Annotated in this window: 45 protein-coding genes (2 of these 45 cut by a window edge); 29 read left to right on the top strand and 16 right to left on the bottom strand. The window is 37.3% G+C overall.

Annotated elements, in window-relative coordinates; translation table 11 throughout:
* A protein-coding gene (locus ACFINC_RS03350; RefSeq protein ID WP_375616099.1) for a phage tail protein crosses the window boundary here: on the bottom strand, window positions 1-377 show its beginning. It extends 598 nt beyond the left edge of the window; 377 of the gene's 975 nt are visible here — the first part of the coding sequence; its start codon is at window positions 375-377; its stop codon lies beyond the left edge, outside the window.
* Window positions 378-2,723: 2,346 nt separating this feature from the next.
* On the opposite strand from ACFINC_RS03350, the gene thiC reads away from it, so the two are divergent.
* From thiC to ACFINC_RS03305, 9 genes are all read left to right on the top strand, one after another.
* Window positions 2,724-4,550 carry a phosphomethylpyrimidine synthase ThiC gene (thiC, locus tag ACFINC_RS03345; protein WP_375616098.1) on the top strand — a complete coding sequence of 609 codons (1,827 nt, stop codon included), beginning with the start codon at window positions 2,724-2,726 and terminating at the stop codon, window positions 4,548-4,550.
* Entirely contained in the window at window positions 4,547-5,497 is a 951-nt protein-coding gene (locus ACFINC_RS03340; RefSeq protein WP_375616097.1) for an FAD-dependent oxidoreductase, read from the top strand. The genes thiC and ACFINC_RS03340 overlap by 4 nt, the downstream gene beginning before the upstream one ends.
* 3 nt (window positions 5,498-5,500) lie before the next feature.
* Window positions 5,501-5,698, top strand: coding sequence for a sulfur carrier protein ThiS (gene thiS, locus ACFINC_RS03335; RefSeq protein WP_375616096.1), 198 nt, complete (start codon window positions 5,501-5,503; stop codon window positions 5,696-5,698).
* A 2-nt stretch (window positions 5,699-5,700) separates the two neighbouring features.
* Window positions 5,701-6,471, top strand: a complete 771-nt coding sequence (locus tag ACFINC_RS03330; RefSeq protein WP_375616095.1) for a thiazole synthase — start codon at window positions 5,701-5,703, stop codon at window positions 6,469-6,471.
* A complete protein-coding gene (locus ACFINC_RS03325; protein ID WP_375616094.1) occupies window positions 6,471-7,076 on the top strand; it encodes a thiamine phosphate synthase in 606 nt (201 codons plus the stop codon). The genes ACFINC_RS03330 and ACFINC_RS03325 overlap by 1 nt, the downstream gene beginning before the upstream one ends.
* A complete protein-coding gene (locus tag ACFINC_RS03320) occupies window positions 7,067-7,825 on the top strand; it encodes a hydroxymethylpyrimidine/phosphomethylpyrimidine kinase (RefSeq protein WP_375616093.1) in 759 nt (252 codons plus the stop codon). Before ACFINC_RS03325 ends, ACFINC_RS03320 begins: the two co-directional genes overlap by 10 nt.
* Window positions 7,826-8,267: 442 nt before the next feature.
* Window positions 8,268-9,095 carry a uracil-DNA glycosylase family protein gene (locus tag ACFINC_RS03315; protein WP_375616092.1) on the top strand — a complete coding sequence of 276 codons (828 nt, stop codon included), beginning with the start codon at window positions 8,268-8,270 and terminating at the stop codon, window positions 9,093-9,095.
* Between the two features lie 73 nt (window positions 9,096-9,168).
* Window positions 9,169-11,796: an aminopeptidase N gene (pepN, locus tag ACFINC_RS03310; RefSeq protein WP_375616091.1), complete on the top strand. Its 2,628-nt coding sequence runs from the start codon at window positions 9,169-9,171 to the stop codon at window positions 11,794-11,796.
* Between the two features lie 288 nt (window positions 11,797-12,084).
* On the top strand, window positions 12,085-14,406 hold the full coding sequence (locus tag ACFINC_RS03305) for an ATP-binding protein (protein ID WP_375616090.1): 2,322 nt from the start codon (window positions 12,085-12,087) through the stop codon (window positions 14,404-14,406).
* On the opposite strand, the gene ACFINC_RS03300 is transcribed toward ACFINC_RS03305, so the two are convergent.
* Window positions 14,393-14,938, bottom strand: a complete 546-nt coding sequence (locus ACFINC_RS03300) for a methylated-DNA--[protein]-cysteine S-methyltransferase (RefSeq protein ID WP_375616089.1) — start codon at window positions 14,936-14,938, stop codon at window positions 14,393-14,395. The two genes, ACFINC_RS03305 and ACFINC_RS03300, sit on opposite strands and share 14 nt — an antisense overlap.
* Window positions 14,939-15,645: 707 nt before the next feature.
* Between ACFINC_RS03300 and carB the strand changes: the two genes are divergently transcribed.
* The 3 genes from carB (at window position 15,646) to ACFINC_RS03285 (ending at window position 21,120) form a co-directional block, all read left to right on the top strand.
* Window positions 15,646-19,131 carry a carbamoyl-phosphate synthase large subunit gene (carB, locus tag ACFINC_RS03295; RefSeq protein WP_375616088.1) on the top strand — a complete coding sequence of 1,162 codons (3,486 nt, stop codon included), beginning with the start codon at window positions 15,646-15,648 and terminating at the stop codon, window positions 19,129-19,131.
* A 258-nt stretch (window positions 19,132-19,389) separates the two neighbouring features.
* Window positions 19,390-19,599, top strand: a complete 210-nt coding sequence (locus ACFINC_RS03290) for a cold-shock protein (RefSeq protein ID WP_100128310.1) — start codon at window positions 19,390-19,392, stop codon at window positions 19,597-19,599.
* Between the two features lie 318 nt (window positions 19,600-19,917).
* The gene (locus ACFINC_RS03285; protein ID WP_375616087.1) at window positions 19,918-21,120 is read left to right on the top strand and encodes a pyridoxal phosphate-dependent aminotransferase; all 1,203 of its coding nucleotides are present in this window, start codon (window positions 19,918-19,920) and stop codon (window positions 21,118-21,120) included.
* A 2,033-nt stretch (window positions 21,121-23,153) separates the two neighbouring features.
* Here the strand turns inward: ACFINC_RS03285 and ACFINC_RS03280 are convergent.
* Both ACFINC_RS03280 and trxB read right to left on the bottom strand, forming a co-directional pair.
* Entirely contained in the window at window positions 23,154-24,059 is a 906-nt protein-coding gene (locus ACFINC_RS03280) for a LysR family transcriptional regulator (protein ID WP_375616086.1), read from the bottom strand.
* 41 nt (window positions 24,060-24,100) lie between these two features.
* Complete coding sequence (gene trxB, locus ACFINC_RS03275) at window positions 24,101-25,057, bottom strand: thioredoxin-disulfide reductase (RefSeq protein ID WP_375616085.1); 957 nt, start codon at window positions 25,055-25,057, stop codon at window positions 24,101-24,103.
* A 311-nt stretch (window positions 25,058-25,368) separates the two neighbouring features.
* Between trxB and ACFINC_RS03270 the strand changes: the two genes are divergently transcribed.
* Complete coding sequence (locus ACFINC_RS03270; protein ID WP_375616084.1) at window positions 25,369-26,763, top strand: TrkH family potassium uptake protein; 1,395 nt, start codon at window positions 25,369-25,371, stop codon at window positions 26,761-26,763.
* Between the two features lie 1,255 nt (window positions 26,764-28,018).
* Here the strand turns inward: ACFINC_RS03270 and ACFINC_RS03265 are convergent.
* Both ACFINC_RS03265 and greA read right to left on the bottom strand, forming a co-directional pair.
* Window positions 28,019-29,077, bottom strand: coding sequence for a glycosyltransferase family 4 protein (locus tag ACFINC_RS03265; RefSeq protein ID WP_375616083.1), 1,059 nt, complete (start codon window positions 29,075-29,077; stop codon window positions 28,019-28,021).
* Between the two features lie 16 nt (window positions 29,078-29,093).
* A complete protein-coding gene (gene greA, locus ACFINC_RS03260) occupies window positions 29,094-29,567 on the bottom strand; it encodes a transcription elongation factor GreA (RefSeq protein WP_375616082.1) in 474 nt (157 codons plus the stop codon).
* A gap of 338 nt (window positions 29,568-29,905) precedes the next feature.
* Between greA and ACFINC_RS03255 the strand changes: the two genes are divergently transcribed.
* From ACFINC_RS03255 to ACFINC_RS03245, 3 genes are all read left to right on the top strand, one after another.
* The gene (locus ACFINC_RS03255; protein WP_375616081.1) at window positions 29,906-30,220 is read left to right on the top strand and encodes an SH3 domain-containing protein; all 315 of its coding nucleotides are present in this window, start codon (window positions 29,906-29,908) and stop codon (window positions 30,218-30,220) included.
* A 260-nt stretch (window positions 30,221-30,480) separates the two neighbouring features.
* Complete coding sequence (gene uvrB / locus ACFINC_RS03250) at window positions 30,481-32,790, top strand: excinuclease ABC subunit UvrB (protein WP_375616080.1); 2,310 nt, start codon at window positions 30,481-30,483, stop codon at window positions 32,788-32,790.
* A 699-nt stretch (window positions 32,791-33,489) separates the two neighbouring features.
* Window positions 33,490-34,296, top strand: a complete 807-nt coding sequence (locus tag ACFINC_RS03245; RefSeq protein ID WP_375616079.1) for a BA14K family protein — start codon at window positions 33,490-33,492, stop codon at window positions 34,294-34,296.
* 71 nt (window positions 34,297-34,367) lie between these two features.
* On the opposite strand, the gene ACFINC_RS03240 is transcribed toward ACFINC_RS03245, so the two are convergent.
* Entirely contained in the window at window positions 34,368-35,018 is a 651-nt protein-coding gene (locus ACFINC_RS03240; RefSeq protein ID WP_375616078.1) for an MBL fold metallo-hydrolase, read from the bottom strand.
* A gap of 142 nt (window positions 35,019-35,160) precedes the next feature.
* On the opposite strand from ACFINC_RS03240, the gene ACFINC_RS03235 reads away from it, so the two are divergent.
* On the top strand, window positions 35,161-35,865 hold the full coding sequence (locus ACFINC_RS03235) for a response regulator (protein WP_375616077.1): 705 nt from the start codon (window positions 35,161-35,163) through the stop codon (window positions 35,863-35,865).
* Between the two features lie 8 nt (window positions 35,866-35,873).
* On the top strand, window positions 35,874-37,214 hold the full coding sequence (locus tag ACFINC_RS03230; protein ID WP_375616076.1) for an ATP-binding protein: 1,341 nt from the start codon (window positions 35,874-35,876) through the stop codon (window positions 37,212-37,214).
* A gap of 46 nt (window positions 37,215-37,260) precedes the next feature.
* On the opposite strand, the gene ACFINC_RS03225 is transcribed toward ACFINC_RS03230, so the two are convergent.
* The gene (locus ACFINC_RS03225) at window positions 37,261-37,761 is read right to left on the bottom strand and encodes a YbjN domain-containing protein (RefSeq protein ID WP_375607755.1); all 501 of its coding nucleotides are present in this window, start codon (window positions 37,759-37,761) and stop codon (window positions 37,261-37,263) included.
* Window positions 37,762-38,137: 376 nt separating this feature from the next.
* Window positions 38,138-38,401 (bottom strand): accessory factor UbiK family protein, encoded by a 264-nt coding sequence (locus tag ACFINC_RS03220; protein ID WP_375616075.1) that lies wholly within the window; start codon window positions 38,399-38,401, stop codon window positions 38,138-38,140.
* 304 nt (window positions 38,402-38,705) lie between these two features.
* On the opposite strand from ACFINC_RS03220, the gene lgt reads away from it, so the two are divergent.
* The 4 genes from lgt (at window position 38,706) to ACFINC_RS03200 (ending at window position 42,939) form a co-directional block, all read left to right on the top strand.
* A complete protein-coding gene (lgt, locus tag ACFINC_RS03215; RefSeq protein ID WP_375616074.1) occupies window positions 38,706-39,584 on the top strand; it encodes a prolipoprotein diacylglyceryl transferase in 879 nt (292 codons plus the stop codon).
* Window positions 39,559-40,638, top strand: a complete 1,080-nt coding sequence (locus ACFINC_RS03210) for a class I SAM-dependent methyltransferase (RefSeq protein WP_375616073.1) — start codon at window positions 39,559-39,561, stop codon at window positions 40,636-40,638. Before lgt ends, ACFINC_RS03210 begins: the two co-directional genes overlap by 26 nt.
* A gap of 102 nt (window positions 40,639-40,740) precedes the next feature.
* Window positions 40,741-41,532: a peptidoglycan editing factor PgeF gene (gene pgeF, locus ACFINC_RS03205; protein WP_375616072.1), complete on the top strand. Its 792-nt coding sequence runs from the start codon at window positions 40,741-40,743 to the stop codon at window positions 41,530-41,532.
* Window positions 41,533-42,006: 474 nt separating this feature from the next.
* Window positions 42,007-42,939, top strand: coding sequence for a ribose-phosphate pyrophosphokinase (locus ACFINC_RS03200; protein WP_375606345.1), 933 nt, complete (start codon window positions 42,007-42,009; stop codon window positions 42,937-42,939).
* Here the strand turns inward: ACFINC_RS03200 and ACFINC_RS03195 are convergent.
* The gene (locus tag ACFINC_RS03195; RefSeq protein WP_375616071.1) at window positions 42,936-44,435 is read right to left on the bottom strand and encodes a helicase HerA domain-containing protein; all 1,500 of its coding nucleotides are present in this window, start codon (window positions 44,433-44,435) and stop codon (window positions 42,936-42,938) included. The two genes, ACFINC_RS03200 and ACFINC_RS03195, sit on opposite strands and share 4 nt — an antisense overlap.
* 287 nt (window positions 44,436-44,722) lie before the next feature.
* On the opposite strand from ACFINC_RS03195, the gene ACFINC_RS03190 reads away from it, so the two are divergent.
* Together ACFINC_RS03190 and pth are read left to right on the top strand one after the other, a co-directional pair.
* Window positions 44,723-45,352 carry a 50S ribosomal protein L25/general stress protein Ctc gene (locus ACFINC_RS03190; protein WP_375616070.1) on the top strand — a complete coding sequence of 210 codons (630 nt, stop codon included), beginning with the start codon at window positions 44,723-44,725 and terminating at the stop codon, window positions 45,350-45,352.
* A 76-nt stretch (window positions 45,353-45,428) separates the two neighbouring features.
* On the top strand, window positions 45,429-46,004 hold the full coding sequence (gene pth, locus ACFINC_RS03185) for an aminoacyl-tRNA hydrolase (RefSeq protein WP_375616069.1): 576 nt from the start codon (window positions 45,429-45,431) through the stop codon (window positions 46,002-46,004).
* 415 nt (window positions 46,005-46,419) lie between these two features.
* Here pth and ACFINC_RS03180 read toward each other — a convergent pair whose 3' ends face one another.
* Window positions 46,420-47,160 carry a L,D-transpeptidase gene (locus ACFINC_RS03180; RefSeq protein WP_375616068.1) on the bottom strand — a complete coding sequence of 247 codons (741 nt, stop codon included), beginning with the start codon at window positions 47,158-47,160 and terminating at the stop codon, window positions 46,420-46,422.
* A 270-nt stretch (window positions 47,161-47,430) separates the two neighbouring features.
* On the opposite strand from ACFINC_RS03180, the gene ychF reads away from it, so the two are divergent.
* A complete protein-coding gene (ychF, locus tag ACFINC_RS03175; RefSeq protein WP_375616067.1) occupies window positions 47,431-48,534 on the top strand; it encodes a redox-regulated ATPase YchF in 1,104 nt (367 codons plus the stop codon).
* A 155-nt stretch (window positions 48,535-48,689) separates the two neighbouring features.
* On the opposite strand, the gene ACFINC_RS03170 is transcribed toward ychF, so the two are convergent.
* The 4 genes from ACFINC_RS03170 to petA form a co-directional block, all read right to left on the bottom strand.
* Entirely contained in the window at window positions 48,690-49,130 is a 441-nt protein-coding gene (locus tag ACFINC_RS03170) for a PRC-barrel domain-containing protein (RefSeq protein WP_375616066.1), read from the bottom strand.
* Window positions 49,131-49,242: 112 nt separating this feature from the next.
* Window positions 49,243-50,139: a cytochrome c1 gene (locus ACFINC_RS03165; RefSeq protein WP_375616065.1), complete on the bottom strand. Its 897-nt coding sequence runs from the start codon at window positions 50,137-50,139 to the stop codon at window positions 49,243-49,245.
* Window positions 50,133-51,389, bottom strand: a complete 1,257-nt coding sequence (locus tag ACFINC_RS03160) for a cytochrome bc complex cytochrome b subunit (protein WP_375616064.1) — start codon at window positions 51,387-51,389, stop codon at window positions 50,133-50,135. Before ACFINC_RS03160 ends, ACFINC_RS03165 begins: the two co-directional genes overlap by 7 nt.
* A gap of 4 nt (window positions 51,390-51,393) precedes the next feature.
* Window positions 51,394-51,942, bottom strand: a complete 549-nt coding sequence (petA, locus tag ACFINC_RS03155; protein ID WP_375616063.1) for a ubiquinol-cytochrome c reductase iron-sulfur subunit — start codon at window positions 51,940-51,942, stop codon at window positions 51,394-51,396.
* A 722-nt stretch (window positions 51,943-52,664) separates the two neighbouring features.
* On the opposite strand from petA, the gene ACFINC_RS03150 reads away from it, so the two are divergent.
* On the top strand, window positions 52,665-53,141 hold the full coding sequence (locus ACFINC_RS03150; RefSeq protein WP_375616062.1) for a tRNA (cytidine(34)-2'-O)-methyltransferase: 477 nt from the start codon (window positions 52,665-52,667) through the stop codon (window positions 53,139-53,141).
* A gap of 778 nt (window positions 53,142-53,919) precedes the next feature.
* Here the strand turns inward: ACFINC_RS03150 and ACFINC_RS03145 are convergent.
* The gene (locus ACFINC_RS03145; protein WP_375616061.1) at window positions 53,920-55,170 is read right to left on the bottom strand and encodes a CCA tRNA nucleotidyltransferase; all 1,251 of its coding nucleotides are present in this window, start codon (window positions 55,168-55,170) and stop codon (window positions 53,920-53,922) included.
* Between the two features lie 245 nt (window positions 55,171-55,415).
* On the opposite strand from ACFINC_RS03145, the gene ACFINC_RS03140 reads away from it, so the two are divergent.
* The 3 genes in view from ACFINC_RS03140 to ACFINC_RS03130 are tightly spaced (each overlapping or abutting the next) and all read left to right on the top strand, a layout consistent with a single transcriptional unit that may run on beyond the window.
* Entirely contained in the window at window positions 55,416-56,447 is a 1,032-nt protein-coding gene (locus ACFINC_RS03140; RefSeq protein ID WP_375616060.1) for an AAA family ATPase, read from the top strand.
* Window positions 56,448-57,359 carry a DUF58 domain-containing protein gene (locus ACFINC_RS03135; RefSeq protein ID WP_375616059.1) on the top strand — a complete coding sequence of 304 codons (912 nt, stop codon included), beginning with the start codon at window positions 56,448-56,450 and terminating at the stop codon, window positions 57,357-57,359.
* Window positions 57,356-57,671 carry the start of a DUF4159 domain-containing protein gene (locus ACFINC_RS03130; protein ID WP_375616058.1) on the top strand. Its footprint extends 2,483 nt past the window's final position, so only the first 316 of its 2,799 coding nucleotides appear in the window; the start codon lies at window positions 57,356-57,358; its stop codon lies off the right edge, out of view. The genes ACFINC_RS03135 and ACFINC_RS03130 overlap by 4 nt, the downstream gene beginning before the upstream one ends.

The raw sequence follows: 57,671 nt of genomic DNA, 5'->3' as shown, positions 1-57,671 counted from the left end.
AGTTCTCCCCCTTCTAAGGGGATAACCCCCACATCAGTGGCTTTATAGATAAGCTTTTCTCCTATATTATTAACAGTTATTGTCGTCGTGCCAATATTCGTGCCACGAGCTTTAAAACGTATGATGATATCATTGTTGTATTTCTTTATCGGTGAAACTGTCTTTAAGGTAATTAATGTTGTTTTATCTTCCGCATTTACCATAAAGCTTGAGTCAATAGATCCACCATTATCTGCAAGATATTCTCGTACGCGCTGCATCATCGCCCGCGCACTATCATTAACAGAACTAGGCGGCTGACCTTCTGCCCAATTAATGATACTATCTGAATAAGCATTTTCATCGGCCTTTAGCGACCAATCGTAAATATTAGACATTTTAAATCCCCCATTATTTTCATAATTTTTCTAACAACTTCTCGTTCTGTGCACTAGAATGCGCTGCCACTTTTTATTGCTACATCATAACCACTGCACCATCCGTATTTACACATTTTATCTCTCTTTCCTCCTTCCAATTTAATAACCTAAATTCATCAGACCTTCTTCATAACATCAGCATTAATGCAACCAATTCTAATGTGTAATATAGCCACCTCATCTGAGGTTACTTAATATCTTGTTTTGTTGTTGTGCTGTTGTTATACAGTTATATTTTCAATATCTTGCATCTCATTGCAAAATTTATAAATACTGTTCAAAATTCCCCCTACTATGGATTTCATAGAACTGTTATTGAATGTAATAACTTATCATCCGCATAGAAAGTTTTTGATTTAAACATTCTCTTTTTTATTTTTTTCAATAGCTTAAATCTATTTCGTCGATATTTTATACTCTATATTTTAAACGAAGAATCTCTCTCTTTTGACTTCCATTTATCTTAAAATTCTAAAAGTTAACTTCAAATTCTTTGTATGCATCATTATATTTTTATTCATATGCAAATACCTTGAAAGGCTCTATTTTATTCAATTTATTTCTGAAATTGTTTTACTCGATCAATACCAACATTTTTTAAACAAGCTTCTGTTCAATCTTAATGCACCATAGGAAATATATTCACTATGACCATTTTTTTCACACCTTAATTGAACTAGAAATGAAATACTTTAAATATTAAAGAAATATCACAAACCCTCATCAGATCTGATGAATATAAATTTCTTTTACTTGAATTAAAAAAACAGCCTTTGCCCCCTATAAAATGCGCGCCACTCACCTTTAAAGAGCTGTAAGCGCCCATTCTCCTCCCCCACCTAGTGTGATTACCCGCGTGTAATATTTTATTATATATGGATTCTTTTTGCAAGAACAATAAATCCTTCTGAACATGCCCTCGCAATTATTAGCTTTTTCTCTCCTTGTGGAAAGATAAGAGGAAAAATTTACTGTTTTGATAACAAATTCTGTACTGGCTAAACCAACAGAGCAAAATACATCATATCATCGAACTTCATTGTAATCATGATTTAAAAATTTAAGTAGGCTTTCTTAATATTTTACTTTGTTACATCATCAGCTTTTATAGAAAAAATCTCAACCGTGCTTACAATATCTATACCATCATTATTTCCTCTTAGAAGAAGAATAACAAGATCTCTCAATAATAATAAATAAAACTCTGAAAATTGAAGATCTTACTGTTTTATATAAGAGACTAAGCCATCATTCCCATACTTCTTACCTTCTTTCTCAGAAACTTTCAACATTGTGTTTTTTTAAGAGGTATAGTTTTATTTGAAGCGCCTTCACTCCATTTTATACCAACAATTTGTGAGGTCATTTTTACATCGTCTGCTATATTTGATATATTTTATTCCTTATATAAAAAAACCATACTCACACTGCCTTTGCGAATAAAAAACTTTTCTGTAATTTCATATATATATATTTAAACTATAAGAATTTATAAAATACGATTTGTTTTATTATCAATAAAATAAGCTATATGTCGTGATTTTTTATATAAAAATACCTTATATTTTATTCATAAAAAATAAAACTCATCTTTATTAAATATAGACGTTATTAAACTTTTTATTATTGATCATGTAAAATCGTAAATAGAATATATTCATCATTTTCTTATTTGTAATGATATCTTAATTGAACACAGCTATGAAAAAATAAGAAAGTTTTATTTTATATTCTAAATACGTAGAATAAACATAAATTTAAAGGATATGTAATAATCTGTCATGATTTCAGAAACAAAAGCATCACGACATGACACTTTATAAAAAGGGTGCTATTGTCTGAAACTGAGTAACTAGCTTAGCAAAAAAGCTACATAAAAGTAAAAGAATAAAAATTAATGGAATTGCGCAGCATATACCCTCTGGCTTTAGCTATAAATTTTATCCTCACCATTTCTTTATAAAAGACTTTAATATTATCACTGGTTATTTCATAGTATCTGCTTTTATTTCTAACGCATGTAGAAAAATCGTTAAAAATATATCTTTGTGATTGACAATGTCAGTATTTAAGCCAATCATGTGTATTCTGGCAAAAGTGTTTACGTGGGGGGAGTGCAGGTATTATTTCAAAGATATTGCGTTGATCTTTTCAAAGTAAATCTTCTTAAGCTTTATTGAAGATGACTTACTATAAAATATTATAAGCATCTCTTCATTCAAGATACATTATTGATCATTTAAATATATCTCCATTAACATCACGCCTTAGTTTTTAAACTATGTGTTTAGAAGGAAAAAGTTTGTGCCGAAAAATATTCCATCAATCAGTTGTAGTCCCTTTCCTGCCTCACGCAAAATTTATCAACAGAGTCCTCTTTTTTCTGATGTGCGTGTTCCATTGCGTGAAATTTCATTGACCGATGGGAGTGGTGAAAAACCTTTAAATGTTTACGATACTTCTGGTCCCTATACCGACAAAGATGCAGTCATTGATCTTACAAAAGGTTTACCTGCAATTGGCTCATCTTGGCTCTTTCAGCGTGCTGATACTGAACCTTATCCTGCACGCTTAGTTAAACCTGAAGATAATGGATTAACCTATAATAGCTCTGCTATTCCAACATTTGAACAAAAACGACCTATTTTACGAGCTAAAAGTGGCAAAGCAATTACACAAATGGCGTATGCACGCGCAGGTATTATTACTGCCGAAATGGAATATGTTGCTATACGAGAAAATGAAGGACTGGCAATAAAAGATCAACAAAAAGTGCACTCAGATATATTAGATGGAGAAATACCAGAAATTTATACTGCGGAATTCGTTCGTAATGAAATTGCAAATGGACGAGCCATTATTCCACAAAATATCAATCATCCAGAATGCGAACCAATGATTATTGGACGTAATTTTCGTGTTAAAATTAATGCCAATATTGGCAATTCAGCAGTGACTTCATCAATGGCAGAAGAAGTTGATAAAATGGTTTGGGCTATTCGTTGGGGGGCAGATACAGTTATGGATCTCTCAACAGGGAGAAATATTCACAATATTCGTGAGTGGATTATTCGAAATTCTCCTGTGCCTATCGGGACTGTTCCTCTTTATCAAGCACTCGAAAAAGTACAAGGTATTGCTGAAAATCTAACATGGGATATTTTTCGCGATACTCTCATAGAACAAGCAGAACAAGGGGTTGATTATTTTACCATTCATGCAGGCTTAAGATTACCATTTATTCCTATGACTGTTGATCGTGTAACAGGTATTGTTTCACGAGGCGGTTCTATTATGGCAAAATGGTGTCTCCATCATCACAAAGAAAGCTTTCTCTACGAACATTTTGATGAAATTTGTGATATTGCAAGAACATATGATATCTCTCTTTCGTTAGGAGATGGATTACGCCCTGGCTCTATTGCCGATGCCAATGATGAAGCACAATTTGCCGAACTTAAAACTTTAGGAGAATTGACAAAAATTGCTTGGGAAAAAAATGTACAGGTTATGATTGAAGGACCAGGACATGTCCCAATGCACAAAATTAAAGAAAATATGGAGCAACAACTCAATCTCTGTCATGAAGCACCTTTTTATACTTTGGGACCTCTTACAACTGATATTGCTCCTGGTTATGACCATATTACATCAGCAATTGGTGCTGCTATGATTGGATGGTTTGGAACTGCCATGTTATGTTATGTAACACCTAAAGAACATTTAGGACTTCCCGATAAAAATGATGTCAAAACGGGGGTCATCACTTATAAAATCGCCGCTCATGCTGCTGATCTTGCAAAAGGTTTGCCCAGAGCACAGTTGCGCGATAATGCTCTTTCACGTGCACGATTCGACTTTAGATGGCATGATCAATTCAATCTGTCTCTTGATCCAGAAACAGCTTGTACCTTTCATGATGAAACAATGCCGAAAGATGCCCATAAATTGGTGCATTTTTGTTCCATGTGTGGACCAAAATTCTGTTCTATGCGTATTTCCCATGATATTCGTGATGCTGCAGCACTCAAAAAAACAAAAGGGGAAGGTATGATTGCTATGGCTGAAAAATATCAAGAAAGTGGTGATCTTTATGTCGATGCATCTCAAAAAAAGAGAGTAAATAGTTGAAGAATATTCTTATTAAAGGTGCGGGTGTTGCTGGTTTAACCGTTGCTTTTATATTACAACAAAAAGGCGCTCGTGTTACTATATCGGCTCCACTAAACTCTCCTATAGGTTCATCCAGTTGGTATGCTGGAGGAATGCTTGCTCCTTATTGTGAAAAAGAAAATACTGAACAGATTGTTGAAGACCTTGGTGTACAAGCTATACACTGGTGGCGAAAAATATTTCCAGATCTTGTTACACAAAAAGGTACTTTAGTGGTTGCTCCTACGCGTGATAGAGGAGAACTTGAACGATTCTCACTTCGCACACATCATCATAGAACCATAAACCGTGCAGAAATAGCCCATCTTGAACCAGATCTTGCAGAACATTTTGACTGTGGGCTTTTTTATGAAAGTGAAGCCCACCTTGATCCTCGTAAAGCACTTATCGCTTTAAAAGAAAAACTGATAACAAATGGCGCATGTTTTGTTGATGTTAAAACATCTGAAACAAATTTTGATATGGTCATTGATGCAACAGGAATAGCACGTTTAGGAAAAGATAAAAATATACGGGGCGTGCGTGGTGAAATGCTACTCTTGCGGAGTACAGAAATTAAAATTTCCCGCCCAATTCGTCTTCTTCATCCACGATTTCCACTTTATGTTGTTCCACGACAGGATGATCTTTTCATGATTGGCGCAACGATGATTGAAAGTGACTTTGATGGTCCAATATCGGTGAGATCAATGATGGAATTGCTCAACGCGGCCTATACATTGCACCCTGCTTTTGCCGAAGCAGAAATTGTTGAATCCGGCGTTGGTATTCGTCCAGCTTATCCTGATAACTTCCCTTCTGTATGCAAATATGGTAACCATATCTCTATTAATGGATTTTATAGACATGGTTTTCTTTTGTCTCCAGAAATGGCAAAACGAGCGGTGAAATTGGCATTGGAATAAAACATGCAAATATTTGTTAATGGTGAAACACTTCAAACAGAAGCCTCTTTTCTTAGTCTCTTGCTTGTGGAATTGGGGTATGAAGGAAATTGGCTAGCAACTGCTGTTAATGCTGAAGTTGTTCCTGTAGATGCGCGTGACCAATTTATTTTGCATGAAGGAGATAAAGTGGAAATTTTAAGCCCAATGCAAGGTGGTTAATTATGTTGAATCTTTATGGACGACAATTCTCCTCTCGTCTTATGTTAGGTACAGCGCAATATCCTTCTCCTGCCATCCTTCGTGATGCTATTCATAAATCCAATACAGAAATTGTAACCGTTTCATTACGTCGAGAAAGCGCAGGTGGAAAACAAGGAGGGCAGTTTTGGCAATTCCTTCAAGAGCTCGATATAACGATACTTCCCAATACCGCTGGTTGTTATACTGTTAAAGAAGCGGTAACAACAGCCCATTTAGCTCGTGATCTCTTTAAAACCTCTTGGATTAAACTCGAAATTATCGGTAATTCAGATACCTTACAGCCAAACGTCTTTTCTTTAATTGAAGCAGCAAAAATTTTAAACAATGAAGATTTCAAAATTTTTGCCTATACAACCGATGATCTCATTGTTGCTGAAAAACTCTTAGATGTTGGCTGCCGTGTCATTATGCCTTGGTGTGCCCCTATTGGATCAGCCAAAGGCCCTCATCATACCGATGGACTGCGTTCTATCCGTGCTTATCTTCCAGATGTTACTCTCGTTATTGATGCCGGCATCGGGCGCCCATCCCATGCCGCTGTTGCTATGGAACTGGGTTATGATGCGGTCCTTCTTAATACCGCAGTTGCTAAAGCAGGTGATCCTGTTTTGATGGCTGAGGCCTTTTCCAAAGCTATTCAGGCAGGGCGTATGGGGTATAAAGCAGGTATTCTCGAAGCACGCAATGTCGCGGTCCCTTCAACCCCCGTCATTGGTAAAGCGGTATTTTGATGAAATTGGATCCTTTTTACCTCATTGTTGATACTGCTGAGTGGGTTGAACGTTTGATTCCTCTTGGTGTCAAACTCATACAATTGCGTATGAAAAATGAAGATCTTAAAACGATCCGTCAACATATCAAGCGTGCAAAAAACATATGTGATAAATGGGGGGCACAATTAATTATTAATGATCATTGGATCATAGCCATTGATGAAAAATGCAATTTTATTCATCTTGGGCAAGAAGATCTATGCAATGCTGATCTCCTTGCAATTCGTAAAAATGGTATAAGATTTGGTCTTAGCACCCATGATGAACATGAATTGGATATCGCGCTCTCTGTTAATCCTGACTATATTGCTCTTGGTCCTATTTATCCGACAATCTTAAAAAAAATGAAATGGAAACCACAAGGATTAGAAAAAATTAAACAATGGAGAAAGCGAATTGGTGCTTTACCTCTCGTTGGCATTGGTGGTTTAACACCAGAACGTGCAGTTTGTGTTTTAAAAGCAGGAGCCAATAGCGCTGCTGTTGTGACTGACATTATCCTCCATAAAAAACCTGAAGAGCGGGTACAACAATGGATCAAGGGGACCCAACCATGGCGTTAACGCCTTCTATTCTCATTGTTGCGGGTACTGATCCAACAGGAGGTGCTGGCATTGTTCGTGATATAGAAACCTCTACGCATTTTCAAATAAAAGCAAATTTAGCAATTACTTGTGTTAACGTACAAAATGATCATCACGTTGCTGAAATTGTTCCCATGAATGAAAAACTTATCGCTGCGCAAATGCGCATAGCCTTAGAAGCTAATCCTATCAGCGCAATAAAAATTGGTATGACAGGAAATCAAGCAATTATAGCAGCAATTTGTCATGTCCTCGAAGATTACCCCCATATTCCGGTTATTCTTGATCCTGTGCTGGTTGCCTCATCAGGAGGAAAACTGACAACAGAAAAAATCATAGAAATTATGATCAATCAGCTTCTCCCACATGTTACTCTTTTAACACCAAATAGAGATGAACTTGCTCTTCTTAGCCAAACCCCATTGGCATCTCATCATAAGCAAGCAATACAACAAGCAAAAAAACTTTTGTCATTGGGAGCTCGCTCTATTTTAGTAAAAGGGGGACATGCAGATGGTCCTCTTGCAATTGATAGATTCATTGACAAAACTGAAATCATCAATATTTCTGCTCCACGTTTAAAAGGAACAATGCGTGGAACAGGTTGCATTCTCTCAAGTGCTATTGCAGCCCATTTGGCACTCAATGAACCTCTTATTTCAGCTGTAAAAAAAGCAAAAATATATACCCACACATTGCTTTTAAACCATTGTAAAAACAGTTTTTAAAAGTCTTAGTATTTCTCATAAAAGTAATATTATTCTTTTATTTATAGAGTTAATATTTTTAATAAAAATTATTAACAAAGCTAAAAATATAATAATAAAAAATTTATAGTTAAATTTACAAATAAAATACTATAAAAGTTACTTTCATTAATGATTAAATAGAGCATATAATGGTCATAAATGTTATCATTTATGCCACTTGTGTTCAGTAGAAAATTCTTTTACCATAAAGAGATTAATCTGTTTAAAAAACTAAAATGGTGCATTTGAACAAATTGTACATTTTAAAATGTATATAGTCTCAAGCACCTGTATTTAAGATCTGCCTTTTTTGTGAAAAGAGAAAATGTCGTTCTTATACACTAACGCTAATGAACATATTTATAAAACTTGAAAATAATTTTATTTGATCTATAATCACTAGATCATTAGAAAAAGTAAAATGTTAAATCAAACGCCCTGCTCAATTTCCTATGAAGAACTCTTAAATTTTTATAAAGAAAGTGGTGCGGATGCCGTCCTGACAGATTTCCCTATTGATCGTTTTAAGCAGTCTGCTTCTTCAGAGAAAAAATCAACGCCTGTTGTTAACATTTCTGATAATCAACGTCCCTCCCCAAGCGTAAAATTAGATAATCACTCACTACATAACTCTAGAGCTATACAAAACGAACCCGCAGCTATTGAAAGTGCAAAAAGTGCAAAGACACTTGAAGAATTAAAGTCTGCTCTCCTTGCATTTAATGGCTGTTCATTAAAATTGACAGCAAAAAATACCTGTTTTTCAGATGGAACAGCAGGAAGCCCCCTGATGCTTATAGGCGAAGCTCCAGGACGAGAAGAGGATATACAAGGAATTCCTTTTGTGGGAAAAGCGGGGATGTTGCTTAATAAAATCCTCGCATCAATTGGCTTAACAAGAAATAATGTTTACATCGCCAACACTATTCCTTGGCGTCCACCAGGAAATCGTACACCAACACCAAGAGAAGTTGCCTTGTGCCGCCCTTTTATTGAACGGCACATTTATTTAGCACGTCCTCGTGTTCTTATAGCACTGGGAGGCGTTGCTGCACAGTTTCTTACCGGATCTCAAAATGGGATTATCCGAACAAGAGGTAAATGGCATATTTATGAAAGCGAGGATAATATAAAAATACCTGTTATGCCAACTTTCCACCCTGCTTACCTTCTTAGAACCCCTAGTCAAAAGAAGCTTACATGGATAGACTTCTTAGAAGTAAAAAATCGTCTCGATAGCCTTTTGTAATTCTTTAATCCTATCTTTCTTCTAAAATTAACACACCCTTCTTTAACTCTTAAAATGCGAATGGGAAAAAACTATGAAACAGCCAACAACATCTATTTATCGTTTGGAAGATTACCAACCAACCCCTTACGTTATCCCTAAAACACACCTTTCTTTCCAATTGGCACCAACAAAAACCTATGTTACAGCCATATTGTTTATTGAGCCCCGTCACGATACAAAAGAATTAACACCTCTTGTTCTTTCTGGTGATGATCTTACTTTAATTTCCGTTTCTATTAATGATGAGATATTAGCCCAAAACACTTATAAAGTGACGCCTTCACGTTTAGAAATTACAACGCTACCAACGGCTCCTTTTACATTGAAATTGGTTACGGAACTGAATCCTGAAAGCAACCGCCAACTTATGGGGCTTTATCTTTCAAATGGTGTTTATTGCACACAATGCGAATCGGAAGGTTTTCGTCGTATTACTTATTTTTACGACCGCCCAGATGTTCTTTCTACCTATAGAGTAAAAATTGAAGCAGATTCCCAAACACTCCCAATCTTGCTTTCAAATGGTAATCTGGTGGAAACAGGAACTTTAGAGAATAATCGTCATTTTGCCATTTGGGAAGATCCTTATCCAAAACCATCTTATCTCTTTGCTTTAGTAGGTGGAGATCTTGATAAGTTAGAAGACCATTTTACAACTGTATCTGGACGACGTATCGAGCTTGGTATCTATGTAGAAAAAGGAAAAACCGAACGCGCAACCTATGCAATGGATGCTCTTAAACGTTCCATGCGTTGGGATGAACAATGTTTCGGACGCGAATATGATCTTGATGTTTTCAATATCGTTGCTGTGTCCGACTTTAACATGGGAGCAATGGAAAACAAAGGCCTTAACGTTTTTAATGATAAATATGTTCTTGTCGATCCTGAAACAGCAACCGATCAGGATTATAGAAATGTTGAAAGTGTCATTGCCCATGAATATTTCCATAATTGGAGCGGTAATCGTGTTACCTGTCGCGATTGGTTTCAACTCTGTTTAAAAGAAGGATTCACTGTTTATCGTGATCAGGAATTTTCATCAGATCAAAATGTACGCAGCCTACAGCGAATTGAAAATGTAAAAGCATTAAAAGCGACGCAATTTGCAGAAGATGCAGGACCTCTTGCGCATCCTGTACGTCCTCGTCAATATAGCCAAATTAACAATTTTTACACCACAACTGTTTATGAAAAAGGTGCTGAAGTTGTTCGCATGATACGAACTATTTTAGGTCCTACTCTGTTTCGTAAAGGCACTGATCTTTATTTTCAACGTCATGATGGACAAGCTTGTACAATTGAAGATTTTATTGCCTGTTTTGCTGAAGTGTCTGGTCAAGACTTCTCCCAATTCATGCTATGGTATGAACAGGCAGGAACACCCAATGTAGAAATCGATAGTCATTATAGCGATGGTGTTTTAACAATTCATGCAAAACAACATATTCCCGTTACCCCACAACAAAAAACAAAAAAGCCCATGTTTATCCCTATCGCTTTTGGACTCCTAGGACCTAATGGAGAAACCCTCCCTTATGAAACGGATACAGATATTCAATCAGATGTTATGCTTTTATCCAAGGAAAGCCAAACCTTTACATTAAAGGGTCTGCGTGAAAAACCCGTTTTATCACTGCTGCGAGACTTTTCAGCACCAATCATTCTACACACGCCATTCAATGAAAGAGAACTTATTTTTCTTGCACAACATGATGACAATCACATCAATCGCTGGCAATCTCTTAATCATTTAATGACGCAAGCTTTGCTTCAAAGCATTCAAGATAAAACACAAGAAAAAGCAACACTCCCTTCTGCTTTGCTAAAGCTGATTGAAACAATCATAACAGATGAAACCTTAGAGCCTGAATTTCGTGCCTTCTGTTTAAATTTACCTAGTGAAGTTGAGCTTGCTCATACAATCGGTAAAAATATTGACCCAGATCGTATTCATTACGTGCGCAATCAGTTTCTCGCTTCACTTGCACGAACACATCAAAAACTCTTAACAAAATTCTATGAACAAATGCAAACCCAAGAACCCTATTCACCAAACACTGTACAAGCCGGAAAGCGAGCATTCAAGAACATAATATTGGATTATCTTTCTATTGCTGAGAACAATCCAAATCGTGCGGCGACACAGTATGCAACAGCTGATAACATGACTGACCGAATGGCGAGTATTGCTGTTCTCGTGAAGCGTTTTAATGAAAGTGAGCAGGCACAAAATGCCTTAAATGATTTTGAAAACCGCTATCGGAATGACCCTTTGGTCATGGATAAATGGTTTTCTATTCAAGCAATAGTTGCTGGCACATCAACACTCGAGAATGTTCAAAAGCTCATGCAACATCCGCTTTTCTCACAAGATAATCCTAATCGTGTACGTTCCCTAATCGGTGTTTTTGCCTCTAACAATCTTACGGGCTTTAATAGGATGGATGGAGCGTCTTATCATTTTCTTTGCCAAGTCATTTTGGAAATTGACAAAAAAAATCCACAGCTCGCTTCACGATTATTAACAACTTTGCGCTCTTGGCGACAATTAGAACCCATTCGGCAACAAAAACTTGAAACGGTATTAAAAACGATTGCTGCCGCGCCAAAATTATCAAGCGATGTTGCTGATATCATCAATCGCCTGCTTACTTGAAACAAAAAATTATTTTAAATTGATATACTATAATATTTTTTAAAATAAATTCTATAAACTATTCGATCATCATTAAATCTATAAACAGGCAATCTAAGCCTGTTTATAGATCACGTTTAAAGTGCTTTTTTCTTTTCATATTCCAAATTCATAAAAGTAAAATACTTTTTTTTAAAAAAAAGACTGGACAGAAGACTCCTGTTTTGATTCATTGCACTCTCATGGGGTTATTAATGAATATCGAAGCAGTTTTTAAATCACATTATTCCGGAATTAAAGGAACAAGAGATGGCTAAATTGGACGCATATAATGCGCCAACGGAGATATATGCTGATTCAAAATCGAGCGCTCAAAGCCATAAAGCGCAGACAAAGCGTATTTATCTGTTTTCTGGCTCTACCTATCAAAAGCTTCTCTTTATTGAACCTTGGTTGCGACGCTCACTTCCATTTGTCATTGTGGCATTTCTTATTGCGCTTGCAGCAATCCGTTTCGTATCAATCTATGATTGGCGCAACACAATTGATAAAAGCACACGTTCGACCATCATTCTCTTAGCGTCTCATATTACTAATACAATTGATCATGACTTATTGGCTGTTTCTCAGAAAGAAAAAGTCTCTGCTCTTTCCCATGGTCATTTGCAAAATATCCTCTCCACTTTTCGTAATCAAGATCTTATTAATCCCAGCACTCTCATCGCCATCGTTGATGAAAAAGGCAATGTCTTGGCTTCATCCAATTCAGAGATCAGTCTAGGAAAGCCTTTGCAAGATTTTATCTCTGACAGCATTGCTTTACAATCTCTTGGACAACACGCTGGAGTTATGAAAATCACAATAGGAAAAGATACCCCTGCTCTTGCTTCATTTCACCAAACAGAAAATGGACAATATGGCGTATTCATTAGCGAAAAGATGCAAAATAGCGCTATGGAATGGCGCAAATTTTTTTCGCTTAATATAACTCTATTCATCGGAACGAGTGGTATTATTCTTGCTCTTCTTTATGCTTATTACAATCAACTTTTACGAGCACGTAAGACTGATCTTATTTCAGAAAAAATTCAAAACCGTATTGATATGGCAATGATGCGTGGGCGTTGTGGACTATGGGATTGGAATATGGTAAGCGGACGCGTCTACTGGTCACGAGCAATGTATGAAATGCTCGGCTATGTCCCTCAAGATGCATTGCTCTCAATTTCCCAAATTAGCGCCATTATCAATCCAAATGATGCCAACTTTTTTGATCTTGCTCAAGAATTAATGGGAGGCAAAAAAAAGCATATTGATATCAATGTTCCCATGCGTCATGCTGATGGTCATTATGTATGGATGCGACTTCGCGCCGAAGTTACTGAAGAAGAAGAACCCCATTTGGTTGGTATTTCTTTCGACATTAGTGAACAGCAGCAATTGGCTGAACAAACAGCTCAAGCCGACCTTCGTATTCGTGATGCGATTGAAAACATTTCAGAATCTTTTGTCTTGTGGGATGCTGAGGGACGTTTAGTCATGTCCAACAGCAAATTTTGTGAATATGCCGCTATTCCTAAACAAATTCTACAATCAGGTATCCAACGTGCAACCGTCGAAGCCATGACCCGTCCTGCTCTTAGTGAATATCCCCTTAAAGATGATGGTACGGGTAATTTAACCAGTATTCGCCAAACTGCAGATGGGTTTTGGCTCAAAATTAATGAACGTCGGACCCAAGACGGAGGACTGGTTTGTATTGGGACTGACATTTCTGAGCTTAAACAACAACAGGAAAAATTTGAAGACAGCGAAAGGCGTCTTTTTTCTTTCATTCAAGAACTCAAACGTGCGAGAGGGAGTGCTCAACAACGCGCAACAGAAGTTGAAAAACTTAATAAAAGTCTGAAAGCAGAAAAAGAACGCGCCGAAAGTGCCAATAAGGCTAAATCAGAATTTTTAGCCAATATGTCTCATGAATTGCGCACTCCACTAAATGCTATTCTCGGCTTTTCAGATATCATGTTACAATCAACCTTTGGTCCTCTTGGTTCACAACGCTATAAGGAATATATGCATGATATTTATAATTCAGGAACCCATCTTCTAACCCTTATCAATGACATCCTTGATATGTCAAAAATCGAAGCCGGAAGATTTACGCTTGATTGTAAAAATACCGATCTTGAACCCATCATTAGTGAAGCAGTACGAACACTAACGCCTCAGGCTCAAGAAAAAAATATTGCAGTTACAACAAACATTACCCCAGAACTTCATGCTGAAGTTGATGGTCGTGCAATGAAACAGATTTTCCTTAATCTCATCTCTAATGCCGTTAAATTTACTCCTTCTGGCGGAAATATTGATGTCTGCGCTTTCAAGAAAAAAAATAATCTTATTTTTAAAATTACAGATACAGGCGTTGGTATTCCACAATCAGCAATTAAAAAACTTGGACAACCTTTTGAACAAGTTGAAAATCAACTTACTAAATCTCATACGGGCTCAGGTCTTGGATTAGCCATTTCACGCTCTCTGTTAGAACTACACAAAGGAAAACTTGAAATTACTTCAAAAGAAATGAAAGGAACAACGGTAACCATTATAATGCCCATCACACAAAGTTAAATTTGTTTTTTATTCCCTCATTTTGTTCTCTTTGTAACAAAATCTGTTTCCGTTTGGCCCCCCAGCGATACCCTGAAATAAAACCATTTTTACGCACAACACGATGACAAGGAATGATAATCGCCAATTCGTTACGTGCACAAGCACTAGCAACGGCACGAAAAGCATTTGGCATACCAATACGGCATGCTAATATCTCATATGAAATTGTTTCACCACATGGTATATCACATAGTGCCGCCCATACTTGTCGTTGAAAAAATGTACCATTTATATCTAAGAGAAAATTATATTTTTTTACCAACTTGGGCGTTTCTATCATGGCTATAATATGAGCAACTTCTCTCTTAAATGTATTGTCACCCACAACTTGTTGTGCATCACCAAAGCGTACCATAAACTCTTGTAATAATTGCTCTATAGTATCTCCTAACGCTATATAACAAATTCCTTTTTTAGACTTAGCCACCAAAAGCTTTCCTATTGAGACATCTTCTAGACAAAATATTCTCGTTTGGGAAATGTTTAGCATTTTCATTTTCTTTATATTTTTAAAAGTTTTGAACATTATACATAAAGTAAAGGAAGGATATTTTTAATCACTTTATAAAACCAAATAAGATCATCTTGAAACTATCTGTTTAGTCATTGTATTAAAATATACTCTTTGTATGGAATGGAATCATACATAGATTGACTTTCTTTCTAACCTAAAGAATTAAGTCTTCAACCAGAGTCGATTTATCAACAATCCAACTTTTTTAATATATCCCAACCGCAACCATTTCATAGGATTCAGTTCATAAGCTCTACAAACAAATCCTACACTAAATTTTATCATATACTCCAACCAAAACAACTAATATGTAATTTTCATGCTCTATACCACCACTCTAAATGGTAGTATTTTACGGGATAACAAGATAAGATTTCCATTTCATTTTACGAAACTCTATTGAACCATAAATAATGGCTTATATTTCATTTCCCACAGTATACTTGAATATTCTCGTTTTTTGGAAAACTACTACTTTTTATCAAAGGTCATACTTTTTATATACTGATTAGATGACTCAAACAAAAAAAGAAATTTATCTTCAATTTTATGAAAAAAAGCATGGAAAAAACATTTTAGTGCTTACTTTCTTTGTCACTTAACTTATAAAATGACTGTAGCCTCAAAATGGAAATATTTTGCCTGCCACAATCATGCACGGATATTTGTTATAGGAAAAAGCCATGCCCAAACGCACAGATATAAAATCTATTCTTATCATCGGAGCAGGACCTATTATCATTGGTCAGGCATGTGAATTTGACTATTCAGGTACACAAGCTTGTAAAGCATTAAAAGAAGAGGGTTACCGAATTATTTTGGTCAATTCTAATCCTGCTACAATTATGACAGATCCAGATCTAGCTGATGCAACTTATATAGAGCCCATTACTCCTGAAATCGTTGCCAAAATTATTGCCCATGAACGTCCCGATGCCCTTTTACCCACTATGGGAGGACAAACTGCCCTCAACACCGCTTTATCATTAAAACGTATGGGTGTTTTAGACCGCTATAACGTTGAAATGATAGGAGCCAACGCCGATGCTATTGATAAAGCAGAAGACCGTGCTTTATTTCGCCAAGCGATGACAAAAATTGGTTTGGAAACACCACGTTCTATGTTAGCCAATGCAACAGAACTGAAAGAAGAAAATCGCCGACAGCACGCAAAAACGCGTACTGAACTTAAAGAAAAACTTTCTGGTGCTGCGCTTGACAAAGCACTCGAAGAACTTGAGCGCAACTGGCGATATACCGAAGCTGATCGCAAACAACATTATATTGCCCATGCAACAGCAAAAGCAGTTCAAGCTCTTGATATTGTTGGGCTTCCAGCTATTATTCGCCCTTCATTCACCCTTGGTGGGACTGGTGGTGGAATCGCTTACAACCGCTCTGAATTTTATGAAATTATTGAACGTGGTCTTGAAGCTTCACCGACAACAGAAGTATTGATTGAAGAAAGTGTTTTAGGGTGGAAAGAATATGAGATGGAAGTTGTTCGTGATAAGAACGACAACTGTATCATTGTTTGTTCTATTGAAAACATTGACCCAATGGGGATTCATACCGGTGATTCTATCACCGTAGCACCTGCTCTTACCTTAACCGATAAAGAGTATCAATGTATGCGCAATGCCTCGATTGCTGTCTTGCGTGAAATTGGTGTTGAAACAGGTGGATCCAATGTACAGTTTGCTGTCAATCCTGAAAATGGGCGCCTCATTGTTATTGAAATGAATCCGCGTGTTTCTCGCTCTTCAGCGCTTGCATCAAAAGCAACGGGTTTTCCTATTGCCAAGGTAGCAGCTAAACTGGCTGTTGGTTATACACTTGATGAATTAAAAAATGATATCACAGATGGTGCAACACCAGCATCATTTGAGCCTTCTATTGACTATATTGTGACAAAAATTCCTCGTTTTGCTTTCGAAAAATTTCCTGGTTCATCACCTGTCCTCACGACTGCGATGAAATCTGTAGGAGAAGTCATGGCAATTGGACGCACTTTTCAAGAATCGTTGCAAAAAGCACTCCGTGGGCTTGAAACAGGACTCACTGGTCTTGATGAAATTGTAATCCCTGAACATGCTGAAGGTGATGAAAAAAATTCTATACGCTCAGCCATTGCAATACCAAGCCCTGATCGTCTGCGCTACATTGCCCAAGCCATGCGCGCAGGCTTATCTTTAAGTGAAATTCACCAAATCAGCAAAATTGACCCGTGGTTTTTAGAACAAATAGCCTCCATCATTGAAATGGAACAACGTATCCGCATCCATGGATTACCCCAAGACGCAAATAACCTGCGTATGTTAAAAGCTATGGGCTTTTCAGATGCACGATTAGCCACCCTTACTGGACAAGAGCCTGATGACATTGCAGCTTTGCGCAAATCACTGAATGTTAAACAAGTCTTTAAACGGATTGACACTTGTGCGGCTGAATTTTCTTCTCCTACAGCCTATATGTATTCAACATATGAAATTCCCTTTGCAGGTGTAAAACACTCAGAAGCATACATTTCTGAACGAAAAAAAATTGCTATTTTAGGCGGTGGACCAAACCGCATTGGGCAAGGTATTGAATTTGATTACTGTTGCTGTCATGCTGCTTTTGCACTACGTGATGCAGGCTTTGAAGCTATTATGATTAACTGCAATCCTGAAACAGTTTCAACCGACTATGACACCTCTGATCGCCTTTACTTTGAATCTTTAACAACAGAAGATGTTATCGCTATTTTAGAAGCAGAACAGGAAAAAGGCGAGTTGGTTGGAGTCATCGTCCAATTTGGCGGACAAACCCCCTTGAAATTGGCAAGCGCTCTAGAAAAACACAACATTCCCATCCTAGGCACTTCACCTGACGCCATCGATTTAGCAGAAGATAGAAATCGCTTTCAAAAACTGTTATTTAAACTTAATTTAACACAACCTCAAAATGCTATTGCTCACTCTATCGAACAAGCGCGACTCATTGCCTATGAACTAGGATTTCCATTGGTTGTACGTCCCTCTTATGTTTTAGGAGGACGTGCTATGCAAATTATTCGCGATGAGCGTAGCTTGCAAAATTATTTGCTTGAAAGTGTTCCTGAATTAGTACCAGAAGAGATTAAAGCCCGTTATCCCAATGACAAAACAGAACAAATCAATATATTGCTTGGTAAAAATCCACTTCTCTTTGACACCTATCTAACAGAAGCGATTGAAGTAGATGTTGACTGTCTCTGTGATGGCAACGAAACACTAATCGTTGGTATTATGGAACATATTGAAGAAGCTGGTATCCACTCTGGTGATTCAGCTTGTTCTTTACCAGTCCATACGCTCTCAAATAAAATAGTCGCTGAATTAGAGCGTCAAACCAAAGCATTAGCACAAGCACTTCATGTTCGGGGCTTAATGAATGTACAATATGCCATTAAAGATGACACCATTTATGTCTTAGAAGTCAATCCCCGTGCTTCACGTACTATTCCATTTGTTGCAAAAACGATTGGTCGTCCTATTGCTAAAATGGCTGCACGTATTATGGCAGGAGAAACGCTTCACGATGCTCTTCAAGCTTATGGTGGATTACCTTCTTCGCAGAAAAAACAACATATTGCCGTCAAAGAAGCAGTGTTTCCTTTTGCTCGTTTTTCAGGTGTTGATACACTTCTTGGTCCAGAAATGCGCTCAACCGGTGAAGTTATGGGACTTGACTATGAGTTTGCGCTTGCTTTTGCTAAAGCACAGCTTGGGGCTGGTGTAAAACTCCCTAAGGAGGGAACTTTATTCGTTTCTGTAAGAGATGAAGATAAAAAACGCATCTTAAATCCTATAAAACGTTTAACAGAACTTGGCTTTTCTGTTGTTGCCACAAGTGGAACACAAAAGTTTCTCACCGAACATCATGTTGAAGCAAAAAAAATCAACAAAGTTTTAGAGGGGCACCCACATATCGAAGATGCGATTCGTAATCGCCAAATTCAATTGATTTTTAATACAACCAGCACTGCCAGTGCCATCTCAGATTCCAAATCATTACGCTATGCAGCACTCATGCAAAATGTCCCCTATTATACAACAATAGCGGGAGCCGAAGCCGTCGTAGAAGCGATCAAAGCAATCAAGAAAAAGCGCCTTGAAGTACGTTCCTTGCAAAGTTATTTCAGTTAAAGTTCTTGCTATGCGGAAAAGCATACGCCTTTTGATACCCTTTCTCGATTTTTTCTTTGTACAAAAAATAGCAATTAAAGCTTGCTTTTTATTCTAAAGGCTCTTATATGAGTTTTATCGAATTTTCGGTTACGTGACTTTCTTTCCTGTGCTTTCTGCACTTTTGACGAAACTTCTCCCACCTAATTTCGATCTAAAACCGTATTGAAGAATTATAGCTTCAGTACACAATATAATTATATATCTAAGGAGTTTCCTATGTCTACAGGAACAGTTAAGTGGTTTAATACAACAAAAGGTTTTGGATTCATTCAACCTAGTGATGGAAGTGCAGATGTATTCGTACACATTTCCGCCGTTGAGCGTTCTGGTCTAAGTAATCTTAATGAAGGGCAAAAAATTTCTTATGATGTTCTTCAAGATCGTCGTTCAGGAAAATTTGCCGCTGGCAACCTTGCAGCCCTTTAAAAGTTAAATTCTGCAATATTTTATTTAAAAATCTTCGTCGTTATAGGCGAAGATTTTTTTATTTTATATAAAGCATAATTTTACTTTGTTAAAATAAAAGACTTCTTGTCTCCTTTGCACAATTTATCAAACCTCCTCTATCTTTCCTCTAAATCTTTCATAAAACCTAAGAAGAAATGACCTTGCAAAAATCTCAAAAAAGAAGAATATAAAGCCTATGTAAGAGTATTGTGGAAGTTTTTTATTGCATACAATATAATCTCTTATAAAATATTCTTAAAGCAATAATCATTTGATATAATATAAGGATTTTAAATTATGGCTTTTATTGCCGACAAGCTGTCTCGTATCAAACCTTCTGCAACAATTGCTGCTTCCCAAAAGGCTCGCTATTTAAAAACATTAGGGCGCAATGTTATTGCTTTAAGTGCTGGAGAGCCAGACTTTGATACCCCAGACAACATCAAAAACGCGGCTATTGAAGCTATTCGAAGGGGAGAAACAAAATACCCTCCCATATCTGGAATTCCAGAATTGCGCCAAGCAATTTCTGCAAAATTTAAAAGAGAAAATAACCTTCTTTACCAACCAGAACAAATTATTGTTGGTACCGGTGGAAAACAAATTCTCTTTAATGCATTTATGGCAACTTTGAATAGAGGAGATGAAGTCATCATTCCATCTCCTTATTGGGTTAGTTATCCAGAAATGGTCACACTTAACGATGGTACGCCTGTCTTTTTAGAAACAAAAGCGGAATTTTCTTATAAACTCCAACCACAAGAGCTAGAAGCTGCCATTACCCCAAAAACTAAATGGTTTATCTTTAACTCTCCTTCAAATCCATCAGGTGCCGCTTATACATATAATGAACTGAAAAAACTCACCGATGTTTTAGTAAAATATCCTCATGTATATATTCTCACTGATGACATATATGAACATCTCACGTATGAGGGTTTTACCTTTGTTACTCCAGCTCAAGTAGAGCCAGCGCTTTATGATCGCACACTCACAATGAATGGTGTTTCTAAAGCCTATGCGATGACGGGCTGGAGAATCGGTTATGCAGGCGGACCACAAGAACTCATTAAAGCTATGGATACCATTCAAGGCCAGCAAACATCTGGCACGAGTGTTATTTCACAATGGGCTGCAGTTGAAGCTCTCAACGGACCACAAGACTTTATCACTAAAAATAAAAGTATTTTTCAAGCACGCCGTGATCTCGTTGTTTCCATGTTAAACCAAGCTCCTGGCATTCGCTGTCCAACACCCGAAGGTGCTTTTTATGTTTATCCTTCTTGCAAAGGACTTATTGGTAAGAAAACACCTAACGGTCAATGTATTATGAATGATGAAGACTTTGTCATAGCGCTTCTAGAAACAGAGGCTGTTGCTGTCGTCCAAGGGTCTGCTTTTGGACTTGGATTAACTTTTCGTATTTCTTATGCAACATCAGAAAAACTGCTTGAAGAAGCTTGCTTACGTATCCAGCGCTTTTGCAACAGTTTAACTTAAAGTTTTTAACATCATTTCTTGTGATTGTTTTTTTGCCGAATGTCAGTGTATCTGGGAAAATATTGGAAACTGTATCATGGGACAAGCCAATCGATTCAGCAAAAACATCCGTTAATAAACACAGTAGAAAAATGGAGGCGGCAAGTAAACATCAAAAAAATCCAACTACCCAATAAGTGTATCGATCTATTGTCATGAGAGATGAAAAACCTATTCGGGACTTCCTTTACCAAAAACAAAAATTTCGAGCTTATTAGGAATAATCTGAACTTAAAAGTTGATGCGTTTACTCCTCTCATTAAGGAAGTACAATGCATTATACTCTGTTGTTATAAATGTGCGATAAAAAACTGAATTTTAGATGAAACTAAAATGTTATAGATCCATTTATTTTAATTTATAGGTAAGAGCATCCTCTTAACGAATTTTAGTTGAATCATAATCAATGTTTTTTCCAGATACAAAGGGAATTTGTAGAAAAGTGGTATCTTGATACATAAAAAATTTAATTGTTTTTTACAGTTTTTGAACACATATATCACATGACAGATTATCAACCAAAACATCTCCAGCAGAGTTTATATTATATAATATTTTCCCCAAAACCTGAAAATCTGTTGAAGTCTTTTATCCTCCTATGGAATGAACTGATTTAAATTTTGCATCTTTTTATTTTCTCCAAGTGGAATACAAATCATACTGTATTTTATAATTACGTTAAGTTATAATACGTGATATATAAAGAGATAATTAATTATAATAATTCATTGATTTTAACTTGAATTATTTCTCCTAGAGAGATTCTCTTATTTCAAATCTGTTCATCTAAAACCAATCAAAATCGTGTTCTTGCATATCACAAGCAAAGTTTGTGTGTAGATAAAAACACTTTAAAAAGAGTAAAAATAACTCCGTATCTCAAATGCAAAAACTACGATAATAATACCAAACATGCTTCTTTATGAGTGTAACAATAGTTGTAAAAAATAAATCATATACTCTTCACATATACCGTTGTGAAATAGCGAACACTGAAAAATACTGCTTGAAGAAGCGTGTGAATTGATAAACTTTTTCTTTTCTATTTAATTTATACCTCTAAAAAAGACCTAGTATTTTTAAACATAATCGCTCTTATAATTAAGTAGCCCTTACAATTAAACATTTTCTATTTTTCGCCTTCCTCTTCACCCTAAAACGAAGAAGAATCTACCTCCTGCCGCTGTATAAATAGTCTAATCTTTCTTAATGGTTCTACCTACTAATCACTTGATTTACTTCATGTGATTTACGAGTCTCTATCTTAAATATTCACCTCACATTCTCATAAAAAGCACTTCATATATAAAAATTTACATACCTTATATCAGGTCCTAAAGACAATGTTTATGGCGTAATAGAACAAATCTCTCTCAAATTCCCCATTGAACTCTAGTATACTTAAAAAAAATTATTGAATATCCATAAGTTTTAAAATTTTTTTCTTATCATCTTCCCCTGTATGCAATTTCTAGGGGCTCTTCTAAAAATAAAAAAAAAGCCGGACAAACGCCCGGCAAATTTGGAAAATCCTCAGAGATAAAATCAATCTGACAGATCTTCGTAAGGGAACACTCAAGAAAATGCAATGGGAGGCAACATAATCAAGAGATAGCATTCTATGTCATTTTATAAGAAAAAGCACAATAAAGACTTAAGCGTATCTGCTATGCAATAAACACATAGCTTTAAATTTTCCTCAATCGTCTAGCACTCTCTTTCATTAAATATAAAAAATGTAAGCCACACCATTATATGATTGTCTCGTTTCCAATATTGTGACAGCCTTTACATTTGAGAACGTTCATAAAAGACATTTTATCCCTTTCTTCAAAAATGTTTATTCCATACGGACGGACTCTCTCCATTTGTCGCATGCAGAGAATGGTTTAATTGATTCAATATAAGCAAATTTGAAATGAAAGAATATTACGGGAGGCTCTCGTTCAAGTTGTAAAACAGTTAATTCCCCCTTATAAATTAAAGCCTTAACATTAAAAAGACCATTGACGGGCTTTTAAAAAAATATAATCTCGAAAAGCATTCAGCTTTGCCAAATTCTTTAAATTATAGGGATAACAAAAAAAAGTATCAAAAGAAGGAATATCAACCATATCAGGAAAAAGACGCACTAATCGTTCATCATTATTGACGATATAATCGGGCAGTACAGCAATACCAATATCACGCATAAGTGCATTCTTTATTGAGATGATATTGTTTATTTGTAGGATTGAAACGCGCAATGATCCATCATTTCTACCAGCTTTTTCTAGCCAATTTAAACCAGATAAATAAGGTGGAACCGGTTCACCGAACGAAATAATGCGGTGGTTATCGAGCTCGGACAATGTTTCTGGCTTCCCACAGTTTGCAATATACTTTTCCGAAGCATAAACATGCATATGAATTGTAAATAATTTTCTTTGTATAAGATCAGGTTGTTGGGGTGGATGTAAGCGAACGGCACAGTCTGCATGACACATTGTCAAATCAAGCTCTTCATCGGAAAGCAAAAGCTGAACCTGCATATCAGGATAAAGACTAAGAAATTCTGGCATACGCTCTGCAATCCACCCTGCTCCCATTCCGAAGGTTGAGGTCACACGTAAGTGACCCGTTGGTTTTGCATAGCTTTCACTTAATTGCAAACGTACACTTTCAAGCTTCATCAAAACATCATGAGCTGTACAATAAAGAATTTTTCCCTGTTCTGTAAGGATCAAACCACGCGCATGACGCTGAAATAGGGATACCCCTACCTCTTGTTCTAAAGCCGAGACTTGTCGCGAAACTGCTGACTGGGATAAATGAAGTTTTTGAGCAGCATGCGTAAAAGATCCCGCTTCTGCTGCAGCGTGAAAAACCCTTAACTTATCCCAATCTAACGGTGGTGCCACAATTATTCTACCTCTAGATTCTCTACGTTCTCAATGAGTTACTAACGCCTAGGTATATCTAAAAACCGTTCTGCTTCCAACGCTGCCATACATCCCCTTCCCGCAGCTGTTACAGCTTGGCGGAATGTTTCATCTGTTACATCCCCTGCCGCAAAAACACCAGCAATGCTTGTTGCTGTTGAGTCCGGCGCTGTCCATAAATAGCCGCCTCGCTTCTGTTTCAGTTGCCCTTCAAACAGACAAACAGCAGGATCATGCCCAATGGCAATAAATATACCCTCTGCATTCACTCTCATCTCGTGACCTGTTTTAACATTTCTCAGGCGCGCCCCTGTTACAATAGCTCCCTTTGCCCCCTGAGCGGGTAGCCCCACAATTTCTTCGACCACATGATCCCAGAGAACACGTACATTATTACAAGCCAGCAACCTATCTTGTAAAATTTTCTCTGCCCGAAACTGCCCTCGCCGGTGAACCACACTTACACTTTTTGCTACATGTGATAAATAAAGCGCTTCTTCAACAGCCGTATTCCCTCCTCCCACAACAATAACGTCCTTATCACGGTAAAAAAATCCATCACATGTCGCACACGCAGAAACACCACCACCCATAAAGGTTTTTTCACTTTCCAAACCAAGCCAGCGTGCTTGAGCTCCTGTTGCAATAATCAGCGCATCACAAGAATATTGTGTTCCTGAATCCCCATATAAGGTAAAAGGATACTTTAATAAATCAGCCTTTGTAATCGTATCATAAACAATTTTTGTCCCCATATTCTCAGCTTGTTTTGCCATTTGTTCCATCAACCATGGTCCTTGAATGGGATCAGCAAAACCTGGATAATTTTCAACATCAGTTGTAATTGTCAATTGTCCACCTTGCTGCAAGCCCGTCACCAAAACCGGCTTGAGCATTGCCCTTGCCGCATAAACCGCCGCTGTATAACCAGCCGGACCTGAACCAATAATAAGCAAGCGAATATGCGATTGTACCATTAAATCCCCTTCACTTTTTATGACTTCGTTATTTTATAAAATTATAACAAAATGCAACCTTTTAAAAAAATATTTTTCAACAGCCTAAATTATGTTGTATATATATTTCTCTTCGCGTTTTCTGAAAAGGTTTGATTACCAATTCATCAAGGCATGCTTAATGTAAGGGGTAATCTTTATCCTATAAAGAGGAAAACGTAAATTCTTATGAGCGCAAAATTATAATAAAAAGAGATTAAAGATAGGGAACGGTCATTTTTCAATTTATTATCAATGTCTGTGCACGTTTTGCATTAATCATGGGAGGAGCAATGCTTTTGCCAATTTTTGTGGATGTGCACGATAACAACCATAATTGGATAAACTTTCTCTATTCTTGTGTCATAACCACCATGTTAGCAACGCTGATTCTTTTAGCAACTAAGGGGGCTACTTGTCGTTTTTCAGCACGGCTTGGTTTTATGCTCACTGTTTGTCTTTGGCTCACAGGAAGCATCGTGGGGGCCTTACCTCTTTATCTTTCCCCTCTACCCATTTCTCTAGCAGGTGCCATCTTTGAATCTGTCTCTGGAATTACAACAACAGGCTCTACAGTCCTTTCGGGTCTTGATAATTTGTCGCGAAGTATTTTGTTATGGCGTTCTATCATATGCTGGATTGGAGGCATCGGTTTTATCGGTTTAGCCCTCTTGATTTTGCCTTCACTGCGTGTGGGTGGAGTACGACTTTTTCATATGGAATCATCTGATAAATCTGAAAAAATATTGCCTCGCATCAACCAAATTGCTAATGGAATTATCATAGCTTATGTTGGTCTCACATTGGCTTGTATGCTTTCTTATTTTGCTGCAGGCATGAATTTATTTGATGCCATTAACCATGCAATGAGTACAGTAGCAACTGCTGGTTTTTCGACTCACGATGCTTCTTTTGGCTATTTTTCTAATACACCAGCTATCTTAATTATCTCAACAATCTTCATGTTGCTTTCTGCTTTACCTTTCGTCCTTTATGTTAAATTAGTTCTTCCTGGACACTCCAAACGCTTCCTTGATCCACAAGTGATTGTTTTTCTCCATATCGTTCTCCTTTTCAGCTTTGCTTTAGCAGTGTGGCTACGGTTTCATGATCATCGCGCTTTCCATTTGGTTTTTCTTGATGCCATTTTTCACCTTTCATCCATTATTAGTACCACAGGTTATAGTGCCGAAGATTATCAACTTTGGGGCCCCTTTGCGCTTGGAATTTTCTTTATTGTTTCTTTTACAGGTGGGTGTGCTGGTTCTACTTCTGGTGGCATGAAAATCAATCGCCTTATTATTCTTTGGCGTATTACACAAACAAATATACAAAAACTTCTTTCTCCTAATGTTGTTGTAAAAGCTCGCTATGATCACTCAAATATATCAAACGATGTTGCTCAAGCCGTTTTATTTTTTGTATGTCTTTATATGTTCTGCCTTGTTATCGGCACTGCACTTTTGCTTACAACCGGTCTTGACTTTACCTCTGCCTTTACAGGGGTCTTAACCGCACTTTCAAATGTTGGTCCAGGCTTTGGAGATATCATTGGCCCTGCAGGTAATTTCTCTACAATCAATGATAATGCTTTATGGATTTTAAGTTTTTTGATGTTAGCGGGACGTCTTGAAATCATAACGATATTTGTGCTTTTTATTCCCGCTTTCTGGCGTGAACAATTTTAATACATAACACTTTATTCTACCAAGATAAAAAGTATGAACAATATGCGTAATAATATTCAACCTTCACTCAATCGACCGAAGATTTTCTGAAATTTCAATCAAATTATCATATAGATGATTATACAAGTTAACACAAAAATAATTCGGCAAGAATAATCAAGTACCAAGAGCTTTCATATTCATAACATATAACTCTTTGCTCTATTAAGCCCTTTTATCAGTAAAAATAGGCACATAAAACATTCTTTTTTATGAATAATCTCTCATGCAAAAATATGAATATTTGCTGATAAAAGTGTTTGTTCTCTTTAATAGAACAACATCTTTATGGAAAATAGAATGCCATTCTATTACAAATTTACAAACTTGTAAAAAAACATCTCACAAGACTCATCTTATTCATTTCACGACAATTCTTATGAAAGGTATAAGATCTGATTGGTCCCATCATTTTTACTTAAATAATAAAGTGCATGCCGGAACTACAACATAAGATACAAATTAGCACCATCATATTATTTTTCTGCTGCTAATGTTACAACAGACTGCATTTCAGACAATTTATAAGAAGCCTCTTTACACCTTGTCTTCAATAGTTTTTATCCACCACATGCTCTCTTCCAATTGTGACGTGCAAGTATATAGTTTTCATTGATTTACTATAAACAGATTTGACATGAAAGAATCATACAATATCCAAAGTTCTTATTCAAATTGCAAGGATAAATTATTTATATGATATCAATATATTGATCAGAGCACATTTTGTTTATAAATTTCTACTACCCGAAAATATGCACAACTATTTTATCCATGAAAATACTACAGAAAACCTCAAAATTCTTCTCTCATAAAAATAATACCATCATTATCTTTTTTAAGATAAAAATTTTTTTGCTCTACATTTAAGTCTTACAAAACGTAATAATATTAGCATGATAGCGTTAAGATAGTGCATAAATCTCTAGACTTTAAAAGTTAAAGTATTATTTTCTTATTCTAAAATATTGCTGGAATTAAAATAATTCTTCTCTCTCCTTGTATGCTTTATCATAAGCCATATATTGCTCTCAAACGTATATTTTTTAATCTTTGATCCCAAACTTTGAGAATTTCTTATAGCGTTATATGAAAGACATGATAAATTTTTTGAAATAACACTTATATAATTGAGATGTTTTCTTGATGATCATAAAAAACCTTTAAAGGAAACACTTTTTAGCATTCCTCAAGAAGATTTTTGATATAATATATTTTAAAGTGTTTTTTCGGCAAACAGTTCTTTGTAAACACTTTCAATCTTGCTTGCTTCTTTTTCCAAAGGAAAATGAGTACGAACATGGGTTAAAGCTTTCTTTCCGGCTGCTAATGTTTTTTCTACATCAGCAAAATAAGGTTCAATTGCTGCTGTTAAAGCCGCTCCATCTCCTGCTTGAACAACCGTTCCTGTTTCTGCTACTACCAACTCTTTATAAGCTCCCGCATCACTCGTTACAACCGCAACCTGTGATGCCATTGCCTCTAATGGTGTTAAACCGAAACCTTCTGTACGAGAAGGTGCCACATAAAGTGATAAACGACGATACCATAAAGGTGTATCCAGAATCTCACCAAGAAAAATAATGCGATCATTCAAATCAGCCTTAGCAATCTTTTGGCGTAATTCTTTTTCAAAATGATAATGTTGTTCTGTCGTACGACCAGCAATAAGTGCTGTCCACTCAGGATAGTGGGGCAATAATGCTATCATAGCATCAACAAATAAATCTGTTCCCTTTGAGCTACGCACACGTCCAAAACATCCTACCGCATATTTTCCTGGAAATCCTGTTGAAGAAAAGTAATCATTAAGAGTCTGTGGTGGCGTAAAACGCCTTACATCCACCCCATGCATAATAACCTTGTGAGGCACTTCTAGATAAGCGCCCGTATGCGTACTGGTAGCAATAACTCTATCCATACGGCGAATCAACCATTTGGTAAAAGGCTTATGATGGCGTTGTGAAGCCGATGTGAATATAAGCCTCAGCTTCATTCGCAAGATATCGCGTAAAAAGATCCCACAAAGCATCTCAATATTGCGTCGTGCATGCCAAATACGAAATGATTTCCCTTTCGGACTTTTCCAAAGTCCGAAAAGGTCCCTAAAGGTAAGAGCAGGCAAGTTTTGTGGTAATCCAAATCCCAGAGTAGATATACGCACCCCCTGTTCGCGCTGTAGTGGAATAAGCTGAATAATCGTAGATGTCACTCCCGACAAACGCTTTTTTAAATGAGGCGCAATAACCTCAGTTTCTTCCAAAGAGATACGCATAACAATTTAGACATAGTTAGATGTACTGAACCTCAATGATTTCGTAATTATGCGCACCACCGGGCGCATTCACCTCAATCACATCACCCTCTTGCTTGCCAATGAGTGCACGTGCAATAGGTGAAGAAATAGAGATTTTACCAATTTTTACATCAGCTTCTTGATCCCCTACAATCTGATACACCTTTTTTTCTTCAGTATCCTCATCTAAGAGTTTAATGGTTGCGCCAAATTTTATTTTGTCACCTGAAAGACGCGAGACATCTATCACTTCTGCTCGTGCGATATAATCTTCAAGCTCATTTATACGCCCTTCATTATGACTTTGCGCTTCTTTAGCTGCATGATACTCAGCATTTTCTGATAAATCACCATGCGCACGCGCCTCAGAAATTGCTTCAATAATTCGCGGACGTTCCTGTTGTTGACGCCAACGCAACTCTTCTTTAAGACTTTCAAAACCAGCTGTAGTCATCGGAACTTTTTCCATAATCCGTCCCTTTCTATTACACGGAAAGTTTAATAAAAATACAAAAAACGGCTTCCAAAATTACTTTTGGAATCCGAAAACTACGATCTTTTTTATTATATAGTACAGTATCGCTGTTTTCCATACAAAAATAAATAAAGGAAACAAAACATGCACAAATAGTGATTAAAACATCTCATTTTGGTGTTTAAAACGTTAAACTTCACTCTTCTCTTTAAAGTATCCTAAAGAAGAAAGAATTGTATTTTTTTCTGTTTTATCATAATCTAGTAAAAGAAATCATATGGAATATGAAGAGAGAAGGATAGAAAATCTCTAAAGAAATTCTTTACAGAAAAATGAAAAAAATCGTCATTTTTTTTATGTTTGGCTCTTTCTTTTTAGCCACAACAATATCAGAGGCAGCAGATGCTTTTGTTACGAGAAATCTTAATTTTAGAACAGGTCCCAGCACTCAGTATGCGCTTTGTGGCTTAATCTCTGCGGGGGAATTGGTCTTTGTCAAAAACTGTGAAGGAAACTGGTGCCATATCCGATATAACACTCAAGTAGGTTGGGTGTCATCTCGTTATCTTTCATTTAAAGATGGAAATGATCTTTATCACACATACACAATGCCTTTAGTGCCCAAACGTACCGATTATTCTCCATAACAGCCATAATAACTTATGCCCTCTTGAATATCATCATGGAAAAAATGCAATAGTGTCTATGAACAATCACAAATATGCTCCCTCCAAAGAAATACTTCGAAGAATTCGTCTCATAGAAAAAACTTGATCAAGATCTTAATGAAAGCTCCAATAAACCAAAACAAATCTGTTCAATAACGTTTTGCTGTTGTTGTAATGAAATTGTAAAAATTAGTATTTTCTTTAAAATCACCAGCACGCTTCTATCAAAGGATACAACAATGAAAAATGGTGTTACTGCAACAGTAGAAGCTCTTTCTGCTCTCATTGCTTCAGGTAATCCTCTTTTTAAGAATGGTGCATTATGGACACCTCACCGCCCTATTCGTCCTGAAAAATCTGAAGGTGGTATTCCATTTCAACTCGAAACATCTTTTAAACCCGCAGGAGATCAACCTCAAGCCATTAAAACTCTGGTTGAGGGGATTCAAAAAGATGAACGTACACAAGTGCTTTTGGGTGTTACCGGCTCAGGAAAAACCTATACAATGGCCAATATCATTGAAAAAACACAGCGTCCAGCTCTGATTTTAGCTCCAAATAAAACTCTAGCAGCGCAGCTTTATGGCGAATTTAAAAGCTTTTTTCCTCACAATGCTGTCGAATATTTTGTTTCTTATTATGACTATTATCAACCAGAAGCCTATGTTGCACGCTCTGACACTTATATTGAAAAAGAATCCTCTATTAATGAACAAATCGACCGGATGCGTCATGCTGCAACACGCGCCGTCTTAGAGCGTGATGATGTTATTATCGTCGCATCTGTCTCCTGCATCTACGGAATTGGTTCCGTAGAAACCTATACGGCCATGAACTTCCAAATAGCAAAAGGGGACAAACTCAATCAACGAAAACTCTTGGCTGATTTAGTCTCTCAACAGTATTATCGACAAGATATCAACTTCGTTCGTGGTTCCTTTCGTGTACGAGGGGATACAATCGAAATTTTCCCTGCCCACCTCGAAGATCGTGCTTGGCGTATTTCGCTCTTTGGCGATGAAGTGGAAACAATTACGGAATTTGATCCTCTCACCGGACAAAAAACAGGCGATCTTCAATCGATTAAAATTTATGCCAACTCACACTACGTAATACCACGCCCAACACTTAACCAAGCGATAAAATCTATCAAAATGGAACTCGTTCAACGCCTCGATGAGTTGAACGAAGCTGGACGTCTTTTAGAAGCACAACGTTTAGAACAACGTACAGTTTTTGATTTGGAAATGTTGGAAACCACCGGTTCATGTCCGGGAATTGAAAATTATTCACGTTATTTAACAGGACGAAATCCCGGTGAACCACCTCCAACTTTATTCGAATATATTCCACTCAATTCTCTTGTTTTTATCGATGAAAGCCATGTAACCATTCCCCAAATTGGTGGTATGTACCGAGGTGATTTTCGCAGAAAAGCAACTTTAGCAGAATATGGTTTTCGCCTCCCTTCCTGTATGGACAACCGTCCTTTGCGCTTTGAAGAATGGGATGCCATGCGCCCACAAACAATTGCTGTCTCCGCAACACCTGGACACTGGGAAATAGAACAATCCCATGGTATTTTTGCTGAACAAATCATTCGCCCAACAGGGCTTGTTGATCCAGAAACAGAAATTCGTCCAGCACGCACTCAAGTCGACGATGTTGTCAATGAAATTCGTAAAACAATTCAAAAAGGCTACCGCACACTAGTGACCGTCCTAACCAAGCGTATGGCCGAAGATTTAACGGAATATCTCCACGAACAAGGTATTCGTGTACGCTATATGCATTCCGACATTGATACATTAGAACGCATTGAAATTCTACGCGATCTTCGGCTTGGCACCTTTGATGTCCTCATCGGTATCAACTTGCTCCGAGAAGGCTTAGATATTCCAGAATGTGGTTTTGTTGCCATTCTAGATGCCGATAAAGAGGGCTTTTTGCGCTCTGAAACTTCCCTCATACAAACAATCGGACGTGCTGCACGTAACGTAGATGGCCGTGTTATCCTCTATGCAGATACGATCACTGGTTCCATAAAACGAGCCTTACATGAGACACAAAGACGTCGACAAAAACAAATAGCCTATAATGAAGAACACCATATCACACCGAAAAGTATCAAAAAAAATATCGGAGATATTCTCAATTCAGGCTATGAAAACGACCATATTCGTACAAATATCCCTGATGTTATCGAGAAAAAAAATATGGTTGGCAACAATTTAGCATCTCATATTAAACACCTCGAAAAATTAATGCATGAAGCAGCTACTGATCTTAATTTTGAAGAAGCAGCACGCCTTCGCGATGAAATCAAACAATTACAAAAGATAGAACTAGAACTCGCGGAAAATCCCTTAACACATCATAGCGAACAATCCATCCATGAGTCCGTGTTACAACCAAGTCTTTTCTCCAAACCAGACCTTGCACACATGGGACCAACCATGGACACTGGTATTTTGGACAATCAAAAAGGAAAATCTCGTAAAAACACCCCTAATCAAGCAACACTAAAACGAAAAAAACGCAATCAATGAAGGAGCAAGAAATTTCACACCGCCAAAACTAATCTTTAGCTCTTCTAAAAAACTGACTATCGATGAAGAGCAAACAGTATTGCCCTAAAAATAGATAACCGCAAATATTAAAAATGTTCCAACTTTTCTAAGACAACATAAGAGAGGATATTTTACAAAAATATGCCTAAACTTATTGACTTTTCAAAAAATCTTTCTTGTTCAACCCCATTATGAAAATCTTTAAAAATGTAAAAACTTCTAAAATATAAATAAATACATACAAATTTTAAAATATATCTCCCATTAAACAAAATATTACTACAAATATATTATATTTATACGGTTATACTATAATATATAATTTAATATTAATCATAATCATAATCATAATTATAATTATATAGTGATAAAATATAGGATTTATTTATAAAATAGTTATTAAATTACATTAAATTAATTGATATGAACAAATTGTTCCCAAATAAATACTTTATACAACATAGTAAAAATCATCTACTACCAATACAATCTTATCAATTAAATACAATAATTGAAATCAAAATTTTGTCATGATTTTATTTTACTGTATCTGTGATAGGTTTTACTAAATGGCTTATTTATTTGTTTTGTCACAATAAAGTCCCAAATTATTCAGGGTCTATTCAGTTTGATACGTGTAGGATGTGAAAAATAAGAATTTAAATAAGGAGCATCATTATGAAAAAAGTGATCAAGCTAGCGGTATTATCAGCAATGTCAACTGTAACCGTTTTGATGCCGTTAGATACAACGCTTGCGGATATGGCATGGGATCATAGTGACTATGTTACGAGAAAAATAGATAATACGATGAGAGATATAAATAAGCGAATAGATAATACGATGAGAGATATAGATAAACGAATAGATGATACGATGAAGAATATGAATAGGAGAGCTGATTTTCCATCTCACAATTTTAGCTCCCATTCTTCTCATAAAAAACGTGGCTTTTTTTCTGATGATTTCCAAAAGTTTGTTGATGATTTCCACAAGAGTTTTGATGATAACAAGAGCAGATTGAAAGCCAAACATAGTAAGACGGAACAACAACAAAAACAACAACAACACCATCATCATCACCACCACCATTATCATCATGTTGAAAACAAAACATATCATTACGTCGAGCGCAAAAAGACAAAACACCGTAATATTCATATAGACAACTCAGGAGATGCTTTAGCAATGGGTGTTCTTGGTCTTGCAACAGGTACAATTCTTGGTACAGTTTTTAAAAAACCAGAACAGCCACAAATTGTCTATCAAACCGCACCACAGCAAATGGTGGTGTATCAACAAATTCCACAAGAACAGATAATCTATGAAGTGCAGCAAACGGCAACGTATCAGCCACTCCAACAATCATGGGAATCTGATTGGCTTCAATATTGCAAGAAAAAATACCGTTCTTTCAACCCTAAAACAGGGACTTTCCGAGACCGTAACGGTGTCGAACACCTTTGTTATGCCCCAATAAATTAACTTTTTGACAACTTACTAGAGAAATCTTAAATGCCACAAAAAAAACGCTTTGAAGCGTTTTTTTTGTTTGCTCATATGTTAGCCTCTTGAAGAAAAGGATTGTTTTGGCGTTCATAGCCTAGATAACTTCCAGGACCATGCCCACAGATGAAACGAACGTCATCGCCTAAAGGTAAAACTTTTTCTCGAAGAGATTGCATCAATTTTTCATGAGAACAGAAAGGGAAGTCCGTGCGTCCAATAGAACCACGAAAAAGAACATCCCCCAATAAAGCGAAGCGTTCTTTTTCATTGAAATAAATGACATGACCAGGGGAATGCCCTGGTGTATGAAAAACCTTGAACACATGTTCAGCAAAACGAACGCACTCACCATCTTCTAACCATTGGTCAGGAATACAGATGCAAGCATCAGTGATGCCATAATTTTTTGCGCTTTCGCTCACGGCATCCATCACCGGCTTATCATCGCGATGTGAACCAATAATTTTAACTCCAAGGTTCTCTTTTGCTTGCATTGCTGCTCCCACATGATCAAAATGACCATGTGTTATCCAAATAGCTTCAACGGTAATACCTTTCTTTTTAATGACTTCTTGAATTCGAAGCCAATCTCCACCAGGATCCACTAGAACCCCCACTTTTTGTTCCTTATCAAAAAGCAGAGTGCAATTTTGCTGAAAAGGCGTAACCGGAATGATCTGTGTACTAAAATGACTCATAAAACCCTTTGCAAAAATAATTTTTTTCAAGTTTATAAGAAATATTTCCTTTTACTCTAATAGTAAAATAGCCTGCTCGACAGCTTTATGCAACTTATGTAGACTTAAATCTTTTGAAAAGTTAGTTTAAAGGTTTTGAAAAATGACCAATCACGTTCAAGTTTTGTGTGATGATGCCCCTCACCTCCTTGTGATTGATGACGATACACGTATTCGCAATCTTTTATTTCAGTTTCTCATTAAAAATGGATTTCGTGTTTCAGTTTCAGCCAATGCCAATGAAGCAAGACGACTGTTGGCAAATTTAGATTTTGATCTTCTGATTGTTGATGTCATGATGCCTGGTGAAAACGGTATCAGCCTTACCCATTCACTCCGCCAAACAAAAGATGTTCCTATCCTCATGCTTACCGCTTTATCAGAAACAGACAATCGTATCCGTGGATTAGAAGCAGGCGCAGATGATTATCTGGCTAAGCCATTTGACCCTCGTGAACTTCTCCTTCGCATCAACGCCATTTTACGACGAGGTTTTCCCCTTAGCCAACCTAAAATTGAGCAAATCGTTTTTGGTCCTTATATATTTTCAATTTCACGGCGCGAACTCAAAAAAGGAGGAGAAATTATTAAATTAACCGATAAAGAACAAAAAATGATGGTCATTTTTGCCGAAAATGCAGGTGACATCATTCCGCGTCATAAATTTGCAATGGGTGACAACACTATCGGTGAACGTGCCATTGATGTACAAATCAACCGCCTTCGCCGTAAGATCGAAAAAAATCCAGCACTTCCTATATGGCTCCAAACTGTGCGAGGAATAGGGTATAAACTCTCAATTGAATAGGCGCAAGAATGTTCAAACCTTTAAGATTTTTTTTTCGATGGCTAACGAAAAAAATGCCTAAACGGCTTTATGCTCGTTCTTTGATCATTATTATTGCTCCCATGGTACTTCTGCAAACGGTCATTGCTTACGTCTTTATGGAACGTCATTGGCAAATGGTAACCGAGCGTCTTTCAACTGCTGTTGTGCATGATATTTCAGCCATTATTGATATTATTGAAACATATCCACAACAAGATAACTATGAAGATATCAAGCGTATTGCACAACAACGTATGGGATTAAACATTTCTATTCTCTCTCCTGCCCCCTTACCCCCACCAGGACCTAAGCCATTTTTTGCAATTCTTGATTATTTTCTAAGCGAAGAAATCACCCGCCAAATCAACCGTCCCTTCTGGATTGATACCGTAGGAGATTCTGATCTTGTTGAAATCCGTGTCCACCTTGGTCACAACATCTTGCGTGTCTTCGCTCCGCGCAGCCAAGCCTATGCTTCCAATACCTCTATTTTTTTAAGCTGGATGGTAGGAACAGCTCTTGTTTTATTGTTGATAGCAATTTATTTCTTGCGCAACCAAATAAAACCAATTCAACAACTTGCTGAAGCGGCTGAAAGTTTTGGGCGAGGTCGTCCCTTACCAAAAGGATTTCAACCACAAGGAGCCGATGAAGTCCGTCGCGCAGGCATTGCTTTTTTACGCATGCGTGAACGTATTGAACGCCAAATAGAACAACGCACGATGATGCTTTCAGGCGTAAGCCATGATTTAAGAACTATTCTTACACGTTTTAAACTTCAGCTAGCATTAGCAAATACTGACTTTGATATTAAACCGCTTGAGCAAGATGTAAGTGACATGCAAAATATGTTAGAAGATTATCTTGCTTTTGCTCGAGGTGAAGGAAGTGAAAGTGTCAAGACTTTTGATTTAAATGCTCTTATGGAAAAATTCTCCGCCGATGCTCATCTACACAAACGTCAATTTTCTTACACTATTGAAGGTCCTACAGAAATACAAGTACGTCCCCGTGCTTTCACACGCTTGGTCAGCAATCTTGTATCAAATGCATTTTGTCACAGCACGACCGTTAAACTAACTGCTAACTCTCAACAAGAATCCTTTATATTGATAATCGATGATAATGGACCTGGAATTCATAAAAATATGCGCACAGAAGTTTTTAAGCCATTCTTTCGACTTGATAAAGCACGAAATCAAGATGCAAGTGGAACAGGGCTTGGTCTTTCTATTGCCCAAGACATAGCACGCAGCCATGGTGGCAATATACAATTAGATGAGAGCCCACTCGGGGGATTGCGCGCTATTCTTGATATCCCCCGATGAATCATATTTCAGTAAACAGTCTGTAAAAAATAACAAACTTGATATTTTAGGCATTCCCTACAGTTTCAAACAAAGTGTATTGCAGTGCCTTGTAAGCGCTTTCTCCCGATAAAGCCACCATCTGAAATGCAACATAATGGCTTTCACAGGCTTTAAGTGCATGTATCAACAATGTTTCAACTTGTATATGGGATGGATGCGCCCCACCAGCCAAAAGAAGACCTTGTCGATAAATAACCGAGTTATTTCTTTGCCAATAATCAAAATGTCCCAACAACAATTTTTCATTAATTGCTAGCAATAAGCGCTGTATTTCGGCTGTTCGGGCATGTTCAATAGAAAGATCAAATGAACAAGCCAAATGAAGTGCTTCATGCTCTTCTATCCATGAAAAAGCAAGACGATAATTGGCCCGTTTCCCTTCCACACAAACGCTAATTTCATCTTGCGCATCTCGCTCAAACGACCAATCATATTCACAAGCAATCTGTTCGATAAAATCAACAGGATGCTCTTTTCTTTCTGTGGCGCAAAATGCAAGCCTCATCACAATCCTCAATCATCTTAAAACATTGTCAACAGAATATAAACCGCTTAAATTGTAACAATATTTGCTACAATCAAACCTCTTACACCAAACAAATACACATTAAAAACATCAACAAAAACACAAACACCTAGAACATAATCGCGCTCTTTAAGGAAACCTGATAATCATGAAACGAATCATCAAGTTTTTTCAGTGTATTGATACAATTTGATAGCGCCAGCCCCCCTGATTCAAAAAAATGTACTTTTACCCAAAAAAAAATCAAAAATAAATAAACGCTTCTCTCTAATAGACTCAAGATTAAGCATTTTTTAGTTTCATGCATCACATTGAAAAATTGGGGATATTTTTAAAAGATTTTTTTTTAGAAAAACTATTTTACTTTTTTCGTGTCTGCATTTTTTTCTAAATCATCAAGGCGCCTTTTCAAATCAACATTATCAGCATGGATTTTTAGCACCATCTCCTTAAAAGTCTCAAATTCTTCGCGTGAAACAAGATCAAGTTTGTTTGCTATCTTTTCAGCCTGCACACGAAAAGCTGTTCCAGCTTCACGTCGTATACCTTGCGCAACGCCAGCAGCATCTGTTGCTAATTTCGCTAATTCATCAAGAATACGGTTTGATCCATTACGCATAACATTTTTCCTTAAATTTTAATTATTAACGCACGCATTATATAGCGTATTCTCATAACATTTAGATACTGTAATTTGTTCCTTTTACCCTATTTTCACCCTCCTGTGCAGATCTTTTATAACGATTTTGTTTAATTTTTATATTCCTTTTATTACCATATTTTTTTACCACGATAAACTAGTGGAAATCTATTGCCCTTTCTAACTTGCCTCTCTCCTGACTTGACCATTGTGCATTCATCTGTCATTTCTGATCATTAGAGTCACTTCATATTCATCTCATATAATGTAAAATGCTTAATTCATGAACAATCTCGCCTGTCCAGCCATTGCTTTTCCGTCTTTTCTTGATCCTGTCATTATCCAGCTAGGTCCTATAGCACTTCATTGGTATGGACTTGGTTACGTTGTGGGTATTCTTTTTGCTTGGTGGTATGCGCAAAAATTGTTAAAAAAAATATCTCTATGGCATAAAAACCACCCTCCTATGGATAAAGAGAAGCTCGGAGATTTTGTTGTTTTGTCTGCCATCAGTATTGTTGTTGGAGGACGTTTAGGACAAGTCCTTGTATGGGATCCTATTTACTATTTTAACCATCCAAGTGCCATCATCGCCATATGGAATGGGGGAATGTCCTTTCATGGCGGACTCATTGGCATTACCATTGCAATGATCTGGTTTGCTCGTAAAAATCATATCGATATACGAGCCATGTTTGATATCATTGCTGCGGGTGCTCCTATTGGTATCGGCATTGTGCGAATCTGCAACTTCACCAATCAAGAATTATGGGGCAATATTACCACATATCCTTGGGCTGTTTGTTTTCCTCTCGACCCTTACTATCTACCGCGCCATCCAAGCCAACTTTACGAAGCATTCATGGAAGGATTTCTTCTCTTCATCATCCTGTGTCTTCTTATTTTTGGTTTCAAAGCATTAAAACGTCCCGGTACTGTATCAGGAATATTTATTATAGGCTATGCAATAGCGCGCAGCATTTCTGAAATTTACCGTGCACCTCAAGAAGATCCAGAATGGTTTTCCACCCTTTTCCATTCTACTGGTTTTACCTATGGCATGGCTTTATCTCTTCCCATGCTTCTTGTAGGGTTTTATCTTCTTCTCCACGCCTTTAAATATAAACCGACAGAAAATGGCCAATCTCAAAGAAAAAATTAAAGAAATTATTGCCCTTAATGGACCAATCACTGTTAGCCAATATATGACGTTGGCAATCACCGATCCCCAATTTGGTTATTATCACACACAAACCCCTTTTGGACATGCTGGTGATTTCATTACAGCACCTGAAATAAGCCAATTATTTGGAGAGATGATTGGCATTTGGACTCTTGCAAGCTGGAAAGCTCAAGGGTGTCCTCATCCTTTTATCCTCGCTGAGATAGGTCCAGGACGAGGAACTTTGATGGATGACATTTTACGAACCATCCAAAAGCTCTCTCAAACGGCATTTAATGCTGCTGAAATTTTTCTGATCGAAATAAGCCAAAAACTCGCAAAAGAACAAAAAAAACGTCTTTTCTCTTATCAAAAACAAATCCATAGCATTGAAAATTTTAATCAAATTCCTCCAAAACCTCTCTTCCTCATTGCTAATGAATTTCTCGATACACTCCCTATCAACCAATATATTAAAGTCAATGGAGAATGGAAAGAGCGCCGCATTACAGTCAATCAAAATGGAGATTTCATCTTTATTGCTGCTCCGCATAAACTTCCCTCTTCTTGTCTACAAACCTATTGTTCTAAAGTGCCTGACGGAACAATTTTTGAACATGCGCCCTTACGGCATCAATTCATGCAACAAATCAGCCACCATTTAGTGCAAGTGACAGGTTCTGCTTTACTTATTGACTATGGTGCTTGTGAGCTTGCCTTTGGCGATACCTTGCAAGCACTCTCAAAACATAGATTTCGTGATGTTTTTGATGCCCCTGGTCAACATGATTTAACATCCCATGTTGATTTTTCTTTTTTAAAAAACATCGCTCTTAAACAGGGCTGTTTTGCTGAAATCTTCGAGCAAGGAGATTTTCTTTTTAAAATGGGGCTACTGGAGCGTGCAAAACAGCTTGGAACGGGAAAAAGCGCTCCTTTGCAAGACAAAATCCGCCAAGACATTGAACGGCTCGCTGGTCCAGATCAAATGGGAAAATTATTTAAAGTTTTATATTTCAGTGATAAAAATATCCCCATACCTCCTCAATTTTAATGATCGGCGCTTTTGTCAATAAGCACATCATTATCTGAAATATTCATTGACAAATATGAGCATCTCCACCCTCACTTCAAATAATCCCCATAAGGAACTTTTATGAAACCTACCCCTCATCCTATCCTCGCAAAAAACCTTTCTACTTTACACACCCATGGGATAAAACATGGATTTTTTACACGACAAAGTGGTGTTTCAAAAAATCTTTATCATAGCCTTAATGTCGGGAAAAGTTCAAATGATCAACCTGAACATATCGTACAGAATCGTCTTTTGATTGCCGACTATTTTTCTATTGAGGTACAAAATTTAGTCACGGTCAATCAAATACACTCCTGTAACGTTGTTGTAGCTCATCAAGCAATTATCGGTGAACCTCCTAAAGCTGATGCTCTTGTTACGACCACACCAGGACTCGTTATTGGGGTTCTTACAGCAGATTGTGGACCTATTCTGTTTGCTGATCCACAAGCCGGTGTCATCGCTGCAACTCATGCTGGCTGGCGAGGAAGCTTAAATGGAATTATCGAGAAAACAATTGCTGTTATGGAAAAGCACGGAGCTAAAAGACAATCAATAACAGCAGTTCTTGGACCTTGTATTGGTCCATGCCACTACGAAGTAACAAGTGAATTTTATAACCAATTTATGGAGTGCCATAGCAAATTTCAAAAATATTTTTTAAAAACAGAAAAAGTCAATCATTTTCGCTTTAATCTATGGGCATTTATTATAAATCAACTCAAAGAAGCAGGTGTTAATGCTTCTTGTGTAGAGCTTTGTACCTATCAAGATGAACAGCGTTTTTTCTCCTATCGCCGTGCAATACACCGCAACGAACCCGATTACGGACGGCAAATTTCTGCTATTATGCTGAAAAATAAAAGATGAGCCCCTTTTATGCTTGAGAACAATACCAAAACTGCAAAACTAAACTTTTTACCCAAATGGAAAAATAAACCCCATTGTACTTTGCTTTTCTCACGAAATTATCTACCAGCCCATAAAATATGATAGCCTTCGCTATGATCATTTTCAATGTTTGGTTATAATGATTGAAGGCAAGATAATACTTCTTTTTATTACTCCCCTTCATTCATCTTAAATATGAAACATTCCCCATATTGAAAGTATTTTTATAAAGTAATAACCAAAAAGCTTAATCAATATGTTTTTCTTTGCCGCATGGAGAAAAAACTTTGCTCTAAAAGTAACAAACTTTTGGAAAAAGAGAAAACATACTGCATAGCTCTTTAATAATAATCAATAAAATTGTAATGGTTTTGTAATTGTTTTCTTGCAATTTAATAAAAAGAAATTAAAAACCGTGTCGCATTCCTACCATGATGATTCAGAGGTTCTACTATGAAACTTTTCTGCGGAAATTCTAATCCACGCCTAGCTGAAGATGTTGCAAATTATTTGAACATCCCCTTAGGCAAAGCAACTGTAAAGCGCTTTGCTGATCAAGAAATTTTCGTAGAACTGCATGAAAATGTACGTGGACAAGATGTTTTTGTTTTGCAATCTACATCCTATCCCGCAAATGATCATTTGATGGAATTACTCATCATGATTGATGCCCTTCGTCGTTCTTCTGCGCGTCGTATTACAGCTGTTATCCCCTATTTTGGCTATGCACGCCAAGATAGAAAACCAGGACCACGAACTCCTATTTCTGCAAAACTTGTTGCCAACCTCATTACTGAAGCAGGGGCCCATCGTGTTTTAACATTGGACCTTCATGCAGGACAAATTCAAGGTTTTTTTGATATCCCTACAGATAATCTCTATGCTGTTCCTGTCATTTCTCGCGATGTCAAAGTGCATTATTCTCTTGAAAATGTTATCGTTGTTTCACCTGATGTGGGTGGTGTGGTGCGCGCGCGCGCACTCGCCAAGCGCTTGAACAGTTTGCTCGCTATTGTGGATAAACGTCGCGAAAGCCCCGGTGAATCAGAAGTTATGAATATCATTGGAGATGTATCGGGAAAAGATTGCCTTTTGCTTGATGATATTGTTGATTCAGGTGGAACTTTATGCAATGCAGCAAGTGCTCTGCTTAAACATGGTGCCAATAGTGTCACAGCTTATATCACGCACGGTGTTCTTTCTGGTAATGCAATCGAGCGAATTGCCAATTCAGAGATGAAAGAATTGGTTATTACAGATTCAATTATGCCAACACAAGCTATTGAGAAAACCCATAATATTCGTGTTTTGCCCATTGCCGACCTTATGGGAGAAGCAATAGCAAGGACAGCAGCAGAACAATCGGTTTCCAGCTTATTTGGTTAAAGTGGTTCCTTGGGGTCTCCCGGCGCTGTTTCAACACCAAGATCAGGAAATGCAACAATACGTTGACCACTAAAATGCGTGTGAATAACAATAAGTCCACGCTCTTCAAAGTAGGTTAAAAGTCGGCGTGCACGGCTTAAAGAATGAGTCCCATAAAGACGTGCTAAAAATGCATCAGATGGACATGGTTTTCCCCCTAATGCGGACTGTGCCACGTTCAAGAAGACTCCTTGAACATCTTCTTCCAAACTTTCTGATATCTGCAAAATATGTTTCCAATGTTCACTGACAGCCGTTTGTTCATCAACAAAAGCCTGAGCAATAGCCAATTTACGCCGAAATTGTGAAAGATTAAAAGGAACCTTTGACATCCCATGGATACGGCAACGAACTGAAAAATCTTGATAAAGCACCGCTGTTGAACGATAAAAAGCCTCAGAATCCTCAAGAATTTCCCGAATAATATGTTCTGCTTGGCCGTCACGCTCAACATCAGAAAGTTCAGGAAATAAACTCAGGTTTTCTTCCAACAACTCTTGTTTTTTATGCACGACCTCCTCTAACATCTCGTGCATTGACTTTTCCCTCATCGGCTCTCGTGTTTGTTTAAATGGCGTTAAAATTTCCTCTGGTGAAGCAGTAAAAACGAGCTCTTGCACATCATCCCGCTCTGTTGGAAGTGGCATTAATTTAGGACTAGAAGAGCGTGCCAAAGTTTCAACAGAACCGATAATGATTGGTAAGGGACGTCGTGATAAAGCAGGGCCTAAAGCGATAAAATTTCCCCGCTCAAGATCTCTAAACATTTCCGCTTGGCGACGCTCCATTCCCAAGAGATCAGCAGCACGCACCATATCAATATCTAAAAAAGTCCGCCCTATTAAAAAGTTTGAAGCTTCAGCAGCAACATTTTTGGCCAACTTAGCCAAACGTTGTGTCGCAATAACACCAGCAAGACCACGTTTGCGCCCCCGACACATAAGATTAGTCATAGCACTCAGTGAAATTTTACGTGCTTCATCCGAAACTTCTCCTGCGGCAGTTGGAGCAAACAATTGTGCTTCATCAACAACGACAAGCATAGGATACCAATAATCACGTTCCACATCAAACAGTGCCCCAAGGAAAGCACCCACAGCACGCATCTGTTGTTCAGTATCCAAACCTTCAAGATTAAATACTACCGAAACCCGATGTTGTCGAATGCGATGGGCAATACGAGTCAATTCTAATTCACTACGTTGAGCCTCTACAATAACATGACCAAATTTATCTGCCAAAGTTACAAAATCGCCTTCTGGATCAATTACACAATGCTGCACCCACTTAGCACTTTGCTCCAAAAGACGGCGTAAAAGATGTGATTTTCCTGAACCGGAATTACCTTGTACAAGAAGACGTGTCGCCAATAATTCTTCCAAGTCAAGAAGTGCTGGCATCGATTTATGCAAAGCACGACTCTCTGATATCTCACCCAAGGCAATCTCAACCTTCATAACATCTCCAGTGTTTGATTTTGAACATATCAGCGCATATTGGTTGATTCTCCATCCCGTACCATAATGTGTAACATTTCCTCTTTTTTAACGATAGAAATCATCGATTTTTCCCACAACTCTTGCATCTATGAATAGTTTGAATTATAGAACAAACTTCTGCGTAGACACCCTTGGAGGCAACGCAGAATGGAGCAATCGCTGCTTATCAGCGCATATCTTCATATCCATGCAAAAACTATTATTGTTTTTGAAGGATCTCCAATCATGTAAAAAGGACTTAAATTATGAGCAAAAGCTACACTCTTAAGGCCGAAAAACGCGAGCGGGTTGGTAAGGGGTCCTCCCGTGAACTTCGCCGCAACGGTCTTATTCCTGCTGTCATTTATGGTGAAAAACAACCACCTTTGGCAATAACAGTTCCCTATAAAGAAATTTTCTACAAAATTCATGCTGGTGGCTTTCGCACCACCATTGCAACGATTATTCTTGACAAGCAAAAAATTATGGTTTTGCCAAAAGATTATCAATTAGATCCCGTGCGTGACTTTCCCCTCCATGTAGACTTTTTGCGCATTTCAGCAAAATCCGTTGTAGAAGTGAATATTCCTGTCCACTTCCTCAATGAAGATACAGCACCTGGACTTAAAAAGGGTGGTGTCCTCAATATTGTTCGGCACGAAATTGAATGTACAGCTCCAGCAAGTGCTATTCCTGAAGCTATTGAAATTGATCTCTCCAGCTACTCTATCGGTGATTCTATTCACATTTCAGCAGTGCAACTGCCCAAAGATGTGACTCCCATCATCCAAGATCGCGATTTTACCATTGCAACCATTGCAGCTCCTGCTGGCATGGATATCAGCGATGAAACCTCTGAACAAGAAAATGATGATGAAGACACGCAAACTTCATAAAACTCAAAAGGCGGAAATTTTTTCCGCCTTAATTTATGAGACATTACCTTTACTCATACTTTGACTGAAGATACACATGTGGCTTATTGCTGGTCTTGGCAATCCTGGTTTACAATATCAAAATAACCGCCATAATATCGGTTTTATGGCTGTTGATGCCATTTACCAATCTTTTTCTTTTTCTCCATGGTCGAAAAAGTTTCAAGCAGAAATCTCCAATGGTTTCATAGATAATGAGAAAATTTTTCTTATAAAACCGCAAACTTTTATGAATTGCTCTGGTCAAGCGATCGGTGAAGCTTTGCGATTTTATAAATTAGATTTGAAGAATTTGATCATCATTTATGATGAGTTAGACCTGCCTCCGGGAAAAGTCCGTGTAAAAATTGGTGGAGGAAATAATGGACATAATGGTATTAAATCCATTGATACCCATTGTGGTACTAATTATTGCCGTATACGCATAGGAATTGGTCATCCTGGAAGCAAAGAACTTGTTCATCAGCATGTTTTAGGAAATTTTACCAAATCTGATCAAGAATGGCTTCCTCCTCTCTTAGAGGCAATTGCAAAAAATACTTCTCTTCTCATAAAAGATGACAAATCTCTCTTTATGAATGAAATTTCACAAACAATAAAAAATAAGAACTAACCCTAACAGCTTATTTCTCTCATCAACAAAAAAATCAACCCTTCTCTATAGAATCTTTACATATAACTTATTGATTTATAAAAATTAATTGTTTTATATTCTTGAATAGAAATGCCAAATATCACAAGATTTATTTTAAATCTATTGATAATGAAACAATAAAAACCATTGGCTTACACCTCACAAGTTGGAAGACATATGGATAAAAACTTTTGAAAAAAGAAAGAAAAATGCCTCTTATGAATTTCCTCAAAGGCAAAATCTGTTGGGAAAATATGAAAACTAGAAAATAGAATAATGATATTTGTACATATCTTTTGAAACAGAGAAGAGGTCTATACTCTTTTTTGAAGAAAGAGAAGATTGAACAGCAAACCAAAATACTCAATGGTCCTCTCCAATCTTCTCCCTCAAATTAAAAATCATCCGGCTGAATGGTTGATTGTAGTGGATCGTAGCCATTTAATTGCTGACTGTAAACTGTAGGGTTACTCCTATTGTTTTGCAACACCACAACACGCGAACCAACGGGAACACGATTATAAAGATCAATAATATCTTGATTGAGCAAACGGATACACCCACTTGAAATAGCACGCCCAATTGACCAAGATTCATGTGAGCCATGAATACGGAAAAGTGTATCTTTTCCATTTTTGAAAAGATAGAGTGCCCGTGCGCCCAATGGATTATCGGGGCCTGGAGGCATTCCTTTCCCTAAATGACCATAACGTTCTGGCTCTCGAGCCATCATTGCTGCAGTAGGAGCCCAATTAGGCCACCGACGCTTGCGCTGTACAACCCCTTCACCTTCAAATGCTAGTCCTTCTTTACCGACTCCAATCCCATAACGTAAAGCTTTCCCATTTTCACCAATAAGGTAAAGAAAACATTCTTCCGTATCTATAACCAATGTTCCAGGAGGATAAGATGTATAATAAAGCACTTCTTGTCGCCAAAACTTTGGATCAATTGTCGCAAGATCAACAGCAGGTAACAAATAAGCCTCATTCGTTACAGGACCGTACAAAGCCTGTATCTCTGGTGGAATGTATCGAATTTGTTGAACAGGAACCGACGATATATCTGACGGATGTGTAGCACACCCAGCCAAAGCTAAAAGTGCTAAAATTAAAAAGGTACAACGAGATAACACTCTTCTATTTTCTCCGATTAATTACTTATGCAGATTTCCGTACCACAAAAAACTTAGCACACTATTAACACTAATTTGAAGTTCTCTTATTCTTGAAACTAAGAAAGTAATTAAGATAAGAAGAATTTTAAAAGATAAAAAAGTAGATTGTCTGTTATTGTAGACTTTTTTCTCATTTATTGCAATACAAAGACTATAACTCTTCTGAAAATATGCTATAAAAAAGAAGCTTTATCTTGATCATAAAATCAATAGAAAAGAAAGACTCTCATGGGCTTTAAATGTGGTATTGTCGGATTACCTAATGTTGGGAAATCAACTCTTTTTAATGCATTAACAAAAACAGCCACTGCACAGGCTGCCAATTATCCTTTTTGTACCATTGAACCCAATACCGGTGAAGTTGCTGTTCCAGATTTACGAATGGAAAAAATTGCATCAATTGCTGGTTCAAAAGAAACGATTCCTACACGCATTAACTTCGTTGATATTGCGGGGTTGGTACGAGGAGCCTCAAAAGGCGAAGGTTTAGGGAATAAATTTTTAGCCAATATCCGTGAAGTCGATGCCATTGTCCACGTTTTACGCTGTTTTCAAAACGAAGATATTACCCACGTAGAAGGACGTATTGATCCTGTTAGTGATGCAACAACGGTTGAAACCGAACTCATGCTTGCAGATCTTGAAAGTCTTGAAAGACGAATCGTACAAATCCGTAAACGGGCAACTGGAAAAGACAAAGAAGCCCTTACAATTCTACCCATTATGGAAAAAGCATTAAACATACTGCAACAGGGAAACCCTATCCGCTTATTACTCAAAGATATCTCTTCTGATGAACAGAACATTCTTAAAAGTTTAAATCTTTTAACCTCCAAACCTGTACTTTATGTTTGCAACGTAAGCGAAAATGACGCCGCTCATGGCAATAGTTTTACCCAAACAGTTGAAAAAATGGCAACAGAGCAAAATGCGCAAAGCATTATCATTTCGGCTTCTATCGAAGCGGAAATCACGCAACTGAGTGATGCTGAAGCCTCAGAATATCTCAATGCTCTAGGACTCTTTGAACCAAGTTTAAATCGCCTTATTCGCGCTGGTTATCATTTACTTGATCTCATTACTTACTTCACCTGTGGACCTAAGGAAACGCGAGCATGGACAATTGCGCGTGGTACCAAAGCTCCCCAAGCAGCTGGCGTTATTCACTCAGATTTTGAGCGCGGCTTCATTCGTGCACAAACCATCAGCTACAATGACTATATTGCTCTGGGTGGAGAAAGCGGTGCAAAAGAAGCAGGAAAAGCCCGCGATGAAGGAAAAGAATACATTGTGCAAGATGGCGATATCATGTTATTTAAACACAATACTTAAATCTTCACTCTGTCTTAATAGTTTATCTTGAAAATTTTGTATTAAGTTCATGAGAGCTTACCGCAAAAGTTCCTAAAGGTCTCCTGAACAAAAAACAGGTGCTATCATTATTGTGACAGCAACTGTTTTATCCATTCAAGAATGGAAATATAAAATTAGCGCGTCCACCGCCCTTCGTATTTAAATGTTGGAGCGTCCTTTAAAGAATCTTTTGTCGCATTTGTAATAAGTTTCCACTTACCATAATCATTTGTCATCTGGATTGTTTCTGGAGAAACGACCACATAACTCTCCCCTATACCAAGGAAACCACCAACTGCAACAACAAATCCCGCAATATTATTTTCACGTAAAATAATATCTTTTACTTCACCAATATTTTCATCTTCTATATTATATACCTTAGCACCTATAAGGCTAGAAGCAACAAAATCCGTTGCTAAAGGTGTTACATAACGCACAGAATTATCTATCCCTACCTGTACAATACCTGTCGAAGAAATCATTTCAGGTTTAGAAGGTCCTTCAAAAGACTGCGCATAAGTACTAGAAATCATCAAAATTGACATAAGAGTAGTACATGCAATTTTTTTCATTTTAACATCTCCGTTTTTACTTTGCTTTTACTTTATAAAACCTCAATGCATTATAAACAGATTTGTTCCTTATGCTTTTTATACTCTTTCAAAACCAGTCGCCTTATCCTTCTTACTTTATTTCATCTTTTGTTTCTTTCTCAAACTCTTCTTCTAAACTACGCCAAATACGACCTTTTAAAATATAAACAAGCCCTGCAAAAATGATTAAAAATAAAATAACACGAAAACCGGTTTTTTTACGAATTTCCATATGAGGATCGGCAGCCCACATCAAAAAAGCAGAAACATCACGGGCGTAATGTTCAATGGTTTCTGGGGTTCCATCTTCATAAGCAACCACACCATCACTCAAAGGAGGTGCCATAGTTAAAAAATTACTGGCAATAAAATAAGGATTATACCAATAACCATCAGCAACTTTTACCTTCTTCGGCGCTTCCTGATATCCTGTTAAAAGAGCTGTAATATAATCTGGACCAGCCGTATCATAATGAGTCAAAACATCCGTAATTAAAGCAGGAAAAGGTAAAGATACACCACGTGCACGTGCCATCAATGACAAATCTGGAGGATAAGCACCATTCAAAACCTGTCTTGCTTCTTCTTCATACGCAAAGGGAGAAGGAAAATAATCCGTTGCAACCCCAGCACGTTTAAAAAATTTTCCTTCTCGATTAGGACCATCACGCACTTCATACTGCCCCGCCAAAACTTTAATCTGTTCTTGATCATACCCAAGAGCTTTTAAATTGCGAAAAGCCACATATTTTAATCCATGGCAGCTGGAACAAATTTGTTTATAAACCTGTAACCCACGCCTTAATTGCGCCTTATCATAAAGCCCAAATGGCCCTGAAAAACTCCATTCTTGTTTTTTCGGAATCCGTAAAGGAAAAGAACTAAATTTCTCCTCTTGATCAGATTGATCAGAGGCATTACTGGCTAAACCCTGAACAGAAAAGCTCATAGTAATAATAACAATCAATCCAACAAAAATATTTACCATAATCTATTTTTTTTCTGTTTCAGATCTTGCATAATTGAAGAAGGAAGAGAATAATTTTTTTCAAACGTGGGCAAAATCGGCAAAATAACCAAAAAGAATATAAAATAATAAACCGTAGCCAATTGTGTCCATAAAAGAATTTTGTCACTTATTTCTCTTGACCCCAACCAACCAAGAAAAACGACATCAATAACCAACGCCCAAAAGAAAATTTTATAAACAGGTCGATATCTTGCTGAACATATTTTAGAGCGGTCTAACCATGGCACAAAAATTAAAATGCAAATCGAACTGACGAATAAAACAAAGCCAACAAAGTTTGAAGAGAAAATACCAATATCAAAAGTTATAGCACGAAGCATCGCATAAAAAGGCAAAAAATACCATTCTGGAACCACACGAAGAGGTGCCTTTAAAGGATCTGCCACACTATAATTTTCAGCCTGCCCCATATAATCGGGCATATAAAACAAAAACCAAGCAAAAAAGATCAGAAAAACAGTAATGGCAAAAATATCTTTGATCAGTGCATAAGGCGAAAATGGAACCGTTTCCTTATCTGACTGTATAGCAAGACCCGTTGGATTTCCTTGCCCAACACAATGAATTGCCCAAATATGAAGCCCCACAAAAAGAAGCAAAACAAATGATAAAACATAATGGAAAACATAAAAACGATTCAACGTTGGTTGTCCTACGACATAACCACCAAGAAGTGTCTCATGCAACCATGACCCCACTAAAGGAATCGTTTTAAAAAGCCCTGCAATCACTGAAGCAGCTGAAATAGACATCATCCCCCAAACAAGCACATAACCAAAAAACGCTATTGCCATCATGATGATATAAATAAAAATACCTGTGACCCATACCATTTCTCGCATATTTTTATAAGAACCATAATAAAGTCCGCGCGCCAAATGGATATAAACGGCAATAAAAAAAAATGAAGAGCCTACACAATGCCATGGACGAAAAAGCCAACCAAATTGCCCTTCACGCCGAAAACGTTCTCCCGTTTCAAAAGCCAAATGGATATCTGGAACATAATGCATTGCTAAGACAATACCGGTCAAAAGCTGTGACACAAGCATAATGGTCAAAATACCGCCAAATGTATAAAAGTAATTAAGATTACGCGGAACAGGAAAAATCACAAATGCATTATAAAAAAAACGAGGAAGAGGAAAACGCTTATCAAACCAACGGGCAAGTGCATTTTTAGGACAATAAGGAGAAAACCTTGTCATAACCTTATCCTATTTTGAGCAAAGTATCAGAAAGAAATTGGTAAGGAGGAATAGCCAAATTATAGTTAGCTGGACCCGACCGCACTCTTCCAGCTGTATCATAAACAGACCCATGACATGGACACAACCACCCTCCAAATTTCCCAGATTTCCCAAGTGTTACACAGCCTAGATGCGTACAAAGATTAATAACAATAAGCCAATTTTCACGTCCTTTACCTGCTGAACGCGCAAAATCTGTTGCTTCCTTTTCACCTTCAAGATTAGGATTGCGCGCTTGACGATCTTTTAGAAGTCTCAATTCAGTAGCGCGCGCATCAGCAATTTCTTTTGCCGTACGATTTCGAATAACAACAGGCTGTCCTCGCCACTTTACCGTTACCGACATCCCCTCTTCAATACCAGAAAGATCAACCTCAACAGAGGAAGATGCCAAAACAGCTTCATCTGGACGAAACTGACGGACAAAAGGCCACGCAACCACCCCCATTCCAACTGCTCCTGCAACAGCTGTTACCAAAAACAGAAAATCCCGTCTCGTCTGCTTACCCATTTCCTTAACTTAAAGAGACATTTTGCTAAAATATTTTTTTAACATACCCTCCCCCATTGTACAATGCCTGATCATTCAGTTGCCTTAACCATGAAATTGTCCCCGTAAAAAACTCTTGCCATTTGTATGGTTTATACAAAAAACTGTTTTATAATGATAATTCATCGTTTTACAGAGTGAATGAAATCCCTAAACACTGTGAGTTTCTTTCATTTCAAATCTATTCATATTAATCAATCAAAAATACTCCCCCGCCCGTGAAATCAGAGATAGCATGTAAATAAACACTCCTAAAGAAAGAAACATAGTCTTGTTATGACCATATCTCAGTAAATAAGTTGAGCTTATCGGTTATTTCTTTAACATATTTACAGCATCTCTCCCTCCCTCAATTTCAACTGGTTACATGAGTATTTTTTTCGCTTCTGTTTTTGCATAAAAAGCATATTTTGTTGATTTTAATTAAAATGGATGATCTAATCTTATTAAATATCCTACTTTTCAACATGAGCCAATCCATTTCATGGATCGCTCAATAAAATGAAGTCCCTAATAGGGAGCTTCTCTCTTATCCCAAACAGACCTGTATACATAACCTTTTCCCTGAAATTTAAAGGGAATAAAAATTAACCGTAAAAAACATGTATTTCTCAAAGCATATTTTTCGAATAAATTGTGGTGCTTCTTTACAAAGTCAAAAGAAAAATCATATTACAGAGAACATGACACTTCATATAGCTCTTTTCCAACCTGATATTGCAGGTAATACTGGAACGATTTTACGTCTTAGCGCTTGCTTTGGTTTACATGTGCACATTATTGAACCCGCAGGCTTTAATCTATCGGATCGTAATCTCAAACGTGCAGGACTGGATTATCTCGAATATGCGTCCTTAGAACGACACATTGATTGGCAACATTTTATAAGCTCCATGAAACACTCTAAGCGCCGTCTGTTGCTTTTAAGTACAAAAGCAAAAACATGCTATACGCAGATACGCTATCAGAAAAATGATGTTTTACTTTTTGGTCGTGAATCAGCTGGAGTTCCCGATTACGTTCATGAAGCGGCCAATTACACATTAAAAATTCCCATGCAACCACAGGCACGCTCTCTAAATCTCGCCATGAGCGTGGCTATAACAACAGGAGAAGCATTGCGCCAAATTGGTTATCATGAAAGAAAATGTAATTTATAAGAACACAACAATTCCATTAAAATGTTGAATAGAATTCTAAAAATGAATGAACTATATTTTTTTAAATAAGTAAAAAATTATTTTTTATAAAACATCGTAAATAATTATAATAATATACTTTTTAATTATACTTTTAAAGTAGATTATAGAACGCCTCTAAAAAACCATAAGTTATCTGGAAGAAAAATATATGACACATAAATAATATTTAGAGCTTATAACATCTGTCATTTCCCAATCATCAAATTCTGATAAAATAAACTAAAATAATACTGCTCAAAAATAATAAAAACGCTTTAATACCGTCACTTCTCTCACAAAGCACAAAATGCCATTGTGTTGCTCCTTCATACACTCGATTAAAATAAACAGTTCTTAATACCCACCACATCCATCGTACCCCACCACCTGTGAATGATATAATACCCCTATCGTGCATATATAAAATCCATTGAGCATTTCCCCTCTTTATACTCATACAAGGGAAAAACCGCTCTCATTATTCTCTTTATCAGTTCAAAGTTTTACAACATCCCTTATTTGAGATGGTTTATAAAAGGAATTTTTCTTCCCTGTAAGCGTTTTTACTCATACGGCTTCCCCCTCGTGACACGTAAGGCAATAATTTTTATTGATGTAATATGAACAAGTTTGAAATAAGATAACCTTACAATATTCGCAGCTTTTATTTCACATGAAAAATGATGAATATTCTTAAATTAATATGTTGTTAACTTAAAAAATAAAAACAATAGTGGAGCTATAAACAGCAATATTATCAATCAATTTTTTCTAATAATGCATGACGATCCATTAAAAATCCGCTTTCAATCCATATCATTTCTAACTCTTTAAGCTTTTTTCCTAAAAGTACACCTTTAGTAAAACCTTTCTTTATTAAATCATTCCCATTAATGGGAAAAGTTGGAATCTGCCATTTTTGAGCAAGCTGATGAATCTTGACATAATCCTCTGCTTTTTGCAAAGCGTCACTCTTTTCCAGAATATTGACATGTGATGCAGCAATAGACAACGATAATTGATCTAAAACCGGCTGCCGTCCATGAAAATAAATCAGTTTTTGCACAAAGTGATCAGAACAGTTTTGGCTGATTATTTCTAATTCTGCCCATTCCTTTAATCGCGTTGTTTCCTTATGGGAAAAACGCAAGCGCTGTGCCATTTCATGAAGACGTACGGTGTCAGGAGGAAGAAGGCTTTCTAGCCGTAATAATGGATCAACTTTCCAACCAAGAGCCTGTTCCGTTTTCACCAATGCGTGAATTGCATCAATGCCCCATTTTTCTGTTTCAGGAAAAAGGAGTGTCAAAATTCTGCTTTGTCGCATCCATAAAAGAGCACGCGTTGGATCAAACGCCGTAAGAAGCTTTTTCATTTCTGCCCAAACACGCTCAGAGGAAAGTTTTTTTAAACCGTGTTTTAAACGAACACATGCCTTCAATCCTTGCACATCAGGGCGCCCCGCTCCATACCACGCAAAAAAGCGAAAAAACCGTAAAATACGCAAATAATCTTCGCAAATGCGATCTTCTGCAACCCCAATAAAACGAACTGTTCGGCTAGCTATATCACTCAAACCTCCCACATCATCATAAAGGTTGCCATAAGCATCACAATAAAGTGCGTTTATCGTAAAATCCCGCCGTTCAGCATCTTTTTTCCAATCACGACCAAAGGCCACTTTTGCATGACGACCATCCGTTTCAATATCGCAGCGAAGCGTTGTAACCTCATAAGAACATGAATGAGCAACCACTGTTATTGTACCAAAAGCAATCCCCGTAGGAATAGCTTTAAATCCTGCTTCTTCTACACGCGTGATAATCTGTTGTGGCAAGCAGGTTGTGGCAATATCAATATCACTAATAGGTTGCCCTAGCAGTTGATTACGTACCGCTCCCCCTACAATACGCGCCTCTTCGCCCTCCACAGACAAAACACGAAGAAGCGTTTGGATATCGCTTTGTTGCAACCACGCAACCTGTTTGAAGTCCTGCTTCATATTCACCCTTTAACCTTTCAAAAAATCTGTCTTTATTGCTTTAAAAAATTCTCTTCATAAAACAAATTTTTTAAGACATCCCTTATAAAGCACGTCTCTTCTTCTAAAGAAACTTTTCTCTTCTATATGAATATGAAAAAAAACGGCATATGATACTTCATTTCTTCTCATTTTCTGTTACAAACAATAAGATATCCATTATCATGCAGAGAAAATTACTATTTTTGCGACAAACACCTTAAGGAAAAAATATGAGTCAACGTGATCTGTCACCCAATTCTGTGAAAAAGGTTAACACCAATCATGAGGACCAAGTAATTATTGATGATATTGATACAGCCCATAAAGAATTGGATATTCTGCAACAAGAAATTGACAAAGTTATTTTTGGGCAAAGTCATGTGATTGAATATGCTTTAGTTGCTATTTTTGCTGGTGGTCATGCTCTTCTTGTCGGCGCTCCAGGACTTGCTAAAACACGTCTTGTTGAAACATTGGGAACAGTTTTAGGGCTTGATGAAAAACGCATCCAATTTACTCCTGACTTAATGCCATCGGACATTATTGGTTCTGAAATTATGGATTCCGATAAAGAAGGTAAACGTTCTTTTCGCTACGTTCAAGGTCCTATTTTCACGCAACTTCTCATGGCCGATGAAATCAATCGTGCCTCTCCACGAACACAATCAGCTCTTTTACAAGCTATGCAAGAATATCATGTTACCGTTGCAGGTACCCGTTATGATTTGCCACAACCTTTTCATGTTCTTGCAACGCAAAATCCTCTCGAACAAGAAGGAACCTATCCACTTCCTGAAGCACAATTGGATCGATTTTTAATGCAAATCGATATTGACTATCCTGATCTTACAACAGAGCGGCGGATTATTTTAGAAACAACAAAAGAAAAAAAATCAAATGCAAAACCAATTTTATCCGCCAAAAAATTGCAAAAAATTCAAAATATCGTTCGTAAAATGCCCCTTTCAGAAAATGTTATCGAGGCTATTTTAAAAATTGTCCGATCCGCGCGCCCTCATAAAGACAATGGCCTTGCCAATACTTATGTTTCTTGGGGCCCTGGTCCACGAGCATCACAAGCCCTTTCACTTTGTGTTCGCGCTCGTGCTCTTTATTATGGACGCTTAGCTCCCTCACTTGACGATGTTGAAGCATTGGCTTATCCCGTATTACAACACCGCATGGCGCTCAATTTCTCCGCACATGCTGAAGATATAACCATAAAAGATATTATCAATAACCTTGTGAAAGATGCTCTTTAAATGGCACTTGGCAAAAAAGTTTTACAAAAGCCTCCATTGTTGTTGGCAGCTGAAATGCATAAGGATATTGGCAAAATGCCCTATCTCCTTCTACAAGCACGTCATATCGCCAATACACTGATAACCGGATGGCATGGACAACGTAAACGTGGTAATGGAGAAAATTTTTGGCAATTTCGTCCCTATGTTAAAGGAGAATCTATTACCCGCATTGACTGGCGTCGTTCAGCACGGGATGAAAATACGTATCTACGTGAGCATGAATGGCAAATGACACAAACCGTTTGGCTTTGGCCTGATCAAAGCGCATCAATGCATTATTGTTCACGCTTTTCTAAAATCTCTAAAGGCAATCATGCCATCATTCTTACCCTTGCCTTGGCATCACTTCTTGCACGCAGCGGCGAACACATCGCTATTCCCAACTTAATGCCTCCCACAATGACATCCAATGTCGTAGAACGAATAGCCTTCGCTTTAGAAAATCATTTAGATGAAAATTCATTTCCAGACTTTTCAACAATTACACGCTTTTCACATGCTATTATAATAAGCGATTTTCTCGACCATCCTGAAAAAATCATCCAACATTTAACCGTTTTATCTACAAAAAAGGTGACAGCTCATTTAATTGAGATTGCTGATCCCGCAGAAGAAAATTTTCCCTATGCAGGTCGTACAGAATTTTTTGATCCTGAAACAAAAGAAAAACATGTTTTCACAAAAGCAGAAAACCTTCGTAACAGCTATTGTAAGCTGTATCAAGCACGGCGACAAGAATTGGTAAATTTTTGCGCACGCCAAGGATGGTCTTATCACGTCAATACAACAGATCAACCTTTAACAGAAACCATTTTGCATCTTGCAAATATAATGGGCGACTCTCCATTGCAAAAAAGGAGGGCACTTTGAGTTTTGCTGCTCCCTTTGTATTACTAGGGCTTTTGTTCCTACCTGTTATTTGGTGGCTATTGCGGATAACCCCTCCATCTCCGCGTAAAGAGCTTTTTCCTCCTTTACGCCTCTTACCCAAACCAACTCATCAACAAGAAACCGCAAAACATACACCTTGGTGGTTGCTCTTGTTGCGTTTAACCATAGCAGCACTTGTTATCATAGCTTTAGCCCACCCCACTTGGAATCAAAAACCAATAAGCTTTTCTGGATCTCAACCCCTTGCACTCATCATTGATAATGGTTGGGCATCTGTAAAAGAATGGAAAA

The sequence above is a fragment of the Bartonella sp. AP58NXGY genome (genome assembly GCF_042195785.1).
In the GTDB taxonomy this organism is placed as follows: domain Bacteria; phylum Pseudomonadota; class Alphaproteobacteria; order Rhizobiales; family Rhizobiaceae; genus Bartonella.
Note: the sequence above shows the minus strand (reverse complement) of the source record. Positions and strands in the feature narration are given on the sequence as shown.

Bases quoted from the DNA above. Each gene is read 5' to 3' on its own strand.
- pgeF (WP_375616072.1), top strand. From the start codon at position 40,741: ATGAAACCTACCCCTCATCCTATCCTCGCAAAAAACCTTTCTACTTTA.
- carB (WP_375616088.1), top strand. From the start codon at position 15,646: ATGCCCAAACGCACAGATATAAAATCTATTCTTATCATCGGAGCAGGA.
- ACFINC_RS03230 (WP_375616076.1), top strand. From the start codon at position 35,874: ATGTTCAAACCTTTAAGATTTTTTTTTCGATGGCTAACGAAAAAAATG.
- ACFINC_RS03210 (WP_375616073.1), top strand. From the start codon at position 39,559: ATGGCCAATCTCAAAGAAAAAATTAAAGAAATTATTGCCCTTAATGGA.
- ACFINC_RS03165 (WP_375616065.1), bottom strand. From the start codon at position 50,139: ATGGTAAATATTTTTGTTGGATTGATTGTTATTATTACTATGAGCTTT.
- ACFINC_RS03270 (WP_375616084.1), top strand. From the start codon at position 25,369: ATGCTTTTGCCAATTTTTGTGGATGTGCACGATAACAACCATAATTGG.
- petA (WP_375616063.1), bottom strand. From the start codon at position 51,942: ATGGGTAAGCAGACGAGACGGGATTTTCTGTTTTTGGTAACAGCTGTT.
- ACFINC_RS03220 (WP_375616075.1), bottom strand. From the start codon at position 38,401: ATGCGTAATGGATCAAACCGTATTCTTGATGAATTAGCGAAATTAGCA.
- ACFINC_RS03285 (WP_375616087.1), top strand. From the start codon at position 19,918: ATGGCTTTTATTGCCGACAAGCTGTCTCGTATCAAACCTTCTGCAACA.
- lgt (WP_375616074.1), top strand. From the start codon at position 38,706: ATGAACAATCTCGCCTGTCCAGCCATTGCTTTTCCGTCTTTTCTTGAT.
- pepN (WP_375616091.1), top strand. From the start codon at position 9,169: ATGAAACAGCCAACAACATCTATTTATCGTTTGGAAGATTACCAACCA.
- ACFINC_RS03300 (WP_375616089.1), bottom strand. From the start codon at position 14,938: ATGCTAAACATTTCCCAAACGAGAATATTTTGTCTAGAAGATGTCTCA.
- ACFINC_RS03200 (WP_375606345.1), top strand. From the start codon at position 42,007: ATGAAACTTTTCTGCGGAAATTCTAATCCACGCCTAGCTGAAGATGTT.
- ACFINC_RS03150 (WP_375616062.1), top strand. From the start codon at position 52,665: ATGACACTTCATATAGCTCTTTTCCAACCTGATATTGCAGGTAATACT.
- ACFINC_RS03315 (WP_375616092.1), top strand. From the start codon at position 8,268: ATGTTAAATCAAACGCCCTGCTCAATTTCCTATGAAGAACTCTTAAAT.
- ACFINC_RS03330 (WP_375616095.1), top strand. From the start codon at position 5,701: ATGTTGAATCTTTATGGACGACAATTCTCCTCTCGTCTTATGTTAGGT.
- greA (WP_375616082.1), bottom strand. From the start codon at position 29,567: ATGGAAAAAGTTCCGATGACTACAGCTGGTTTTGAAAGTCTTAAAGAA.
- ACFINC_RS03135 (WP_375616059.1), top strand. From the start codon at position 56,448: ATGGCACTTGGCAAAAAAGTTTTACAAAAGCCTCCATTGTTGTTGGCA.
- pth (WP_375616069.1), top strand. From the start codon at position 45,429: ATGTGGCTTATTGCTGGTCTTGGCAATCCTGGTTTACAATATCAAAAT.
- ACFINC_RS03160 (WP_375616064.1), bottom strand. From the start codon at position 51,389: ATGACAAGGTTTTCTCCTTATTGTCCTAAAAATGCACTTGCCCGTTGG.
- ACFINC_RS03265 (WP_375616083.1), bottom strand. From the start codon at position 29,077: ATGCGTATCTCTTTGGAAGAAACTGAGGTTATTGCGCCTCATTTAAAA.
- ACFINC_RS03255 (WP_375616081.1), top strand. From the start codon at position 29,906: ATGAAAAAAATCGTCATTTTTTTTATGTTTGGCTCTTTCTTTTTAGCC.
- trxB (WP_375616085.1), bottom strand. From the start codon at position 25,057: ATGGTACAATCGCATATTCGCTTGCTTATTATTGGTTCAGGTCCGGCT.
- ACFINC_RS03170 (WP_375616066.1), bottom strand. From the start codon at position 49,130: ATGAAAAAAATTGCATGTACTACTCTTATGTCAATTTTGATGATTTCT.
- ACFINC_RS03190 (WP_375616070.1), top strand. From the start codon at position 44,723: ATGAGCAAAAGCTACACTCTTAAGGCCGAAAAACGCGAGCGGGTTGGT.
- ACFINC_RS03195 (WP_375616071.1), bottom strand. From the start codon at position 44,435: ATGAAGGTTGAGATTGCCTTGGGTGAGATATCAGAGAGTCGTGCTTTG.
- ACFINC_RS03245 (WP_375616079.1), top strand. From the start codon at position 33,490: ATGAAAAAAGTGATCAAGCTAGCGGTATTATCAGCAATGTCAACTGTA.
- ACFINC_RS03240 (WP_375616078.1), bottom strand. From the start codon at position 35,018: ATGAGTCATTTTAGTACACAGATCATTCCGGTTACGCCTTTTCAGCAA.
- ACFINC_RS03290 (WP_100128310.1), top strand. From the start codon at position 19,390: ATGTCTACAGGAACAGTTAAGTGGTTTAATACAACAAAAGGTTTTGGA.
- ACFINC_RS03225 (WP_375607755.1), bottom strand. From the start codon at position 37,761: ATGAGGCTTGCATTTTGCGCCACAGAAAGAAAAGAGCATCCTGTTGAT.
- ACFINC_RS03235 (WP_375616077.1), top strand. From the start codon at position 35,161: ATGACCAATCACGTTCAAGTTTTGTGTGATGATGCCCCTCACCTCCTT.
- uvrB (WP_375616080.1), top strand. From the start codon at position 30,481: ATGAAAAATGGTGTTACTGCAACAGTAGAAGCTCTTTCTGCTCTCATT.
- ACFINC_RS03305 (WP_375616090.1), top strand. From the start codon at position 12,085: ATGGCTAAATTGGACGCATATAATGCGCCAACGGAGATATATGCTGAT.
- ychF (WP_375616067.1), top strand. From the start codon at position 47,431: ATGGGCTTTAAATGTGGTATTGTCGGATTACCTAATGTTGGGAAATCA.
- ACFINC_RS03325 (WP_375616094.1), top strand. From the start codon at position 6,471: ATGAAATTGGATCCTTTTTACCTCATTGTTGATACTGCTGAGTGGGTT.
- thiS (WP_375616096.1), top strand. From the start codon at position 5,501: ATGCAAATATTTGTTAATGGTGAAACACTTCAAACAGAAGCCTCTTTT.
- ACFINC_RS03320 (WP_375616093.1), top strand. From the start codon at position 7,067: ATGGCGTTAACGCCTTCTATTCTCATTGTTGCGGGTACTGATCCAACA.
- ACFINC_RS03140 (WP_375616060.1), top strand. From the start codon at position 55,416: ATGAGTCAACGTGATCTGTCACCCAATTCTGTGAAAAAGGTTAACACC.